Here is a 55204-nt window from a genome sequence, read left to right on the forward strand (position 1 = left end):
CTGGCTGATGCGCTGGTTGTGATCAAGGATATGTACCGGAAGCAGTCGCGTAAAGTTCCGGCGACAGCGCCGCTTGAGTTTGTCCCTGAAAGCTGGCGCAAAGTGGTGATTACACCTGCGGGTATTGACCGGCAGTACTATGAATTTTGTGCGCTCAGCGAGCTTAAGGGTGCATTGCGCTCCGGGGACATCTGGGTTAAAGGCTCACGCCGCTACAAAAACTTTGATGATTACCTCATTCCCGAAAAGGACTTTGACAAACTCACACCGGCGCTGCCCCTGCCCGTATCTGCTGATTATCATGAGTACATTACCAGCCGTATGACCCTGCTTCAGTCCAGACTTGAAGAGGTCAATGCCATGGCTGCCCTTGGTGAGCTGCCCGATGTCGAAATATCTGACAGGGGAGTAAAAGTCTCTCCGCTGGATAACTGCGTCCCGGTACAGGTTTCACCGCTGGCAGAGCTGGTTTACAGCATGCTACCGCGCCCTAAAATCACGGAAATTCTCGATGAGGTAAACAGCTGGACGACGTTTACCCGACATTTTTCGCATATAAAAAATGACATTACCCGTCCCGATGCCCGCCAGCTCCTCACCACCATCCTTGCGGATGGCATCAATCTTGGCCTGACCAAAATGGCGGAAGCCTGCCCCGGAAGCACCAAATCATCACTGGAAGATATCCAGGCATGGTACATCCGCGACGAAACCTATTCAGCCGCCCTCGCAGAGCTGGTAAACGCGCAGGGGAAAAGACCACTGGCGGCATTCTGGGGAGACGGGACAACGTCATCATCAGATGGACAGAATTTCAGAACAGGCAGCTCAGGCCGCTACGCAGGGCAGGTTAACCCGAAATATGGGCAAGAGCCTGGACGTCAGTTTTATACCCATATTTCGGATCAATACAGCCCGTTTTACACCTGCATAATCAGCCGGGTCAGGGATTCAACCCATGTGCTCGATGGCTTGCTGTACCACGAAAGCGACCTGGAAATCAGGGAGCATTACACCGATACCGCTGGTTTCACCGATCATGTCTTTGCCCTGATGCATCTGCTGGGATTTGCGTTCTGTCCGCGGATCAGGGATCTCCACGACAAAAAGCTGTTTATCAAAGGGAAAGCAGACCAATACCCGGCGCTTCAGTCACTGATATCAACGACCCGCCTGAATCTGAAAGAGATCGAAATTCACTGGCGTGAAGTACTTCGTCTGGCCACTTCAATAAAGCAGGGAACCGTGACGGCATCCCTGATGTTGAAAAAGCTTGCCAGCTACCCCAAACAAAACGGACTTGCCAAAGCACTGAGGGAAATTGGTCGTATTGAACGAACTCTGTTTATGCTCGACTGGTTCCGCGATCCGGCACTTCGTCGGCGGGTACAGGCGGGACTGAATAAAGGAGAAGCCCGTAACGCGCTGGCGCGTGCGGTATTCCTACACCGGCTGGGTGAAATCAGGGACAGAAAACCGGAAAATCAGAGCTATCGCGCCAGTGGACTGACGCTGCTGACGGCTGCCATATCCCTGTGGAATACCGTCTATATGGAAAGAGCGGTCGATGCCCTGAAGCGCAAAGGGGTGAAGATCAACGAGCAACTGCTGTCGCATTTGTCCCCGTTAGGCTGGGAACACATCAATCTGACAGGCGATTATATATGGAAAAGCAACCGGATACCGGCTTCCGGTAAGTTTCGTCGGCTGAGACCAGCTAAAGTCGAAAGGTCAAAAAATAGCCTTAACGTACAATAATTTTCGATATCCAAACTGACCCCTATAAGGCCAGTGATAGTCGGCTTTTCTTTCCTCCATCTGGATCAGGCCGCCCATCACCAACTGGTTTAAAAAGCGTAATAAACCGGCTTTAGTGACAATACGCTGCGGCAGACGCATGGCGATCTCAGCTTTCTGTGCCAGGTAGCAGGGATCTTCATCACCAGGGAACCTGCCGCGTTCCATGGTGCAATTAATTGAGGTGACTGCCGGACAGAGGTTACCAGGATTGCTCATCATCTTACTCCTTGAATTCCATGACACGTTCTACCTGGGCATTATCACTGGCCTGGTAATAGGTTTCCTTCGCTGGCTTTTGGGTTTCCGGCAGGCTAAGTTCCAGGTTGTCTTCTTTTTCGGATCGCACCATCAACGTTCTGCCCAGGGCGTCGGTCTTACCTGAAACCACCTGACCGTTGGCCCCCTTGATGGTGTAGGGCGTATTGATCAGTGGTGCACCGGTGTCTTCATGCAGCAACGTATAACGGGCAGAGTAGTTAAACAGCGGGGTTGTGGGCATGACGCCGGCAGCATGTTCAGCCAGCGTAATACTCACCCCTTCAATGCGGATATGCCCCATGGGGTCAATGACAATGCGCCCCCCGGCATTGCCGATCTCAATCTGGCCGCTGGCAGAGTGGATCGAGATATGTTTGCCGACCTTCAGGGAGTCATTGTCTGCGACGTCAATAAAGCGGCTTTTCTTCACGACCGTGGTCTGCTGACCATCAATGGTGACGGTTTGATCCTTCGCCACCGTGAGCGATTGATACCCACCGATGGACTCATCATCATCAACTTTGATCACCGAGGTGCGGTTATTATCGACCGTCAGTGTCATATCCCGATTGATGGTAGTCGCCTGATCCCGCAGTACGTCGGTATTCATGTCCTGTTGCGCATGAATATAAATTTCTTCACCACCCCTGAGATCCTCAAACCGCAGCTCATTGAAGCCATCGCCTTTATGGGTTTTTGAGCGGAGGGCCATCTGGGTTTTGGTTGCCGGTAAGTCACCGGGTGGCAGATTGTTGGCGTGATAGGTGCGCCCAATAATGACCGGCTGATCGGGGTCACCATTGAGAAACTCCACAATGACCTCATGGCCCACACGCGGAATGGCTAACATGCCCCAGCCAGCACCCGCCCAAGGATGCGAAACCCGTACCCAGCATGAGCTGGTGTCATCCGTTCTGCCAGAGAGATCCCAGGGAAAGCGTACCTTGACCCGCCCATACTCATCGCAATAAATCTCTTCAGACCCTGCTCCCGTGACGATCGCCACCTGCGCGCCATCGATGCGCGGTTTGGGTAGCGAAAGGGGACGCCAGGTCTGGTTGTCGGGAATAAAGGTAAACTGGCAACCCAACGTGGTGCCCTGTTCCCCCGTGGCCTCTTCCAGTGCTTGCGGTTGTCTGCCGGTGTGCGTGGCCCCGGTGATTTGCCAACGGGCGTTATGGGTTTCCAGCGGATGATTTTCCAGTGTAAACCACACACCCGGTTGGAGCGCCGGGCTGTTGGCCGCACCTTCTCCCTGATGCGCGTCGTTACGCAACGCCTGGACGCGCCAGCGGGCAAATTGATCCCCTGTGGGGCCAGTGCCTTTGAAGCGACCCGGATAATCATAGTGGCGATAATCGAAAGCCTGGTGCTCGAGGTCATTGGCAGTCTCACGGGATTCTGCCTGCCACCCCGGATTTTTGAAGGTGTAATCTTTCAGCAAGACTTCAGACGGGCGCAGACTTTCTTTGCGACGGAAGGTACTGATACATAACGTATCTGAATCTGCCCTTTTGGCGGGATGATAAGGGAGTGTTGGCCCGGTATCCAGTGCGGCGCAGTCATCGGCAAAGACCAGCGTGTGTTGCTGATCTTTATGCTCAAAGAAATAAAAAATCCCTTCCTCAGCGGCAAGCCGATCCAGAAATTCTAGGTCACTTTCCTGGTACTGGACGCAAAATTCACGCCTGGCATGGGTATCACGCAAAGCAAAGGCATAGTGACTGATATGATGTTCTTTCAATAACGTTTCCAGGATCTCCTGAACATTCCGCTGTTGAAATATGCGTGAATTTCTGACTAATCCAGCGCGCCAGAGTGCGGGGCGTATACTCAGGCGATAATGTGTCTGATGGCGTCCTGTATCTCCCTGTTCCACTTCAACCACGATGCCATTGACGATCCGCTGTACCTCGGTATCGCGCCAGACAGTCAGCGTGGCGCTTCTATCCAAAATAGCAGCGAACTCGATGCTGGGATTGTCACTGGCAGCCTCAAGTTCAAGGAAAAATGGCGTAGAGAACTGTTCATGCAACGTAAAGCCTGATACCACAAAAGTTTCTGGTTCCAGACTGCCCACACTCAGCGTAAAGCGAAGCCCACTGGCTTCCCTGCTCATGCTTGCCATCCGCCTTCCTTATTTATGGCGTGAATATATTTCCGTTTAATGAAAATAAAATCGTATATATACATAAAAAATATTAATGCATAAAAAAATGCAGCACAACCGATAAGTACATGACCAAATGTGTTCTAACTTGGTTATGCATGATTTTTTGAGGGGGTATGCCTGAACCGCCGAAATTTCCGACTTTCTATTTTTAGTGAACTTTTGGGACCAGGATGACTCCATCCTGCTGCTTACCGGTTACACTGAATGACGATGGGTCGTAGATCTCTTATTAATCTTTCGTCAAAACAGGCAGGATAGACGTTGTTAGACAAGACCGAATCCGTTACCACGGAAAATACCACCTCAGCACTCAGTCACCTGGCATTTTGTGCCTTGGCAGCCTTGGGGCTGGCGCGTCAAGATGGCATGGCCGGCACGCAATATGCAGAGAATTTGTTTCTTATTCGCTGGCTGGCCACCGCCCAAAAGCAGAAGCGATTCCCCAAAAGCGTGGCCGTCGACATCAACTGGCTACTCGAACGCGGGCGTAAGCACGGAGCGGCAGGCAAACTGCGTCAGCACCTGGACTCCCTGTGGCGCTCCTGCAGTGGCAATTTGGCCGCACAATCCGATCTGTTCCGGCTCACCTACGCCTCTGAAACGCTGAAAGACCAGGGCTGGGACAATTACGTGATGGATGCACATGAGTGGAAATCCGGAGTGACCCTGACGCCGTCACTTAACAACGGCTTCTACGTCGAAAAAACGGCGCTGAATGCGGCCTTTACCCAGGACGGACGCCACCTGCACCCCGTCCCTTTTCGTATTATTGGTGACACCGTCACCTTCATTCGTGTCATGACGGAATATGGCCTGAACGCGAGGCTCGTCGACAGCACCCCAGATCACCATACGGTCGCGCTGGAGCCCGCGAAGCATTGCTCCCTGCCAAACCGGTAAAAAGGAAACACCGATGACAATGGCCGATTTTCGCCGAATGGCGGCAAAAATGGATCAACATATGCTGCAGCTGGATGCACAAGGCGTCACGGAGCCGCAGCGGGTTATCAACCGCATGATGGGCTATACCCCCGAATTGCATCAGATTTGGACCGGCACCACGGATAAAGAACTGATGGCATTAACCCAGGAATATCCGGGGTTTTACCGTTACGCCCTCATCATGGAAACCGCCTTCGAGCAGGAGAACCAGCGGTCATCCCGCTCTTATGACGAGATGCCTGAATTCTCTGCAACACATAAACACACCATGGAACAGATACTCACCACGGCCGCAACCCTGGAACGGGGCTACCTCGCTTATCAGGGCAACACCCTGTCAGTGTTTGATGAACAAATAATCCGGCTGAGACAGTCGTTCGAATTATGGCAGGAATGCGTGGAAAAATTTCGGAAAGTGCTGAATGCCGATGAAATCGTCCCCCCCATGCAGCGTGACTATGTTCATGCGGGGCTGACACAAATTGCAGATCGGCTCATCGATTTACAGACTAAAATCCAGATGCATAGAAAATGACATCTATGCCGGGATCCCCGAAAATTCCGCCTCATTCGTTTCTTTAGCCAGTGGGGCTCTCGCCAGCCAGTGTTCTGATCCGCTGGCGCAGAGTCTCAAGTGGCAGAGTATCAATGTCCGGTAGCATCGCCACCAGGGATAATGCCTGGATAGCCAACACAATGGCTCTGGGCGGCTTACTCTGCTCATAACGGATGTAGGTACGCATCGAGATACCAAACTCCTCCGCCGCCCGCTCCTGTGTCCAGCCAAGTCCTGTCCGCCAAAGTTTCAACTCGAATCCTGTCATCGCTCACCCATACACTTAAAATATGACATTTTGTCATATTATATCTTTATAATATTGTTTTTCACACCCGGCAGGGCGACGGCCGTTTCGGCTCACCGGCATGAAAGCTTTGGGTTCAATGCGCGTTAGCGCATGAAGGCGACAAACATGGCCATAAAGAACTCAGATGATAAGGGTCGCCGGTCGCGCGGCATAGCCGCCCAGTTCTGATAGGTTTCGCCTATCCCACCCCCCGCCCTGTAGAGCCAATCCCACTAATAGCACCACAAAACTGTTTTTGCGCGGTCGGAGTGGTCATGGCAAGGCGTAGCCGCAGCCGGGGCGTAGCTCCGCGTTAGCGGGCCGGTAGGGCCGCTTACGAGCGTGTATATGAAACTTTCAGCGATAGTTTTTACAACGACTCGATAGTTAGTTACAGCATCCATCTTAAAGCCACTCTGTTCCGGGCCTTTAGGCCCGGAGCTGGGAGGCTTTGCGGTGGTTGAGTTCTGAGAAGGTGTATGAGTTAGCCTTGTGACTTTTGCCCGCCTTTGGCGGGAGCTACTTTGAAGGAGCTTGCGCCGTTTCTGAGTGGGCGGGTTTACCCGCTGCAAGTGAAGCCATTACGCACAGAGCAGAGCTCTTGTAAGGTCTTTTTAGGTCTTAATGAAGTTACAGTTACTTTGCATGTAATTCTTAGTAGGCATTTGCCTTCATAAGGTATTTGCATCTATCTGTGGAAAACTCGCAACACCTGGCCAGACCCTTGCACTAGCCATCGGTTTGACGGACTGCCTCGCAGAAAAATGGCACCGAAGAGTCAATTCAGAAATAGTGGGCGTGCCGAGGCCTACGCAATCAAGCGCATCAATGGCAGGAGGGCGGAAAGCCGGGCAAAAGAGAAGGGGTTATGGTGTATCTGGTGGGGCTGACGTGGCCAGTTTACGCAGGGCGTGATAGCGCTGATCAACCTGTCGCTTTAGCGCTAGGTGTCCCATGGCCTCCAGCTCATCCTTGCTGTACATCTTTATCAGACCGTTAAGGATCTCAGTGCGCGCCTGCTGGCGCTCCATCTGCAGCAGTTTTTGCGCTTGCCGCCGCTGTTGTTTGAAGGAACGGTGACGTGCCCGGTGTTCAAAGGCCCGTTTGATATGCTGTTCCTTGGCACGCCGGCGTGCCTCTGACAGAGTTATAGGGGCTTCGCCTTGCTTGACCAGCCCTTGATTCATCCACGCCAGTTGTTGATTCTGCGCCGCCTGATACTTGCCCAGCTCGTAACCGATCAGGACAAAGAACAGCTCGGTTACCCAGATAATTTTGGGAATGTGGGAACGGCTGGCTTCATCCCAGGCACGTTCACAGGCGAGGGCACCCAATTCTTCCAGCGTGGTGATCGCCCGACTGGCGCGTGAGATGCTTTTTTTGTCACCACTACCGGTCGACAACCCACACCAGTCGGAAAGCTGTTCAACGCTGGCCTCAACCTTGCCGGTCACAATATTCAAACGATCGGACATCGCCACCATCAGCGCATTGATCGCTCTGGCCCGGTGTTCATTCATACGTTTAAAGAACGGCCGCGTCAGTCCGGTTTTCTGCTGGACGCGCGGTGTGGTGTACCAGGCTTCATGTCTGGCCGGCTGATTCTCACGGGCAGCCGTCACCAGTGCCCGGATAAGAGCAGGTTTGTTCGCCCCAGCCTTGGGAGGCTGGTAGGTGGGGAAAGGATTGCTGACGTAACAGCCCCGGGAACAGGCTGGTGTCGCTTGTTGGATTGCTGAGCGGTTATCCACCACTCCCTGCACTTAAGTTGCACAGGAGGAGTTGACCTTTAAAAGGCATAAAACTATACTCCCTGCATAGAGCAACGCTTCTATACAGTTTTAAGTGAGCCCCGGTAATCTTCTACGTCGCCAAACAGAAGAGATTATCGGGGTTTTTGCTTTCCAGGGGCAGTACAATCTTCTCAACAGCCCCTGTTCATTGCCACCTTGCGGCGTGGCCAACCAAAAAATGCTTCAGACGATCAGTAATCTAGCACCAGAAGTCAGACCTAGCAAGAAAGTAAACCATTTACTTTTCGGTAAGCCGTCTTTTCGCTTCACGTTCAATCAGCATCTCAATCATTTGTCCTTGAGTAAGACCATCATCTGAACAAAACTCTATAAATTGTTCTTTTAGAGGATTTCGGACAAATACATTAATCTCTTTATGCGTTAAACGTTTCCGGGCTATCGATGCAAGCTGCTTTTCAGACGCAGTCATAGCATTGCCTTTTCTATACTGACGCTTCGCTTTCGATGAGGAAGTTACTGCATTTACGGCCTGTGACATTTCTGCCTCCCCAAGGATCTGAAAAGGATCGTTTGGCAAAGCGTACTACAGAATCCGTAAGTTAGCAGCATAAAAAGCATTTTTCAGTCCCGTTGGCGCGGGATGACAGATAAAAATGCAGGAAGAGCGGACGACCGGAGCCCAGAGGATCAAGTCGTCATAGGGTGACAGAAAGGTATGGGGGACATTTCAATACGAGGAGCGCCACTCCTTCCCGATATCCCAGCGCGATTGCCAGTGCGCCAGGTAGGTTTGTGCCACGCCAGGCATATCACGCAGCACCAGCGCATTTTCAGAGTTGGACCGCGCCGCTGCGCGGCTAAAATTGAATGACCCGGTCTCGACATTCACCTGGTCGGTGATGATCAGTTTGTCGTGCATTATCTTGAAGTTATCGACGGTACGAACCGGAATACCGGCATTGACCAGCAAATTCATCGCCGCCTGGCTGGCCTTGTTCTGATTTCCCTTCGCGTCCAGCACCACTTTCACATCAACACCACGATGCTTGGCGCTCGTCAGTGCTTTCGCCACCTCGGGGGAAGTGAACGAATACCCCATCAGACGGATACTGCTCCGGGCGTCATTGAGCGTATTCAGCACCAGCTGCAGGGCGCTGCCTTCGGGTGAGAACCCCACCTGCACCGAGGGTGCCGCCATGGCACACGGAGCGACAACCAGGGTTGCGGCCAGACACCAGACTTTCAGCGAGGTCCGTATCATTTTGCCCCCCCGTAAAACACATTGCCGTTCCTCGAACTGACGCCGCCCTGCACATGACCACAGGTGACGTTACCTGTACGCGTCTCGATGTTGCCGGTGACATTACCGGCCCTGACGTTGCCGTTGGTACTGCGTACAGTGCCAACATTTCCCTGCACCGTCACATCGGCCTCTTCGGAATCAATCACCTGCACATCACCCACAATCGTAATGGCGACAGCCACCACCATCCCATCGCCCAGCGACACCGTCTGGCCATCCGCAATCACCTGGTTACCGCTGACGCGGATATGATTACCATCGACGACCATTGTCTTGCCGTTTACTGTGATTTTCGTTGCCATTTTGCGTTCTCTTTTGAAGTGTTGTTGGCCGGCTTCTCAACCGGAATATGTTGCATTTGGTAGGCCATCAGACGTGGTTGCCCAACACCCAGTACGGTCGGGGTTTTCGCCTGCACCTGATAACCCCGCCCACGTGCCGGCAGATGCGCCAGTGCCGTTTCCCATAGCAGGCTGGTGCTGACCGCCGCCGTCGGACGTCGGCGCCAGATATGCTGCCATTCGTCTTCCAGGTCATTGATGGCCGCCAGCGCGGGATCGGTCAGCAGCAGGTTCTCCAGATCTGAACGTGCGTCCGGCGCATCCAGCCGGCGGACTATCTGCTGTATCCGGTCAGCCCGTGGATAGCTACGACGAACGGCTGCCGGTGCCTGCGCAAGCAGCGCATTGAGAGACGGCGGAGCCACCTCAATAAAACGGTTAATCTGTATCGCCTCTTTCGTGAACTTGTCAGCGTCAGCGATATAGAGCGAAGCACCACGAATAACCTCCCCCCGGAACAGGGTAATGTTCTCGCCCTCCTGCAGCTGCTGCACTTCTTCCACGCTGACTTTCTTTTGCTCGCGCAGTTGCAGTTTGTCGTCTTCATCCCAGCGACTGCCCATGACACCGTTCTGACGCACCATCTGGCTCATTTCCGGCAAATACTCCGTGCCGGCCATCAACTGCAGGATTTCCAGTGTGTCTTTCGGGTCCATGATTTTGCCGGTGATACGGGTACCCATGTTGGCGATCAACGTCCATACACGGTCACCGGCCGCCGATTTAAGCCGCTGTGCTTCTTGTCCGGCCAGCAGCAAGCAATACCCCAGCGATCGGACCTGGGTGGCCAGCTCACCCAGCTTTTCGGTGTAACAAGCCCCCACCTCATCGGCTATCCACAGAAAGGGGAACCTGTCCTTGTACTTGCGTACAACCATGATGTCTTCCGGCCGCCCCTCCAGCTTTTCACCGAGGTCCTGGCTCAGGATCATCGCCAGCTGAGATACATACAGTCGCCCGAGTGCAGCCGCCTCGGTGGAAGAGATTTCCAGTGCGGGGATAAGGATGACGAGGATGCGATCGTTGTGAACCACATCTTTCAGGTCGATGTCACCGGCGTCGCGGGCAAACACATGACCGTAGGTGTCATTGAACAACGCCAGCATGCGGGTGAACTGCTGAATGAGGTAACCATGCTGGTTCAGCGCCTCCGGCGCCCATTCTGACGGGGAGTCCACGGTAGCCAGGTCAAACCCCGCCAGCGTGCCCAGATAGTTCTCCAGCGGTAATCGCGCCTCATCATGCCACTGCTCTTCCACTGACTGGATATAGAGCCGCGCAATACTGCGCAAGGGGAGATGGGCTTGAATAGTACGCTGCGACATCACCGTCCCTTCTCGCCTGCATTTGTACACCAGAGCAAACACCAGCGCCTGTATCATCGCCCGCGCTTTCTCCTGCCAGCCGCCATCGTTGCCGGCCGGTGGCAACATCGAATCCATCAGGTTGATGATGTAGGTTTCTTCAGCGATGCCGAAGGCATTGACCGTATTGGTTTGCGGTCGGTTTTTGACATCTTCCAGCAGCTCCTGAGCCCGCGAACGACCGCCGGTGATGAAGTTCATCATTCGCAGATCGTCTTCACGACCAAAGCGCCGCGCCATGGACGCAATGGCCAGCGCCACATCGTTTTGTGCCTTGGCGTCGGAATAAATCAGCCCCTTGCCAAGAGCGAGTTGGTTGAGCACATAACCCAGCAGCGTTTCCGTCTTGCCTGCACCGGTGGTGCCAAACATCAGGATGTGCCGCGTCATGTCATCCATCGACAGCCACAACTCACGCCCCGCATCACGCCCACGCAGATACCCCAGATAGAGGATGCCGGCTGCCTTGCCCATGGCGATACGCATGACCGTCACGGGCAAGAAACCAAACAACTTGCCCGGCACCTGCCGCTGTGTAGAAGGGTCGAGCCGATCCATATCGGTAGGCATACGCATCGGCATTTGCCAGGGTTCCATCAGCATCGCGGGCGCCCAGAACACCATCACGGGCAGCGTTAACCACAACGTGACCGGCCAAACCACACCGGCGATGACAGCCCCTGTCATCCCCAGCGCCAGCCCTCCCGGGGACAACATCCAGTCCCCCAGGGCTGAGTGATAAACACGGCGGTTAACGCGGTTGCGTTCAACGCCATAGTCAGTGGGTTGCATCCGGCGTCTCCTTCTCGCTCAGGAACTGACTCAGTTGGGCTGGGTCTCGCAGGACTGCCTGGGGTACATAGCGACCATCATCCGCAATCACCCAGGGCGTACCCGGAATGCGATAGGCCTGATAGGCCACCTCGTTGACGCCCAGTGCCTTTTCAGCCACATCACAGGTGCTGTCGGCTTTCTTGTCGACTGGGGGTTGTTTACCCAGCTGCAGTCCATCCGTACCAACAGTAAATAATGCCTGCCAGGCAGCTGGCCGTTGCTCCGGCGGCAAGCACAACACCGGGGTGATGGCAGCAATGGATTTCTCGCGCCCAATCACGGCCACCGGGAAGACGACCACGTTCGCCAAATGGGCTGCAGCCACTAATGCCGGCTCCAGATGCCGGCAATTCGGGCAGTTGGGATCAGCAAACACGTATAAGGTACGGTCATGGCCAGAGGAATAGTTCACGGTGAACAATTGGCGATCGGCAGCACTTTTCAGCTTCTGCGGCAGGGTTGCCCGGACTGACGTCGGCAGCGCCCAGCCATCTTCTTGCGCGGCAGTTCGCGTTTGCTGGACAGGAACAGGTATTTCAGGACGTATGGCTTTCGCGTTGGTATGCGGAGGAAGCGCTGGCGGCAAAACCAAAGGCGGTGGTGCCAGGCTAACCTCTGGCCCCATCCCCAAGGGTGCAACCTCCCGGGACTGCGCCAGGTAAACACCCAGCATGACCCCGACAAACAGCAACGCACCAGCCATCGTCAACCGAGTACCCCATCGGGAGCGCCATTTTTCCGCCTGCTGCAGCTGCGCACCGGACAAGGCCGCAAGCAACTGATCGTTGCCACCATTAGCGCTGGACTCAACTGTGAATACGTTCCCCAACGTGTCGCAGCACATCACCCCAGCGTCAGACAGGAAAAAAGTCGGCTGGCGGCGCAGGTCGACAGTACACAAAGTACGGACACCACCGTTCTCCCCAGTACGTTGAACGACTAACAGATTATCGCGAATGTATACGGAGAAAGGCGCATAGCTTGATTTTGCACGCATGGAATATCCTTTTAATTCAAATACAGGTCGACACCAGAGCCTGATTAGCCTGGCGTACAAATGGGGTAAAATTCGGTGGATGTGATCAGATAAATCAAGAGGGGTGACGCTAGGCTGCAGTTGTCTCCTCGCTGTCCGGCGGGTCGGTAATGGCATAAACAGCGGACATCACCGACTGTTCTGCCGCCTGGCGACGACTAATCACCACCGGTGTATACGGATAGACCAGACCCAGACTTTCCAGATCGGCCTGCAGCCCTTCAACAGCTTGCTCCACCATGATGCCCGGACGAGGCAATCCCAACTTGCCAGCGCGCACCTCGGCCCGAGCCTGAGCAGCAATACCAGCACCTTCGACAAACACCTTGGCGGTATCTGCCGAATGCAGGCCATACCACAATGTACGGTCAACACCCTTGAGCCAACGAAAACGCGCCGGGGGCAATCGCAGGTCACGGGCATACAACCCAACCAGCGCACTGCGCACATACCCATGTCGCGCCAACCACTCGTTGACGCCTGGTGCTTGAACCACGCGTTCAAACGCTGTATTGGCCAACGGGAACAACGGCACAGGTGAAACCCGCTTGCGCCGTAAAAAACGCCGCACTACGCAGGAGCGATTCAGGTCATCCAGCAACCGTGACGCCGCCGCCCGATCGTTCAGGAATACTTGCAGACCAAACACTGCCAGCAGGGCGCGTTCATAAGGGTGCCAATTTGTCACATTACACATTGTTTTTCCCAACTGCGCAGTGAAGACCTCCGCTGCGGCAGTCCGATCGAGCGTCTTGCGTTGAACGAGTTGATGTTGCGTGGTGAAGTCTTCGGGTTTCAGCGCCCAAACATTCGCCGGTGCGGGATCATTCATCAGGCCATCCGGCCCGGATGCCATGGCCAGAACAGGCATCACGGAGGGGGCAAAGCCACTGACCAGGCCCGGCAACGTATGGACATTGATGGACCGTTTGCTGCGAAAAGCCAGAACGGGGTGCTGCGCCAGCGCGATAAAGCTGGCCACAACGATCGGCACCAGGAACAACAGTAAGATACCTGAAGTGGCGTTCATCACATTAAGCCACTCATCGAAGGTAACGCTGGCGGCGTGATTGGCCGTGTCGGCCAGCAGGTTAATTTTTCCACCGGTCCAGTTATGGATGCGGGGAACATCTACCGCAGTCCAGAGCCAGTACAATACCCAGCAACTCCCGTATACAAACGAATCAAAAAATAGCCAACACAATAGAACGGCAGCGCAGAAGGCCAGGAACATTTGCCCTTGATCGCCGTCCCACGCGCTCTGCGATGGGCGGTTATACATAGAGGAACTCGCAAAAAAGAACACCGGCTAAAAGCCGGTGTTGAGGGTGTTTGCCACCCGATGAGGTGACTAGAGGGGGATAAGGTACGGCTCAGGCCAGGCGAGGGATCGCGATATGGTTTTCACGCTCCAGCTGCTCACGGTGAATATCAACATACTCAGAGAACGGCATCGCCGGCTGATATTGCTTGAACTCCATAGAACCCAACGTATCAAACCAGCGCTGGGCCCAAGGGGTCGCAATTTCAATGCGGGGCAACTCAGGGAGTTTGGTGTAAAGGCGGAACATCTTTCCTTCCACTTCCCGATTGGTCCAGTCGTTCATATCCAGTCCAATCACGTCCACTTCACCTTTGCGGATACGGTGCACGTAAAGGATGGTGCCGCGCTTGATATCGATACCCAGATATTTACCATCACCTTCATGGAACATCTCATAGCCTTGCTCTGGCATAAAGAAATCGGAACTTTTTATATCATTGGTAATGATTTTCAAAAGACGGCGTTTTTTTAAAACATGAAAGAAGAATACAGCTACTGGGATTATTACCCCCATCCAGATTGTTCCAACAATAATATATATGTCGCTACCTGTCTTACCAGGGGCACTAATGGCAAACAGAGATAAAAGCCCCAATATGAGCAGACACGGGAGAGCAACTAACCCATAAGCAAGTTTGATAAGGAAAAAAGTGAACTCTTTCCCTGTTTTTAGTCGCTGAGCCATAAAATCTCCTCCTCTATAATTGAATACATTATACCCAACCACTGTGTATTTGTCAGGGGGTTTCTACTGTATTCCATCAGTTTCATTACCCTTTCCAGACCGCTTCGGCATATTGCGCATACCGGGAATTCGCTGCGATCCCGTACCTGCAGCACCGAACATATTTTTCATATTATCGACCAAGCCACCCATAACATTATTCCCTTCTCGACCACCGAGGAATGAGATCACATAATCTGGCAGTGAGGCCTGTAAGCTGAATAAGCGCGTCACGCCAAAGGTGGCAATACGTGCATATATCATCAGCCAGCCGACCATTTTGACCAACCCCATAATCGAGTCAGCATTAGCGTTGGCCAGGGCTGAAGCAAACAACAAATTGAGTACCGTGCCGCCGGCAATCGCCGCCACAGAGGCGAAGAAGAACCCCAACACCATCAGCGAAGGCCGCAACATCATGTCAATCAGGAAAATATACCCATATGCGCTGCGGCTCCCCTTGTCTTCTTCTGCCCCCAGATGCGTCGCTGACCACATTGGTCCTGCTGCGCACCCAATCAGCACGCTGACAATCCAGTTAAAGAAGCCCGTCATCCAGAAAATAAAAGGGACGGCCGGCAAAAATACCGCCAGTGAGAATCCGATAGCCAAAAGTGCAAACATAAAGAAGTAGAACATTGGCGCCATCGCGCCCATCACATCCTTCACCACCGCGCCGGCATCAACCGCAAAGATCTTACTTGCCCACCCCACCGGTGAGTTACTGGCCGCCGATGCAATCGCCCAAGTGCCGGCATAGGCTGCCATCAGCGTTTCTGTGGTACCCAGCGTATAATCGCCTACTTCTTGCATTTTAATCAGTGGGTTAACTTGCTCAGTGTAGTCTGAATTTGCTCCTATATTTCTCGTTGCTATAAAGTTAGTTAGCCTTTGTATAGGACTTTTTAATATGCCAACAAATACAGAGTTGGGCTCTTGAGCTGCACCGGCTGCACTAATCTCACTCTCCGTTTGTGTTCCCAGGGGGGGTGTATAGGTACTGTTCTGCACCTGTGCGCGATAAGCGGTAAACACCTGGTTATACAAGTCTCCCGTACCGTGCTCACCCACCCCACTCATGCCACTGGTGATAGGCGTCGCGTTGGCCACATCGTTGGTTTTACTGTTGGCGGTCGCGAAGGTGTGATACCAGGCCCCCAGAGAAACCCAGCCATAACTCTTGATCTGATTAACCAGTTGGCTCTGCAGCGAATCCTTGTAGTTGATCTGGTTCAACGCTTTGTTGACCGTATCTTCATAATCGGCCGCCGCATTCTGGATGTCGGTTTCCACATCCTGAAAACTGCCACTGTCCTGATCACGTTTACTCAGATAGGTATCGACGAAATCCATTGCCGCCCGATCCAGCGACGTCTGCATCCTGTCCAACGCCTGCTTTTGTGACGCCACGACACTGTCGGTATCGACCTTGCTGTCAAACAACAAGTTCCATACACCGCTACGGGCAGAGTTCGGTGTTTTCGCCGACCCGCAAATGGCACTGCCATTACCGGTCTCATATTCCCCGCTGCCCCCTTTCGTACTCATCATGGGTGTATTCGCTTCCCCTGACGCATAAAGAGCCTGCAGTTCGCGGTTGATGGCATATTTGCACAGGTTCATTTCAAAAATGGCCCGTGCAGCTGAACGGGTCGCCGGCGCGGTCGGCTGCGTGACCATCGAATACCCGCTGGCCATCATATCTGCCGCTTTATCTGTCAGCAGGTTAGCGCTTCCGACGCCCATCACCGACGCGGCCCACAGCATCACCAATTGCGAAATCGACCACCCCGAGCCTGTAGGCACCAGCGTGATAAAGCCCGCAAAGGTCATAACCGGATACAGCATCGAGCGAGCACCATTAAACACACGCCCCTCATGTCCAGCCTTCACGACGGTTTTCATCGTCACGGTCAAAAACCAGAACAGGGCTATGGCACAAAGCACACCGTTGATAATGGCAAACAGCGAGCCAATCAACGTTTGTTGCCCAGGGTTAAACGGATGTAGAACCACATCCCCAAAGATCATGACCAGCGCCTGGCGCGATAAGTCATTGGTTTTCTGTGCAGCGTCTGCGATGGTCTGATAATTCACACCATCAGCGAACGCCGGCCAGGAAAAGAGCAGCAGCAAGCCTGCTGACCACAGCCTTTTGAGAAATTTCATCGTGTTGTCCGTATGTTATGTCCCCGGTAGATCGCAGGGCAGAAGGCAGGGAAGTGAATGAGGCGTCAAAGGGGGATAAATGCAGTCGGGCTGTCAGCGCCAATAGCCTAATGACACCACTTGCCGGCAACAGCGATTCTCCGACCGGAAATCACCGAACGTCCCCTTTTCTTCTTTACTGACGCGCTGCGTATTGAGTTGCCACAGGCGATACGTCACGATCAGCGCTTTCACGAACCCTGCAGCCCCTAACAACGCCAAAATCAATGACGCAATCGTCGCACGCAGCAGGACCGAGCCTGGCAGGGAGACTACACTCACCATGATCATCAGTAACAAAATCAAGGAGAGTCCGCCGCAAACCAGCATAAGGAACCACCAAAATGCCCGGATGCGTACATAGTTGGTGCGAAGCTGCTCAACCGAAACGCCCGCTGCCGCCACGGCTTGTGCCCAGGTCAAAGCTTCACGGTCAACCTGACGACGTTCGCGAACCACCTCCCGTACCCGCCCCAGGTTGTTCAGTATCGGCCGCATGCTACCCCGGTAAATAACGCCCAGGTCAGAGAATGGGTTTACCAATGACAGCCCTACTTTCCCAACACGCCGCAACGAGGAGGTTCCTGTTTTCTTATCGTCTCGTTCAGTTTGCATTAGCCGTTACTCCCGCACTCATCTGGTTGGAAAGCTGCTGCAGCTGCGGCGCATATTGTGCTTTCGCCGCCATGGCCAATTGCTGCCCTGCGATAACATTTGCCTTGCGCAGCTCGTTTTTAATGCCCAACTGCAACCAGTTACCCAGGCTTTGGACACGGACCAGCTCACGCGTCAGATTGTCGCCACTCATCGCCTGCAGATCGGTTTCATAGGCGGTGTTGGCATAACGCCGGCCGACTTCAAAAGACTCGTACTCCCGTTCGCTCATCACCCCGGACCTCTGCGCTTCCTGGCTCGCCGTCGCTGAAAAATACTGACTGGCCGACGGACTCTGTAGCGACTCACCTAACGCATCCCGGGTCGCAGGATTGGGCTGGCTGGCCGCAATCATGTCCAGCTGGGGCTGCGAGGCCGCGCTCTGTATTGATTTGTATTGTGTCAGCAACCCCTGATATTCGCGGCCTGTGGCCGATTGAATATCACCTTTACCCGGTGTGCGTCCCGCATCATGGCGGGACGAGTTTTTCATGTAGGCCATCGCCGCATCCACCTGTTCTTGATTGAAGGTCAGGTCAGGTGCTTTGCCGACAGCGCCGGCACCATCCATCAGGGAACGCAACTCGATATCACCGCCGGGCAGCGGAGAGACCTGTGGACACAGGTCTGTCCCCCCATAGGTTGCCGCTTCCTCTGCCGTACAGTAAGCCGCATGTACCGCCGCACTGCGATAGCCACCCTGACGCGGTGCCACCGGAAGGGACGCTACGCTCTTGCGCACCATTTCGCTGCTGACGCCCCCGCCGCCAGACAGGCGGGAGGCACTGGAACGGGTTTGCTTGCTGACCTGCGTGGCCATGCCGGACGCCGATTCGCTGCAGATACTGTCCGTTACTGTAAAACTGTCGCGGGCTCGCTCCAGACGCTCTGTCTGACGCCCAAAGATGTCGGCCTCACGCTGCGCGCGAGCCGCCTCGGTCACCGCCGACACCTGTTTGTCACTGGCCTGCACGATAGCAGTACCTATCTGGGTTTCCGTTGTGAGGATCTCCGCCAACGTGGCATTGATGGTGGCCATTGCCGGCATCACCTGGAATTCAATCGGTGCACTGCCGGACACATAAACGGTATACGCGGCCGCAGGCTGGATCAGTACCAGACTGACCGCCAGCGCGACCACTGTCGCAGAGTATTTCATGATATTTCTCGCTTAAAGGTGATAGCCGCGTTTGGCAATAAGCTCAGAGGCAAGGTGGCGCGTGACATTGCCGGCATCCACATCGCCGACCTGCTTTCGACGCAGTTCGATCAGCTTCTCTGCCGTGCCCTGCGGAAAAGCCTCAGCCAGAATGGTGCGCGCCGTTGACCCGCCAACTTGTTCGTACAACAACCGCCGGAGCGAACTGTCTATCGGTGAAGAGTTAAGCGCCCACAGTTCAAGGGGCCCCAGCGCGTTTTTCAGTATCCGGGCCAACGTCCCCCCACCCTTGATACGAAAAATGCCCAGGAACGGCACGCCACTCCCGTCCGGCGCTGGGCCTGTGCCGCAGCGCTGGAAGTTACGCAAGGTGACTTTCGGTACCTTGAAGCGCTCGACCAGCAGCGCTTCGTCATCCGGATCGACCTCCATCATGAACAATGAATTAGCCGAGCGAAGTATGGCCTCAGGGAAATCGCGCATATACTGGGAAGACAACACGGTGCGGACCCCGAATTTCCGTTGTTCACGATCCTGGGTTTCCAGCATGGGGAAAATAAACGGCACTTTCTTGGCGTTATGCAGTTCGTCATACCCCTTGGTCTTGACCTCTTGATCCAGCTGTTCCAACCGTTCGATATGTAATGCGTGATAACGCTTGTCGACCGCGGCAAGCAACGCATCACGGTACTGAGGCAGGACGAAATCACCGCCAGCCACCTGGCCAGCAAACAGGAACATGATCCCCGTTTTGAGATGCCCCGCCTTACTGTCATCCCCCATCACGTTATTGAGGTCGATCGCGATCACGCGTGTTCGAGGACTAATGACAAACCGCGTGCGCCCAGCCAGCATTTTGAATTCACCCACCGCGTCTTTCATGCAGCGATACATATACTCCAGCAACTTTTCCTGACTGCCATCTCGCTGCACTTTACCGAAGGCCCCCTGAATATCTTCATGATTCAAGATACCGGTCATGTCGGTCAGTTCCGGTACAGCCTGGAACTGGGCCAATTGAGCCTCTCGCACATAGCCTCCATCAAACAGCAGATCACGCACTTCGTACCATAGCGCTTTATCCCACCAGTCTGCATCGAACCGTTCAAACAGCCCCAATTTATCCAATGCCGCATCGACACACTCCAATCCAGGAAGACCGCGGCTATAAGCCTGCGGGCTGACTTCCGCATTCGTGGTGTAGGCTTTGCTGATGGCCCGCTCGAGGATTTGTCGGGTATCGCGGGCATTAGGGGGTTCGCCGGTGCTGGGATCGATACACATGGCGGTCAACATGCTGAGGATCCAGTTGCGTTCAGGCTCTATCGGATAACGCGCCCCCAACTGGATATCAAACAGGTTGCGGCAATGGGCCACACTATTCTGCAGAACAATACCCACCACCTCATCTTTCCGTTCCGGCGGTAAAGCATCACGCAGCAAGGCAATCTGGCCTTGCATTGAAAATCCCTTATCCACGCCGGCAAAAAATGGCAGGTTTTGCTGAGCGCTGGTGATTTGAATGTTACCAAGGGCGTTAAGTAACACTGACTTCCCCGTCCCTGGTGAACCGGACACCAGGTTGGTCAACTTGTTCTGCTTACTGGTGGCCAGCCCCACAGGATAAAGTTTGCCATCCAGCGTGGGGAACAAGGCGTTGCCATCGTCCTCCCAGGCAGATGCTGGCCGCGTCAACGGCGTCAGGTTCAGTGCTTCGGATAACGGGGGGTAGAGCGGGTTGGGGCCGCTGCCTTTGCTGGATGCCACCAGAGTGGAAACCCAGGCACGAACCGGATCGCCGAAAGTCTGCGTGACCTCACAGACGCCCCATGACTGGAAAGCCTGTGTCAGTAGCGTCAGATTACGGGTTACCGCCTGTGGACTGTCCCCCCAGGTCGCTGCCGTTATCGTCATCACACAGACCGGTTCATTTTTTTCAACCTGTGTCAGTGCCGCGATGGACTTCCAAATCGGCCGTAAGGTCGGCACAAACGCCATAAAGTCGAGCGTCCCTTTCTTGACACCCAGCGCCGCCATGCCACCAGGCATCACATCCATCCGTACCCGCCAGGGCACCGCACGCGGCACCAATGCTTTGAGATGTGCAAATGTCTGAGGGGTTTGCGGCCCCAGGATCACCGACAACGTGCCATGCCACACGCCGTTAATGCACAGCATATTGCCCTGTGGGTGAACATCCTGATTCATCAATTGGAAGTTCAACCAGGGGGCCAGGAATGGCGTGTGATCATCTCCAGCACGTGCACCATGAGGCATAATGGGATCATCCGGCAACAATGGCTGCCAGTGCTCGGAGGTACCGGCACGATCCACTTGCTCACGCAATGCGTGCCCAACAGCATGCGCGTCAAGACGACTCAACAGCACGCCTTCGCCGTTATCTCTCAATGCCGCCTCTATGCCACTGAGAAAGGCATCATGTCTGATTTTTTGTCCCACCATCTCAGCCAAAACAGGGATTTGGCCAAAACGCGCATCGGGGCTTTGCTGGATAAGCGCCTTGAGACGCTTGTTTTCGTCCATCAGTTCGTGGGCGGACAATGCCTTGCGTCCGGTGTAACACACCAGATAGCAGCGTTCTCGTGACACCCAGGGGCTGATCTTGGCCACCCGCTCATCCAGAATTTCCTTCAGCGCCATGCCGGTACGGCGAATGGATCGGTATTGAGGTGCCATAAGACGCCTGACTTCTTCTTCCCCACGGGAGGGATCATCCTCGTAAATCAGGCTGAATTTATGGCCATGTCGGCGATACACCGCATTCAGGGATTCGGTCATACGTTTGATGCGCCCCGCCCAGGAAAACGGGGCGTCAGAGGCGGCCATTTCATCGGTATCGCAAAAGCTGCCGGCGACGGCAAAGGCCGAGCAATAATCACCGTCGTCAGTCACCAGGATATAGGGCGCTGCCAACTCGGGGTGGCGTATACGGTCGTCATCTGTCAGACGGATCACCGTCTGCAGATCACAGTAGTCGGGTAAATCCCGCGACACGGCAAAGCGGGAGGTGGCAGTAATGATCTCTTCAATCCAGCGGATCGGGTTCGGCATACAAATCACTCCGGCGGTAGGTAGGGAAACACCAGGTCGTCAGGGCCTGCGCCGCTGTTTTACCCTCAGGCAACAACAGGGACAGGTCATCGAACACATCAGGGGGAAATACAGGTACGCAGCCAACCAGTCGTTCTTGCAGGCGTGCCCGCTTGACGGGGGGCAGTCGCAGCATGGCTGCGGCAAACTCTCCCACTCGCGCCGTTCCCCATGCCCCTTCAACCTCTCGGGCATGGAGTATCATCCAGCGCCACACGCGTTTCCCCTCACGCTGCTGTGCTCGGGTGCCGGTAATCATCGCCAACAAAATCTGACGCTGCAGATGAAGGGCGTTCGTCAGTGAAACGCCGGGAAGCCAGACCAGACGAGCATGGGCTGCGGTGGGGCTGTCGAGGTGCCCGGAGAGGTAACATAAGGTGCATACCGCATGTGGCTCATCAAATCCTGCGCGGGCCCCCTGCCACAGTTTGTTAATATGCAGGCCACAGCATCGACAACGTGAACCGTCCATCGGCTGCGGCACCGGTGTTTGGGGATCGCCACTGATATCCAGTGAAAGTGGCGCTAGCGTTAACTGAGCTTCAGTCATGACGAATTCTCAACCAAAAGCAGACCGGGCCATCTCCCCGAATATGTCGCTGTGCCATAGATTCACTCCATAAAAAACGCTCCGGAAATCCGGAGCGTATCTCGTTAGCCGACGTTGACCGGTGACAGTCCCACCTGCGTTTGCGCTCGTTTGATAATTTCCGGCACCACGATGAGGCAGACCCCAAACAGAATTGCCGAAATAATATGGGAGACCTTAATCTGCGGATTGTCCTTCTTATTTTTTGCTGCAATCAGTCCGCCAATGACAAATACGGCTCCGGCAAGCTGTGCAATAACAAGTGCAGACTTAATCCCGGACTTGGCACCTTCAGCGGCACGGTCGGCCATGTCCGCAATATCACCATCGGCCAGTGCAGTGACCGGTAGAACCGCTATAGCTCCTGACAAAAACGCCATAAATCGCTGACGTAACCACGTTTTAATGAAATAAGCGCGCACGGAAAGTTTCAGCATCATGTCGTTTGGCATGATTGACTCCTTGAAAATGAAGATTGTTATTAATGAAGGTGAGAGTGCGCTTACGCGCGGATGAAACCCGGCAGGCTTACAGCATGCCAAGGGATTTTTGCAGGGCATCAAGCAGATAAGGACTGCAGACCATCATGATACCCAGCGTGAATTTCAAGCTTCCGGTGGAAACGTCCTGACTGGCCGACAACCCCGTATGCCCATCTTTAAGTGACCGGCGCCAGGTCAACATCCCCTGCAGCGCAACATAAACGCCAAAGACACGGATCAGGGTCAGCATGGCGTTCGCGGCATCGGCCGCCACACCAAAGGTGCCAACATCCACATAGCTGATGGCGTCGAAGGTAGCACCTTGCCAACCCACTTGCCGGGCTGCAGCACCGATCATCTGATCCAATCCCGCCAGCCCTCCGCACAACAGCAACCAGGCGATCACCTTTCCGCCCCCAGCGGACTGGCCCGGCGATTTACGTGATGCACTGGCGTGATGTGCCAGAAATGTCACCGCGCCTACCACGGCAAACAACATGGCCAGCGTAAACCCCAAACGGGTAAACGCCCCCTGCACGTTATGCGCGAGATTGACCAACAGCTGGATAGCATCGCTTCCGTTAGGCATAACCCTTACCTCACTTCAGCACGCCCGCGCTGGTGCTGACTTCACGAGACTGAGCATCGATAACGGTGATGGTCACCCGCCCCAGCCGATCGCCCGCTTTGACAGCCCAGGTTTTACCTTGCCAGTACACCCACGCCATGCCGTTTTGCACCGCATCAAGTCGCATGCCGGCAAGCGCAGAACGAGAACGGGGCGCGGCACGGTCATTAACCTGCGACACCACAGCTGCAGGCTTTGCCTCAAGAACAGACAACCTGCTGAGCAGATGGTTATTCTGTGCCTGCAGGTCAGTCAATTGCTGTTTCAGCGCGGCCAGCGCGGTACTCTGCGTTTTGACCGTGTCCGCCAACCGGGAAATCGCCGTGCGGTTAGTCTCCGCAAAAGAACGAACACCGCCCACCATGGTGGCAACGTCATTCTGCAGTTGAACCGCGTCCGCTCCCCCTGCCGGGGCGACAGCGGCCAACGCCACCGGTGCCGCAGATTGACCATACTCAGCCTCACTGAAGGCATCCTGCGTAGCGGCCGAACCGCCATCACCACCATTCACATAAGGAGCGAACAGATAAGCCGCAAACAGTCCCAGAGCAAGAACGGCCCCTGCAAGCCAGGGCAGCGTTAGACCAAAAAGCAACTTGCGTTGCATTAAGCCAGGTCTGCCGGGCATAGTCGGTGTTGGCGGAGCTTCAGGCGGGGCGGATACTGTTGGGTTAGTTGAAAACTCACTCATGCCTATTCTCCCGAGTAATCAGTTGAACCAGATAATCATGGGCACGCTCTGCGGCTTCCGGCCATGGACTCATCGCCGCCGCGTGTTCAGGATGCACGCCGGGCAGGCAGTCAAGGTAACTCTCCAGCGCTTCCCGTCCTTCATCAAAACGTTGATCGGTATACATAAGAAGGTACAACTCGGACACCCTATCCGCCTGTAACCAATCCTGAAGCAACCTGAAGGAGATAGCGTCAGGCTCACAGGCGTGCAAACAGGCCAGCGCGCAGTTCAGTGCCTGCCGCAGTTGCTGACTTTTCTGACGCCACGCCAAACTTTCATCCCGCCCTAGAGTCGTGTTCTGCTCGAATTGTTGTGCCATGGAATAACCCTTATTGCTGTTGCAGCCTGCGCTGCGCGTCGATACGTGCCTGCGTCTGTGCCCGCCAATCGTTTTCTGTCGGAGGCATTCTGTCTACCGGCTTTACCATCGGTGATGTGACCATTGGCGCTGTCGCGGCCCCCACGTTGGCCACATCGGTCGAGTAAACCCCGCGCATGAACTGGATCGCCACCACCTGTTGCTTCTCGACAAGCACCTGTTTCGACGGTAAGCGGGCAGCATCACTGCTCAGCACATTCGCCGCCTGACTGGCCGTGCCGCCGGCAATCACGCCAGCAACGGCTTTACCATCCGGTGTTTCCGGTCGCGTCGTCACCGCGTTGAAGCCGTTCGTCACCACCTGCGTATTGGCTTGCGCATACATCTCACCGATACCACCAATCCCTTTCAGCAAGGCTGGCAATACAATGCGCGAGAAGTAACGGTTATTGACTTCAGTGGCGACACTCGGCATCAGACTCTCATCCTGCAGCGCATAGGCATCGACCTGATAATTGACGCCCCCAAAAGCCATTTCGGTGAAGTGGATCACCACCCCATCCCCCGCCAGCTTCGCGCCGGCAGGGGCTTTAAGCACCGCTCCCGCATAGGGACCTGACACAAACCGCCCCAACACTGGGGTGGTGCTGTTATCTGAGTCCACGCCAATGTCGATCACGCCCGGACCACGCCAGTAGGGTGGCACGACCACGGAAGGCGTAACCGGAGATCCCCCTGTTCCGGTACTGAGTGAGGCCGTCTGCATCGACATATTGCCCGGCAGGCTGGCGCTCCAGCGGCTAAAGCCCGACATGTCTCCCCCGCTCCCCCCCGATGTACTACCATCTCCCCCACCGAGAGCCTGAGCCACCTGTATACCGGTTGGCGGTGATGTCGTATCCGTTCGCGGTACCATCTGCGCCAATAAGGCGTCCAACGCTTTCTGCCGCCGTTCGTCCTGCCGCTGCCTGTCCGTATCGGCCTGACGCGAATCACTGCGCCCCTGTCGGGCTGAGGGTTCTGTCGATGGCTTTCGCGCATTCGTAGCTTGAGAGGGTAGCGTCACGGGTTCCTGCTCCAGTGGTATAGAAGCAATAAAGCTGCTATTACGCTGCTGTGCGGTCGTGACCCCTTCCTGGTTATACTGTCGAAGCAAATCCCGGTACGCCGGCGTTTCTGTCCCCTTGCTGTGCACCGACGCGCCTACGCGATTGATATCAACCTGGGAGGGTGCCGGTGGCGGCGTAGCCAGCCAGCTCCAGACAAAATAAGTCCCGCCTACCAATGCCACCACAGCAGAGGCCACCAGGGTCAATGTCAGCTTTTTATCCCTTCCTGCATCATTTTCACTCGCCATGTCTTACTCCAGAGCAATGTTTAGCGCGGTGGTTTTCCCCATAACGGAAAACGTCACATAGGGTGTCGCCGGTAACTTCCACAGGTGAGTACCATCTGCAGAGGAAAGCGTCGCTTCAAACTCGTCACGAATATCGGCGCGCGATCGGATGTACAAATCATCCCCCAGTTGCCATACCGTGGTGTCAGGCACTCCACCGGTAACTTTGAGCCGCCGAGCCTCTTTAGGCGGTACACCGTCAAGGAAAGACTGCAGCGTACTGTCATGCAGCCCGATGCGACTTTCAGGTATGGCCGTCGCTTTGGCCGCTGGCCCACGCCGGGGAACGCGCATATCGAGGCGACTGTCTACCGTCCAGGTTTTAGCAGACGTATCCGGTTCGCCGCTGGTGACATTCAGCACAATGGGAACGGACAACCCACTCAGATAAACGGTGATATTGCCGCTAACAAAAGGTTGCTTGGCATAAACCACCATCACCGGACTGTCCGGCACCCAGTAAAGCTGGAAGGCCGGATTACCGCTGATCGGTGCAGCGCCCAATTTCCAGGGTGCACCGGTGCTGTCGATAAACGTCAGTGAACTGGGGTAATTCATCGCCGTACGCACCAGTGGCAAACTGGCTCCCGGCGACAAATCGACGGTCAGTGCACTGATGCGAGGCACCACCGATACTGAGGGTGAGATCATGGCCCGGGTGACGTCGGACTGACGCGCACGCAACTGTCTAATCTCATCAGGGGTCAAGGGTGATACGGCCTCCTCGGCCTGCGCATAGAGTGGTGAGGGAGGAGGAAGTGGATCGCTACCGGACAACCCGGCACCATTCGGTAATGGTGTCTCCGACACGGGCCGAGCGGCCGGTGCAGCAGGCACCGCAGCCGTGGGAGTCTGACTTTGTGACCAACCCGCTGGCGCGGAGGCGGCAGGCGCCTCTGCCAAGACCGGCGTGGTCATCAACGCCAGCAAGGAGAACATTAGGGTATTTTTCATGGGGGAACCTCAGTTGGCGTTTGTTGAAATCATTTGGGTGACTTCAAGACCCGCCGGCTTTTCCTGAACGTCGGTGCGCTGAATGCGCAAAGTGAAGATAAACCGCTGAGCTGGCGTACTGGTTTGCTGCCCATCAAGCTTGAGTGTGACCGGATACTGGAACTCCCAGGTATAACGATCGCCAAGTACCCCTTTGCTGCGTATGACGCCAGGCGCCACATCAACCGACAGGTTCATCCGCTGACTTTTAACTGCAGCAAGAATGTTCGACGACGTCAGTGCCTTGTTGTATCCCTCAAAACCCTGGTCAGAGAAAAGTGGCTCCACCCGGGTCATCTGCGAACGATAGTGAACAAAGTCGAGCGTAAAGCCTTTACGCAATGCATCGGCACCAAATGCCGCAACATCCTCAGAGCTAAACGCTGGCATATTCATCGGTTTGATTGGAGTCACCCGCCCGTTCTCAGTCGCAAAGTATTTCACCGGAGGGTGTGCAACCTGCCATCCCAGATATCCGTTTAGGGAAAGCGACAGCACCATCGCCACACATAGCCACAACATGACGGTCAGGCAGCGATGGGCAAAAGTCGCCCCCAGCTCACGCTGGCGTTGCAGGGACAGGGCATGTGCATAAGCACGCGCCTCATCGTCTGACACAGGAGGCACCATGTTCGGCGCCAATGGCGCCTCGGCAGAGCTCTGTTCTTGCGTTTGCATGGGTCTCCTTAACGCCCCGTGAACTCTTGCCACGGGTCAATGTTGCCGGGGATGTAGTCGTTGATCTTGTCAACGGCCGCCTGACAGACCTTCTCGGACACCTGGTTCATGATGTCGGCAAGGCTGGGGAACGTGGGCAGTTGGATAGTGGTTGTGCGTATCCGTGACAAACAATCCTGCAACTGGTCGGAGGCATTCTGTTCTCGCGACGCCCAGGCTTCGGCTGCCCGCCGGGCCTGTTCATAACCGGCTTTGCTACCAGCTTCAGCAGCAGCCCCCGCACGGCAGGTAGAAGCAAAACTGGTAGCCGGCAGACAGCACAACGCCGCAAGCAGTGTGGCGCACACGCTTTTTTTAAACATAAAGTGTCCTTTGCGGTCAGTGAGTTATATCGGGCGAGGGTCGCCCGGCTGCGCCTTTGGCGCTGCCGCCGGCGCGGCCTTTGGGGAGGTGTTCTCATCCCGCCAACGCTCGTCAAATCCCAATCGGGAATGAAGCGCGGGCGGTAAGCTGGCGGGTGCATCCAGTTTGCCAATCCGAACCTGGCTATCACCTTCCAGCTTGAAGGCAATATTCTCGCGGGGAACAGGCTGGCCGCTGCTGCGGTTGATCCCATTTCCACAACCTACAGGCCTCGCGCCCTCCGGGGTGACTGTGTTGAACACCATCGGTGGGGCATCGTCCCTGCCAGGCAACGTCACGAGGACATGCTGATACTGCCCCTGGTGGCGAACCACACCCTGCAGATACGGACCATCACTGCGGACCAGATACAAATCAAGATGGCCATCTTTCGACCAACTGCTAACAACCGGCTCCCCAGCCCCTTTATCCACGGACGGCCGTGGTGCGGATAACACATCTCCGGGGGTCTGACTGCCCTGCCCATCAGGACGCAACCAGTACACACCTTCCTTAGGCGCAGCCGGCGGCGGCATATCGAGGTGCAGTTGGGTAATGATGGCCGATTGGATTTTGGCAAAGCGCGACGCATCGAATGCCGCCAGCTTCACGCCTTCATCAGTGCCGGTGCGTACCGTATCGCCCCCAGTCGGGGTCAACGACCACTGATTGCGATGAGCAGTTTTAGACTCAAAATGGGTGACCACCCCCTGATCGTCCTTTTGCGGAACCTGTACGGTTACCGCCTCCTTTCCCAGCCAGGTCAGTGTCGCTATGCGGCCAGGCTTAATGCGCGTTTCACGCAGCAACCCCGAAAGCTCCTTACCCCAGAACGTTTGTTTTCCTTCTCGCGTCCGCAGCGTAATAAAAGCGCTTTGCGATTGACCGGGTTCAAAACGGAAAGGTGCGTTACCACATTCGAGTACCTTGCCCGTCACCCCCGCCGCCGCCGCTTTGTAACTTTGGTGAATAGCGGGAGAAATACTGCTGTCGGGCTGAGCCGCATTATCTTGCGGTCGCGCTGCAGGAGCGACACGATGATCAACGGCTGGTGCAACCTCTCGCGGGGCGTCCGCCGGTGTGGCTGCTTCGGGGTCGGGATGATTCACCGGCGATGCAGCCGGTTGCGATGTGGGGGAATGAGCTGGCATCGGAACCATGTCACCGGTGACGGCGTCACGCGCTGATACTGGTGTAGCCAATAACTTCCGCGCATCCTCCAGCATGGCCTGTTGAGCGGGTACCTTCATCGCCACATTGATTTTATGCTGGGCAATCAAGGCAATCGCTTTTTCCTGAAAAGCTTCACTACCGGTCAACTCAATACGTCCCCGGTAATACTGTGCCGCCGTCAACAACGCCGCGAGCACCTTCTCATCGCTTTGGCTGGCCCCTTCCGCCATATCCAACCGAGAACCCCGATCGATGAACGCCGGTTCGTTATCCAACTTATAGAGAACCGACTTATCGCTCTGCGGCTCCCATGACAGCCGCTGGAGTAACGCATCCTTATCTATCAGCGCTACGTCCGGATCAGCGGCTTCGCCGTTCGGGCGTGGCGGACCAACCCAGATAGCGTCAACGGTAGGTTCGGCCTGAGTCTGTTCTGACTCAGAGCGGTGAGCCCACTTTGACGCAGGTATGGCATTTTCTTGCTCTGGCTCACTGGCTGGACGAGGTGGCACGTCAGCCTCCAATTCACTTGCCGTATCCGCTGTCGCCACCCGGGACGTTTCAGTCGTCTCTGGCGTCGGTACAACGTATTCTGCACCGCCGGTCGGGGTTGGTTCTGGTACGCGCCCTTCAGGATTAAGTCGTCCAGCCAGAGAAATGGGGGCGTCGTCTGAGGGGGCTACTGCATCAGAAACCACGGGGATCTCTGCGGGTTCGGTGCCCACACCAGGTAAGGGAACTGTCGATGTTTCGGCTTGCGCGGCCCAGGACGCATAATCATTAATATCGATCGGCGTCTCATCAACAACGGGAAGCTGATCCACCGCCGGTTCAACAGGCCCGATATCGCCCTGGAAAGAGGGCGTCTCGGCCGGCATTGGCGGCATAGCGTCGACCGGAGTAGGCAGCGGTTCGTCAGGAGTGGGCGGCGATACGCCATCGGATGGAAGGTTCATTTTGTCTCTTTCCTCTCGGATGATCTCCAGTGTTCGGGCAATGTTGGCGGTCACGAGCAAACGCAACCCATCAAGCCCACGCGACTGGTGAAGGTCATTGAAATCGGTCAGCCCCAGTTTTTTTTCAGCGTCGGTAAAGTCAGGCACAATTGCAGCACCATAAGTCACTGAGGACGCTGCCTGGGTTGCCATCAGCAATCCCTTGTTCACTTTCTTCGCATGATCCAAATCGGCCAGGAAGATATGTGGGGTGTTGGGATAACGCGCGTGCAGCACGTTGGCTATTGCAGCCATATTGCCGGCATCGATGGTCATCACGACCGGCTGGCCAGTGGCAAGATTCAGGCTTCTGGCAGTGGCATACCCCTCGGCATACATCACCGAGGCGTCAGGTAAGAGCGGGCCTCCCACCACCAAAAAATTACCCTGCTTTGGCGCATCGCTGTAAAGCCGCTTATCACCGTCAGGCGTGATGTACTGCAAGGTGCGAAACTCACCCTCAGCATTAAAAAACGGCACCACCAGGGCACCGTTTTGAGTTTGTCGCAGCTCTGGCGTCGGGGTTATCCCCTTTCGCACCAGATAAGGATGGGCGGGGTCAGCCCCCGGAAGTTTGTCGTATAATGCCTGCGCTTTCGCCGTCTGCCGACGGTAATTGGCCTCTCGTGCCCGTTCAGCATTATCGTGTGCCTGGCGGGCTGCAGCCCGAATGTGCAGCCGGGCAACGGGGTCAACTTCTGTTCCGCTGGCCTTCCAGTTAGTGACCGACTTCTCCGTTTCCGCACGGTGGTAATTGATAAACCAGCCGCCGGGTCGGCGATCGAGGAACCCACGGTAAACGCCACTTTTTTGCCCCTTCTTATCCTCCAGCGTAGCGACGCGATGCCGCTTCCCGTCCATCACCGGCAAGCCTTTCACGACTAACCCCGCCTGCGTCAGGGCATCATGAAACTCTGCCTGCGCATCACCGCCGCCGGTGCTGATGGTGTTATCGGGCAGCCAGGCCTTCACGCGATCGATATCACTCCCTGGACGCGCGTACCACAGAACGGCATCTTTATCCCAGGCCAGTGCCGAACGGCCATCGTCAAGTAGCCCTGCAGCCTTGCGAGCCTTATCTCGTTCTTCGTGCGGCACCGCCAGCCAAAGACAGTGCTCAATTACTTTTCCCATGTTGATCTCCTCGATGCCGATCTATACCCCGGCACCCTAAAAGGCCTATGTGGATAATCGTCACTCGCCTTCAGTAAAACGGCGATACCACCACGGGCGGCCCGACAGCAGCTTTCCCCGCAACAGATAGACCAGCCGGGCATTCAGCACCGTCAACGTCCAACCAAAGGCCGACAGAATTCGGAAAAAAATGATGATGCCGCTGATCACATAAATCGTGTCCCAAGTAGGGAAGCGGAACCAGAATAAATACAGCAGAAACAAGGGGGCCGGAACACCGTAAACATTGAGCCGCCGAGAGGCATTGCGCCAATAGCCCGGTGGCAAAGGTTCCTGTTCATCATTCATGGGTATGACCTCGCTCCAACTCACGCAATTGGTGGCTAGTCAGGGCGACAGCCAGCTCGCTGCGAGCGATGCGGCCTTGCAAGTACAGCCGCCAGGCATGATCGGCAATGCGCCGTTTCTCAGTTCGAATAATGCCGTCAATGTGCTGGCCCCATTTGATGTAAGGCATTTGCGACAGCCGTTCCCGCAAGGGATCGTCAAAGATAATGTATTCACGCACAGCCTGCCGTTTACCATCAGTTGTTCTCAGCAACTTCTGCACCACGATGTACTGGAGTACCCCCAGCATGTCGTGCGCGATAGCTTCGCGGATCTCCGCCTGGAACAGGTTCAGGCAGCGAGGTATGGCCTCACCCGGTGAATGAATGTGCAGTGTCGATAAGCACAGATGACCAAGCTGGCCCGCCTGTATACCGGCCTCCACTGTTTCCCGATCACGCATTTCCCCGACGCCAATAACCGACGGTGCTCGCCGCAGGTCAGCACGGATACCTTCGGCAAAATTTGCTACATCCCGCCGGATCTGCAGCTGGGTGGCCGGCAAAATATCTCCGCTCTTACCCAGAACAAATTCTATCGGGTCTTCGGTCGTCGTCACTTTGCGGTCAGGGTCATGATCAATACAGTGCCGATAAACCGACGCCAGGAAGGTACTTTTTCCGGAGCCAGTTTCACCGCCAATGAAGGCCAATCCTTTATGAGGCAGAACAACACTGCGTAAATCATCTTCGATACCCAACGAATCCAGGTCAGGGATTGCGGTCGGGATAATTCGCATGGTCAGTGCAATGGTCGTATCAAGCCGGCCCGCCGTTGCCTGTACGAAATTGCAACGGAATCGCAACCGTTCGCCACGTTCCAGACCGTAACGCTGATACATATCGCCATCCAGCTGCAGCGCCCTGTCCACTGGATGCCCCCCACCGGCCGTTGCCCGGACCTCAGGTTCAAAGACCTCGTCAATCAGTTTGGACAAGGTATCGTCAGCCAGCACAAAGGTGCTGGCTCGTCGCAATCGACCGTGGTGGCTGACAACCAGGTGATTGCCGCCCTGGATATGGATATCACTGACATTCTGCTTGGCGCACCAGACAAAAAACGCTTTCAGCGCATTGCCATCCAGCCCGTTCTCAAAGGGGTAGGGAACAAAGTCAGTAGATTCAGTCATGATCGCCCTCTCTTTGTATTACCGGCTTCCATTTCGTCTTGTCAGGCACAAATCCAGCGTGCTCTTTGAGGCGACGAACTCTGTCCCCCGTGGTCAGCTTGCTACGATCGCCACTGACGGTTTGTTGCTGGTCGGTCACCACCGGAGAGGTGATATACCCCTGTTGCAACAAGCGGGAGTAAACCAACATGCCGCGATAATCACGGGTCAGACGATTGAAATTGGCTTCCAACGTATGGTCAGCACTCTCTCGTCCTTCTTCCCACCCCTTGCGAACAGCAGCCTGCCACAGCGCTTTCTGCGCGCCGTTGGCCGGTATCACTGCGGCTTCAGGCCCATCGATAGCCGAGGTGGATAAACCTGCATTGAGCCAACTCCGCCAGGATGGCGGGTTGCTGACAAAACGCTCCGGGGCAAGAATTTCATACACATGCGTAGCGGTTCTTATCTGATTAGGGGTGATGTGGGCCACATCCTGAGCCTCACTGATCACCGGAGGAAGCCAATCCTGGCGGCTGATCAAAGTACGAAAGTCATATAAGGCATCCAGGTTTTTGGCGACGGCATCAAGTGTTTGCCGTAGCTCCCAGGCTCGCTGTGCTTTTCCGCCCCGAAAACCCAATGTGCGTCCAGCCTCTTCAAGCAGTTGACGCCGCGTTTCCGACACATCCGACGATGATGGCTGTGAAGGACTGAGGTAACTGCCCATATCTGGCGGTGCAGACTCTGAAGGGGATTGTGCAGCTGCTGCCTGGCCGCACAGTACGCCATTGACGAAAAGTAGCGTCATAATGGATTTTTTCATCTACGCCCCCTCGTTTTTTCTGGTTGTGAAAAGGCCAGCGTGAGCTGGCCAGGAAACTCATGCAGTGTGGCCCGCCAGGCAGTCTGGACTTCAATCATTCGCAACAGGTTCTGGTAGGTGACGCCGTTTACATGCAGATTGACCGGCAATGGAAGCCGCACACCCGTCCAGTTAAAGGTCAACCCACGTTGTCGGGCCAGATGAGAAAGCAGCTCGACAGCATCGCCATCCCAGTTGAGGGTTACGCGCTGAGAATTGGCACTGATGCCTGGAGTAAATAAAGGTGCTCGAACTTGGTTTATCGCGCCGGACAAATACAAATTATTCTGCGCGTTTTGAATCTGCTCAGCATTATATTGAGTGTCCGTATTTTTTAGCGGCATGACTGCGGTACTTTTAGCCGGAAGTTGACATCCACTAAGCACCACAGGCACAAAGAGTAACATGCAATAAAATTTCATGTTTCTTTATCCTGTATATCTGACTATTTAGATTAATTTGAATTTAGAGTGGGGTTAGAAAAAAATAAAGCAAAGGGGCATTGCGCCCCTTTTATTAACTACACTGACTCATGCCTTACTGATTTTTGTTTTCTAAAACTCACTGGCCTTTCAATAAATTTATACGACAAGTAGGCCAACCCGATGGAGATAACACACGACAAAACAAACCTTGGTAAACCATCAGGTACACCAATACTTTCAAGCCGATTTCCTATCCCACCATTCATTAGTGTGTGGATAAGATAGAGAGAGAATGATATCTCCCCCAAAGTAATAAAGAATCTCGGCGTGTATTTCGTTATGATCTCATCATTTAAGACTACAGCAATAAACAAAATTGACAGATACCACCCTGACATCGTTAGTCCATGACCCAGTGATGGTGTAAATAAAACGAAGTAGCCGGCAACAACTATTGCAATAACTAATATTACTAAGCGTAACTGACTATTTAAGTTTTTTGTATAGGGATAGATAAGACCAAACCCAACGCCCACCAAAAACTGCCATATGATAGGGTTGGTTATTAAATTCAAGTAAGCTGAATTGAATTGATAGCCACTAACCCCCAAGGTTGGTGATTGCCCTGCTAACATAGGCAAAACAATAAGGCTTAACGAAAACACGCCAAACAACAGTAACCATCGGTATTTTGATATCAGACAAACTGCCATGACCAAGTAGAAAAAAACTTCGTAATTCAATGTCCATCTAACACCATAAACACCACCATCATCTACATAGAAGGGAGAATTATTGGCATCAATTGGGGAGAAAGTGAGTGCGCTTGCAAAATTACTCACTTTCTCTGGATAATGGAACGTGCTCATAGCCCCAGATAAAAGGAAAGTAATTAGCAGGATAATAAAGTAGGCTGGAAGTATTCTCCTTGCGCGGTGTTTCAAAAACACCCCTGTCGCCGATAATCCTGGTTTTAGTTTCTTCGCTGAAAGCGTGATAACAAACCCACTTATTATGAAGAAAACATCAACGCCAATAGCCCCCCAGCCGAATAACTCATCTCCTAAGCTAGGATAGGAAAGATTTATATTCCATCTAAAGTGAAATAACATGACAAAAAGAGCAGCCAGACCTCGAAGAGCCTGAACACTATCCAACCTGTTGTTATTCATACAAATTAACCATGATTGCAACAAAGAGTGGGAATACTACCAAATGGAGGAAGGCAATAGCTATCATTTTGCGCATAGCGCAACGGCACGCATACAACCTCCTGCATCACCGGGAGGTGAAACACGCCAGGCATTAATATATGGGTCAGAACTCGATGTGTCTGGTGAGTTTCTACCTTGATCCCAAGACCAACGGGTCATTTCCCATCCACCGGATAATAGCTTATAGCCGCTGGGGCAATAGGCGATTGATTGACCACTCTTATTATCGCATTTATTATCACCGAATGCGTTTACGGTCTCCGTGATTGATGATGTTTTCCATACAGCATTGACACAAGATAACACTGCCCCTGCTGAGTTTCTGCCTTGCAAACCATTAGGAGAGCACCCCTGCCCTTCTGTCGCTACACCATCCAACTGTAGATATTCACCAACCGACGCCCTGCCATCTGCCCGAACGGTTCCACCTTTAAGCTGGCCGCTGGTATAAATCCCCTTGCCGTTAACCGATTTAATCCAGTCATTGTCATCCATATATAACCCACCTCCATGGTCTTCATTGAGCCATCCTTTACCATGTTTGGTGATTAACCAGCCGGTGTCACTGCGAACATCTCCATGAGCAGTGATCCAACCGCTCGACCAGACACTTTCACTGGCGATGAGACGTTTGCTATTTACATCTTGGCCCGCCCAAACATTGTGGGCCTCCACATTCCCGCTAAAGCGCCCCGTCGTTGCGTTAACATTATTCGCGTTATTCAAATCATTGCTGCCCATGTCAATGGAAGTATGCATCTTGTTGAGGTCGGGACGACCGTTAACCTGGAAACGATACAAACGATCACTTTCTTCCGCTCCTCCAGCCAATACATCCGACGTCAGGTAAGCAGCAAGATGACCACTCTGCCCGCTGAGCCCCAGGCTAGACAGGTTGACCTGCCAACCACCGCCGGCGCCGTTGGCCACATTAACGGGTTCGATATAACCCCCCAGGCCAGAAGTGTTCTGAGCGATATAGCGTTGGCCCTTGAACGCAATGTTCTGACCGCCGGCCGTCAACACAAAGGCGACCAGTTTGTCGGTTTGCGCAGGATTGCGTGTCACGGCAAGAATATAGGTTTGGGCGTTATTGTTGGTCAGGGAAAAACCCGCAGGCAAATACCCTTTATCCCTTAGGGTCTGCCCGGTTACCGTGACGTTACCACCCCCTTTAACCTGATTCAGTAAGGTGTCGTAGTTATCTTTGACGTATCGGCGTGCACCCTGGCTCACCGTGCTCAGGTGTGTGGCTGTCACGACCCAGGTTTGTTCTTCTATATAGTTGGAATATCTTTCCAGCCCGATAGGGGCGGCAATCAATACGATCCCCAGCACGATGGCCATTGAGATCAACGATACCCCCCGGTTGATACGAGGGTTGGCAACTTCAGCAGTCATAAGGCACCTGATAGGGTCAGTTGAGGGAAGCTTCCGGCCAAGGCCGCCAGTAAGGCGAACAACCAGGGAGCATAAGGTTGCGCTGTTTTTTTCGTCAGCAACGCGCCGACGATAAACAGCAAGAAGGCACATCCACTCAGCACGCTGGCCAATCGCCAGGGAAACCAGGCACACAGCCCGGCAATCAAATGCACATCGCCAAGACCAAACCCTTCTTCACCCCGCAGGCGTTTGGCACCGTAGTGAAAGGCATAGAGGAACATAAACATGCCGATGCTACCTGTGAGCGCCTCCGTCAGGGTGATCGTGCTCCCAGGCAGAAAGGTAAACAGCAGACCAGTCAGCCAAAAACCGGAGGTATACCGCAGCGGTAGCCAGTAATTGCGCATATCAAGCAGTACCATGGGAATACCCCACGCAAACAGCCCCAGAATTTTGACCGTTCCCAACCAGGGGAAACCCGCGAGTGCTGTCGTTGCGATCAGGACAGTACCGGTACCGGCGAAAACGATTGTGACGCCCCTGACCTGCAGTCGGGTGAGTGGCGGGCCATCATGCTTAAGCAAGAATTTTTTCGCCCCGTGAACCAACGGTTGGGCACCAATGCACAACGTGGCGCTGGCGAAGGCCATCAGTAACGAAAACTTCAGGAGATACAAGGTCATCAGGCTGCACCTCCCTTAAGTTTCATGTACATCGCATACACTTTCCGCGCATAAATCATGCGCCGTGGACCGTTGTTGTCAGCAAACCCGGCATTGTAAGAGCCGAGGCATTGCCAATTGACGCCGCATTGCTTGAGATGCTTTGCCAGTATCCAGGCCCCTATCTGTACGTTGAGACAGGTATTGGTCAGCAGGTCCTGCTCACTTTGAATAATGCCCAGCGCACGCAGCTGGGGAATGTGTCGGTCATTAATCTGCATCAGCCCGAAGTCTCGGCTGGTGACCCGCCCTTTTTTATCGCGATTATTGCCGATAGCGCGTGGGTTAAGACTGCTTTCAACGGTGGCCATTGAACGCAGTAATAAGGGGTCGACTTTATAGCGGGCGCCCGCCTCGTTAAAACAGAACGCCTGTGCCGGCAGCGATAATAATAACGCCCCGCCCAACACCAGACAGGACAAGGCACGTTGAAAAGAAAACAACATAAGAATGCACTCCAGAAGGAGGCCGGCAACAGGACGTTACCGGCGGGATGGGCATCAGGTGTTGCTTGTGAAAGTGAGGGTGTTTTGACCCACCGAGCCTTTATCTGCAGTGCACTGTGCGCCAACGGCGCTCGCCGCGATTGCACCATTAGTCGACGTGCCGTTAACCATGGTGGTCACAACACTCGGCGCCGCACTCAGCTTGGTCGCCAGAGTAATGCACGCTTCCTGTGGAACCGCCGCGTAGGTCAGTGAGAAGGAGGACTTCTGACCGCCGGCTGTCGCAACGGGTTGCACGGTGACAGCCCCACCCCACAGGTTTTGCAGCTTGGCGCTACCGGAGGATTTTGTCCCGACAACCGTCATATTGGCCGGCGCGCCACCAAACTGGATGAGCGCACCGGTCATGGCATCTGCAGCCGCAAAATTATAGATACCGGATGTTTTCAACATGGTGCGGGTATTGGTCAACAGTTCCGCAGCATTATTGTACTCCGTGCTGGCGTCATTACGGTTAAACAAACTGCCCCCCTGAGTAATAGCGATAGCTAATACAACAAGGACTAGAACAAAATAAATGGCCGCTTCAAGCAGGGTGATAACCCCACGGTTGATAGCCGAGTGAGGAATTTGAGTCAGTTCCATTACTATTTCCTTTAGGTTTTGTGGAGAGTGGGCGGCTTAGCGTGAGCCCACGAGATCGTTGAGGTTTTGTGTGGCCAGGAGGATCAGGATCATGTAGCCAGCGTTGGTGCCCAATGCGATGTAAGAAAGCAAAGACGCCGTCCGCTTGATCCGGGCTACGGTTTGCACAAGCCAAGCCCGTGCAAAATTTTCAATAATCATTTCAGCGTTATCGCCGTCCGTCAGCAGGACCAGTTTGTCGATAGCGCGTGGGGAGGGAAATCCGTAGCCGGCATTGCGTAATGCCAACCCCAGGTGGTCACCTTGCCTAACCTGACGCTGGGTTGCGGCCAAACGTTCATACAGCCAGGGCGGTGCATAGCGACTTAGCATCTCGATGGCGTCTTCCGTCTTCACCTGAGCACGCATCAGCGCACTGAAATTCAGCAGGAAACCCACGCCGAGCACGTCGCGATACACGCTCCAGGGCAGTAAACGGTCCAAAACATGCTGTCGTATTTTCCCAATCAGATTTGGCATCGACCAGATAACAAACCCAATCAACAGGATCACCAGCCCACTGAGAATAATTGCATGATTAACAAAGAACTCTGAGATGGCGCTGAGCCACCATAGCCCCCCAGTCCAGTTTTCTCGGGAAGATAATGACTCCAGGCGAGGAAGAAAGTAGACAGTCACCATCTTCATCATGGCGAATGTGGTTGCCATCAGCAGCATCGGGTAAGCCAGTGTGGAAACCAGCGCTGATTTCATATCCGACATTCCCTGAACCACGGTGATCGCCCGATATAAGGCGGCTGCCAGGTTACCGTCCTGAACACCGGAACTGAGGATGGCGGCTTCCTGTCGGGGTATCCAGGGCGCCAACCCCTGATCGACTGATTTACCCTGACGCAGCGCACTGAGCATATCTTCCAGGCAATAGACCACAGGGGGGCGCTTGTTCCCGTAGCTCCCTATCATTGAATTGATGGCTTTTTCTACTTTAAGGTTATTGTCGAGCAGAAACGCCAGGTCTTCGTAGAGCGTCAGGCGGTCGGCCGTAGAGAAGGTTTTTTGCGCCAACCAACGGCCTAAGCCCTCATTCATTTTTTCCGATGACGGCATATTGCCCCGCAATACCGTCAGACGTTCGCGCAAGCGGGAAATCATGATATGACCTCCGGGGGTAGCAAGGTCAGACTGTCCTCGTCAAGCGGACTGATGTAATCCGCATCAATCGGGTCGACCAGCCCGGCATTGAGATAACGCAACAGGTGCTGCCCGCGAGTAATGCCGCCCAGCACGTTCACCCAATAACTGCGCGCGGCCAGCTTGCCGTCATGGCGAAACAGCTCCATAAATTTGGCGTCGGGACGAATAACTTCAGCAATGACACGTCGCCCCGTCACGCCCTTATAACAATGCTTGCATCCCTCCGGATGGCGAAAGGCCAACGTCTCCACGCGGCAAAAGCGCTCAAGTAACGCTTTTTTCTCTTCTTCCAGGCCGTCACTGACGTCACACCAGCTTTTCTTGCAGTGCGGACACAGCAGTTGCACCAGTCGTTGAGCGATTAAACCGATCATGACTTGAGGATCGGCCACCTGTCCCATAGGGATGCCCAACGTGTCTGTCAGACGGTCAAGAATGCCGACAGCATCATTCGCATGCAGCGTGGTTTCCACCAAGTGGCCGGACTTGGCCGCCGTAAGTGCAGATTTAACCGAGTTGGCATCACGAATTTCGCCGACAACCATGGCATCGGGGTCTAACCGTAAAGCTGCAGAAATAGACCGAACCCAGGCGCGGCTAACCGCATCCGGGTCGTTTTTATCAGCAATGATGGGGGTCTGCACCGCCCCCAGAATCAGCCCCTCAGGCGGATCTTCCAGCGTCATCAGGCGTTTTCTATGCCCGGTAAAAGACAGGTACATTTCGCTGAACGTGCGCAGAGAGGTACTTTTCCCTGAGCCGGTCGGCCCGGAGAGGATAATGACGCCCTCAGGGCGTGCCAGCATGCGGCGAATGAGCGTTTGCTGTTCCGGTAAAAATCCCAGTTCATCCAGCGTGGGTGGGGCCTTTCCTTCATCAGGCAAAATGCGCATCACCACATACAACCCAAATTCTGCCGGCGTATGCGCATAGCGTGCGCCGAAAAGCTTAAGGCCCTGCAGGAACTCTTTGCGCACCCGCCCATCCTGAGCGCGATTGGGATTAAAGCTTTTCTCGGCCACATCGCACATGGACATCACAATCGTCGACGCCAGCGTCATTCCTTCGGCGCGATCCAGCTGCATCACCGTTTCGAGGTCGCCGTGCACACGAAATTGCACCACTGTCACATTATTTATCCCGATCAGCAGATGAATATCACTGGCGCCTTTCTTCTTGGCTTCCCTAAAAAACCCGATGATTTTCGCCTGTTGAGCGGAATAATCGTTAGCCTCGGGGTTGTCGGTTACCTGGCTTTGCTGCAACTCTTTCAGCTTGTCGAGCTGAACCCGCTTAACCTGCAGTCTGGGGTATTTCTTATACGCACCGGCAATCTCTGACGTGACGGCCAGACTGTTATTGTGCGCGTCAGACACATACAGCGTCGGGGCGTCAGAATTGGCCAGATCTAAATGGATATAGGTTGAACCACGTTTCTCATACATATCGGTTACCCCGCAAAGGAAAGAGACACCAGCGTTTGGTTCTTCCCGGCGACAACGACCTCATTGAGATTGATCCGTTTAACAACGTATTCCGTACCCGGAATGCGATTCCCTGACTGCACCGTGACCTGATTGCCGTTGCTGAGAGCCAGCACGGCCGTAAACCCCTTGCCGGTACCGGTGATCTCCACGATTTGTGGAGGAACAGCATCTTGAGTTGCCCCCTTAACCTCCGCCTTATTGTCCTGAGAAGGCGGTGCCGGATTGAAAGGCTGATCCAGGGCGCGGTCGTAGCCGTTCTTTTGCAGTTCATTCAACGCTTTTGCCCTGGCAAGCTGAGCCTCATACAGCACCGTCTCAGCCTGTATGGCTTCGAGTTGCCCCAGATTTAACGCCCGCCCAGCCTCTGTGCGGGTGAATGTGGTTGGCAGGGGAATATCGACTGACGTTGGCGACTTCACCGGTTTTTCAGCCGAAGGTATCGCAAGTGGAGCCGCCGGTATGTCAGCGACAGGCGCGGCGAATACACTGGGTGCGGTTAGCACCAGGCACAACGCCCAGGGTGTTACCCAGGATTTAACGGTTGGCATACAGAAGTCCCTCAATGGTGTATTCCAGACGGTTGTTCTTGAGCGTCGTCGTGATACTGGACGCCCTTATCCCGCTGCTGTTGAAGCGCGTTGGCGCAAACAACCTATCGGGCGGAATGTCGGTAATGAACGTAAAGCTGTAGGTGCGCCACGGCAGGCTTTGTACGTCGCCTTGCGTTAACTGGGTGCTCGCGTCCATTTCACTAAGGCGCAAACGGGCATTGATGCGCTGGGCATAGCTGGTCAGATGCTGGATTTGCTGGCTGCCAGGGAGCAGCGCTTCGGGGTGTTCAGGAGGAGAAAGTGATACCGGTAACGCAAACGAAGCGTCATCCGCGCTGCCGGGAATATTAAACACAGGTTGAATATCTGAGCCATAGAGAACGGGTAACCGCAAGGCAAAGTCCCCCACGGTGCCCCCGTTCGGCAAGGTGTAGTGCAGCGTTATCTTGCCGTGAGCATCACACGTCGCCGTATTGAATACCCAGCCGGCAATAGAGATCTGCGCGTCTTTCCACACGCTACTGCAGGCGCTGAGCATCGGCGGGAATCGCGGTTGCGTTGCCCAGGGTTTCAGGTTGTCGGCCGGTGCCTGTTGCTCCAATTGTTGCCTGGCCATCAGCGCCGCCTGAGCAGCGGCAATACGCGCCTCTTCCTTATGCGCCTGCCATGTCGAATAGCCGGTATACCCTACGCCCAACGCCACCACCGCAATACCCCACAGCCACAGCATCTGCGGATTATGGGTTTTACTCAGACGGGCGCGTCGCAAACCGACCTTGTTGTCGGTCAGTGTCGAGAGCGCCTTATCTTCGGCACTTTGTTCGGGAAAGAAACCGCTCGGGGCATATATTGTCCAACCCGCCGGCGGTTCGGAGGTGATTTGCAGAAAATTAGACACCGCTGTTCGTATGACAGCGTCATCACCCACGATATCGCCGAACGGAGACAACATGCCGTCGTTGACAGCCACAAACCAGTATTGGCCATCCGGTAACGGGAAAACACCGTAACAGGCCTCTGGTAATGCCGGCAGGACGGCTAACGCCATCGATGCCAATGTATGACGCCCCCCTTTTCGTCGTGTTTTGTCCGTGAGGGTGACGGTGCCAAGCAAAGTGCCTTGCGCCTGGCCATCTCCGGTAGGTAACGCCGCCCAATGTGTGGCATGCGCTTCTTTAGCACGTAAGCGCATGCTACGGCGCCCACGTAGCGGCAGATACTGCCAGTGCAATCCGGCAACCAGCCAGGCACTCCCATTCTGCAGCGTATAGGTAGTCTGTTGTTTCATGGCTTATCCCAAAATGACCGGAGTGATAAGAATGACCAGCATGGTTTTGTTGTTTTCACCGTTGGCACCGCCCCCGAGTCCAAAGAAACGGAAACTGCCGACACCCTGGCGGTTGGCGGTATTATTAAGAGACTGATAACCACTCAGCACCAACGTCTGTCCAGACTGCATAATGACGCGCTGTGTAAAGGTCTTGAGGCGCGTTTTCATGAGTTCAACTGAGGTGTTGTCACTGGTGAACGTGCGCATGGTCGGGTCATCCGACATATTGATTGCAAACTGCAGCTGCATTTTTGGCGACTGGGGCATCAGGAACGGCAGCACCGTCATATTGAAGCCCGTCGTGATGGTCGATTTGGTGATGCTGCTCGATGAGCCGACGTTAGCCGTGTTCTCCGTGGTCACGTTGGAGGCATAGTCCTGCTGCAGCGCAACCTGGATCGGCACCGCTGACAGGTTAGTCGTCATGCTTGAGGCTTCTGTCATCACGCTGACGTTCGCCTGCTCGGACAAGGCTTTGATAAAGGCCTTGGTGCCTGCCCCTTTACCATCCAGTATGGAAATACCGCCATTCAGGGCATCGGACGAAGCCCCGGTGAACGCATTGGTCAGAGACAACCCGACGCTGCCACTGTTGAACACAGCGTTCCAGTCAATGCCGTACTGATCCTGAGTACGTTTCTCAACGCTGTAGACCTGGACGTTGAGCACCACCTGTCGGTTGAGTTCTTTATTACGGTCATCCAGATAGCGGCCTATCTGCTCAAGCACGCGTGGTGTATCCGTAACAGTCAGTACACCGGCGGACAAATTCATGCGCCCGGTACCCGGCGTCAACATCGACTTGATGGTATTGGTGACGTCCTCGTACAGGCTCGACTTGATTTCCATCTCTGTCGCTTGCGAGGTATTGGAGTCGCCACTGAGCCCACCGCCGCTGCTGTCGCCCGTAGCCCCCATCGATGAGGTGGTGCCACTCACGGTTTTGGAGCCAAAGCTCGCCTTACTGTCCATAAACATGACCGGGAACGTCCGAGTGTCGAGATAGAAAATGGCGATCCGGCCTTGCTCATAACGCCATGACAATCCCAGGCGAGTGGTGACATTGTCGAGCAAACCGCCCAACTCCCCCTGCCAGAACACGCCCCTGAGTGAAGTACCACCGGTAACGGCCGGTGCAGCTCTGGCGGGTGAGCCACCCAACGCGGCCAAAGGTACCATCCCATTAGGGTCTGGTGCGGGAACGGGGCCACTGAGTTGTTCCGTCTTCCCGCCTCCTGTTGGGGCGAGCATGGCTTGTGCATCCGGGGTGACGACGACAGGCAGGCGGCATCGTTTACTGATGAAGGCGCTCACTTCCGCCAGCGTGATACTCCCAGGCCGATTGATAGCCACAGCACAAGGTGGCAGTAAGTTATTGCCGCCTGACTGGGTATTTAACGGGTAAGGGTTGATCCATTGAGAGGTCAGATCACGTACCACAGAACCCTTTTTAAGGGCATTCAGATGCTTATCTGCCTGTTTTTCGTCTTGCGAGACCGTGTTGTCGATCTTGTCGATGCGCTCAAGCGGCGCACAGCCGGAAAGCAGCAAACACAATGTTGCCGCCAGCCCGGTTAAGGGGAGGTGTTTTTTCATTTTTAACCTTGCGGTGAGGAGAGATTAGTTGAGGTACACCAGGCTGCCGTCAGCAATGCTGGCCGGTACATTAACCTGCATGTCATTGCCAAAGCTGTCGATCAGACGTCTTCCTGCGACCTTTCCAACCAACGCTGAGTGCCGACTCTGTGCCAACAACGCGGCCATCAACCCTGGTTGATCCGGCTGGTAGACATACACACGGTCAGCCTGCAGCACATTGTGTAATTCAGGTAGGGGTGACCAACCGAAGGCGCTGTCAGGGATCACGCCGTCTTTTTGCGAAGGGTTGTTATAGCGCCAATCATTGATGTCATTGATATAACGGACGGTTTGAATAGCGCGCTGGCTCAGCGTGCTATCCTGCATCTGCGCCCCTGTTTGATCATGAGGTGGTATGTTGACCCATACCAGGAGCCCCAGAAAGACCGAGAGCAACCAGTAAATCATTGCACAACTCCCCAAATCAGAATCCAGAACACAGCGCACAGAACTATCACGCCGATGTTCACTTTGCCGCGATAACTCATTCGTACCTCCAGAAATTAAGGCTGCGAATGCAACCTCTTGGACTGAGGGGCATGGAACCTACTGACTGGCCATCAGTGGATTTCCTTGTCGTCAACAGAAATGACGCACTGAGCATGGCGAATGCCGGCATACAATGGCACTTTCGCCGTACCGTACAAGGTAAACAGGCTATTCAATGCATCCCGGAAACTCCCTTCAAATTGGAGCGGTGCATCGATACGGTAATTTGCTGATGTCAGCCAGGCGACCGTCCAATTGGCCACGTCTGGAGTAGAGCACTTCTCAGCGGCGGCCCAACTGAATAGGGTATCTTTCAACGTGCTACCCGCCTCGATCCGCCAGACTTTCGGCTTAATAATTGTCTTAGGTAACGTCAGCGATGCGGTGGTTTTAACCGCTGCTGCTGGGGCTTGTACCGATTTTTTTCCACCAAATGGATTACGGCCAGAACTCACAGTTCCCTGCTTATCCGTCATAGCTGGAGCCGTAGATGTTGATACCGCTATTTTGTTTGGCGGCTGGACGGTTACAGCACCCGGGGCAAACTCAGCAGATTTTGCCGCGACGGAAATCCGTTGTGCCTGCCAATCGATCAATGCCACCTTGCCCTGCTGCTGCAGCACTTCATCCAGTACAAACGGCCACTGATCGTTACCACGCCATTGCAGCGATATTCGTGCATCAGGTTTAAGTTCTTGAGAGAAAGAAACTTGCCATCCAGCAGGAGCAATCTGACGTATTGCTTGTCGAAGCGTCGTAGCTTTCCCCGCTCTTGCAAGCGCCAAACTGACCGGGCGTTCTCCGAGATAGCGGATGGCCTGTAAAGTAGGCACCGGCAGACCTGCCAATGCCTTGGGCTGAATAGTATCTGGCAGGCGATGCGACGGTGTAGTAGTCGCTGGCACTGACTCACGAGCTGCCGGAGCAGGTTTCAAACGAATTCGGCTAGCCTGAGCCAGATCTGCTTGAGCCCTCTGGATAATCGGTACTTGCTCCTGGATCAACGACGTCACAAATTCTTGTGCCGGAACGCGCGGCGGTGCAGGGGTGCTGATAGCACACCCACTTAACACCACCGGCGCCAGGGCAACGGGGAGGAATATTTTCAATAGAGTCACCTCAATTACGCAGTGGGATAGATAGGTGAAAAAGTCAGACGACAAGCTGAATAACAATGAAAGGGGCTATCACTCGGCAGCCTTGCGGCAAAGAATGTCTGAACACGCGACTGCGCGTTCACAGGGTCTAGAGCGGGAAATTTGGGGGGAGGCTTTTATTCCTGGGGATGACGGTCTGTGCTTTTTCTTTACCTGCACTTTTGTTTCACCTAAATAAAATAATTTGTCGCGCCTAACTCTCTTACGCTTTCTATTTACTTTACTTATATCAGGTTCAACAAGTGTCAATAGCTCGGAAAAATTACATACATATTTTTTCGGTGCGTTTAATTTTCCTTTTGCCATCAACATCTCCTTATCTGAATATCAACAACAGTTCGGGCAAGCCCACTCGTTCGAATGGACTTGCACAAATCTCTTTTGCGTCAGCATCCCTGCTCTGCCAGTGTTGCCTGTTCGCGCCCAGTCCCTCGCGGGTGGTGCTAATCTTCTCTAGAGGCAGATCGTACCTATAGATACATTGCATTTTTGCATAAGGGTCTAAACAGTTACAGAATGCTGTCCGACTTTCCAAAATTGTTAAATAGCGGACACCACCCCGTATAAATAAGGCCACAGGCACCCCACCCCAACGGGTGAATTATTAGTTTCGTGGAAATAACTCATGGGCTAATACCCAAAAATCGCTAGATTCCAGGTAAAAGAAAGCCCTACGGATTAACGCAATGTCTTTTTATTATTACTTAAACATACTAAAAATAGAGTTCCCTGGTGTTGGATCTCTATGTAACGCTACTTGGATTCATCGGAAAGAAAACGGCGACCAGGCACTGCAATATCAGTCACTGTTTTTAGATGATCAGTCAACCGTATTGATGCCTCTTTAACCTTGCTGCGACCAGACCGCTTTGCGGCCTGAGTCAGTAGCCGATTAACATCAGGAGTCATTTCAATAACAGTCTGGGCTGATTTCCACTGTGACTTATCTGTCATTTATTATAATTTCCTACTTCTTCTAAATAATTATGGTGAGAGTAATCCTTTCTCCTAAAATGCGAAACCCCCTTTAAAAGGGGGTTGACATAAACTTGTTACTATGATTTATGAATTTAGTTGAATTGAGTCAATGGCGATTAATAACTCAAGATTTAACTTGAGTTGAATCGCTGTTCCCATTGTGGATATCGACGTTAACTGCATTCGGTTACACGCCGCTTTGAGTGAGTCTTTGACAGTGTCCTCCGATACATCCCGAAGCTGTGCGATGGTTCCCACAGGAATTCCTGTCGAGTACATGTAAGCGGTGGCCAATTGAGTGAGGGTTAAAGCCGGAAAATACTTGTGTAATGCCTTAAATTGGCTAGGATCGATGGCAGCCATGGCAGCCTCCTGTTCAGGTTGTTGTGGTTAGCTGGTTGTACAGGCCTTCAACCCTGTGCAATCAGCGCCTAACGCAATGATTTACATTAATTATCTCTCTTTACTTTCTATTTACTGCCTGTTGAAGCTCTGTTTAAGGACGTGGTCCCCAATACGAATCCACTGTTGGTGCATCATCCTCGCGATCATCAGCTTGTAGTGATACTGCCGGGTCGTCATAACCCATCTCTGGTCGAACATGGCGATGCTCCAGAACCTCAGAGCGACCACGCTGCCAATTATCTGTTGGCCGGAACACCTCTTTTTCCTGCTGGTAATTCAGGCGGCATCCTTCGAGCAACACGCGGTCAACGAAATCGTCATCACCCACAACCTCCACACGCTCGCCACTTTTGGCACCGGCAATCTCTGCAGCCAGGTGGTAATTCGCCGTATCGTCGTAATCCTCAAACCCGGGCTTAATCTCAACCTGGTCGCCACGATCTACCACACCGACAACCCCATCCCGCAGATATTCAACTGTACCGTTCCGATGTAAGCGGGTTGCATGGGTAGACCGTTCAAGCAACGGTGAATCGTCAGCGGCACCAAACACCAATACACTGTCTTTATGTTTATTAGGGGCAGAAGTCCTGGCTTTTCGTTTCTCACGGTAAGCCCATCCTCGCAGCTGGCTAACTGCGGCAACATCACCCGTTAAGGCTTCGCGTTCCACCCAGGAACGGTAAGATAATGGTCGATATTGCCCAGATTCAAACAGGGTCTTACGTTCCTCTCGGATCTGAATCCGCAGCTCAGCCGTCGCTTTCATACGCTCGAACTCGGCCACGCGATACATCAGCTTGCGCAACAGTGGATCAGGATAGCTGTGCCGAACATTACCTTTCATAGCCTGATAGTGTGCGGCAATTTCCTGATGACGCATCTTCACGTTCAAGTCTGGCTTGATCCATTTATCGCGATACTGTTGGTAACGCAATTTGAGATCATCTCGTGCAGCAGCACGCTCTTCTCGACGCTCTTTTCTGGCATCACGATCGCGCACATGGAATTCAGGTTGGTAGCGGTTATATATCGCATAGCCGCCTTCTTCCGGGTCACCAGAGTCGAAAGAAGGAGGGCCTTCAAACGGACCAAAATAAGGTTCAAGTCTGGATTTTGCCAATGTAGGGTGAACATCAGATGCCTTGACCATCATGGTGTCAGGTCTTTCCAGATCGTATATAACCAACCCGCCCGACTGTTCACGCAACCCCAGACCATTTGCATGCATCAAGAGGTGAAAATAATTCCAGCTGGCCGTCTTGTTTTTAATGGCATCAGTTATCTGGGTGCGTGTCTGACGAACAGCATAATGATACAGACTTTCCTTATCAGAAAAGATCTCCCGCTTGGCGGCACCTTGTGGAGCACTCTGAAAACGCCAGGGTGCGCGCTGCAATGTATTATTATCCCCCCACACCCAACTGCCATTGTCTTGTTTGAAACCAAAACGCTTCTCCAGGACACGGCAACACTGTTGCAGCGTATCGGCATCATTCCACATATTAGCTGCACGGTACGTTTCCGGGTTTACACGATTAACCGCAATATGGCAGTGAACATTGTCAGTATCCCGGTGGATAGCGGTAACAAACTGGTGCAGTTCCATACCCAGTTTTTCCAGGCAATGACGTGCACTATCGAACACCTGATCAGGTGTTGGTGCCTCATCCGCTTGCCAGGATAAAATGAAGTGATAGACGGGGTCTTTGCAGTGACGATTTTGTGCAGCAACCATATTCATTTCCGCTGCTGCCGTCTCCAGTGAGAAACAATTGGTTTCGCACTCAACACCACCAACAATGACTTGCTCTCGCCCATCAGGAAAGCTCTCGATGACCTGCATAGGTGAGAATTCGTCGCGCCGCTCAACATAATCAACCAAGCGGTCAAAAACGGCTTGGTTGGAGCGGGAAGTGGACTTATCGATTTTGTCTGGCGTGATAACGTCATCAGGCTTTTTCTCATCCCGCAGACTCAGGTAGCCGACCAGCTTCATAAAGCTGGTTCCGCCATCTCGTCTTTTTTCTGGGATGATAACGTTCATGGTGCCCTTATTCGTTTGCCGGTACGAGATTCAAATCTAGTGCAATGATGGCCTTTTTCACTTCGACCAACACGTCTGAAAACTGCTTGCTCAGTTCCTGAGTCATTTGTTCCTGCATCTGAGTGTAGAGATGCTTTTGCAAGCCACCCAGGCGAAGAAGTTCGTTCATTAACCGTGTATCGGTACGGGTCATGATCTTCCTGTTAAGCGCGGAACGGCGCAGTAGTTCGGAGGTACTAATCCCTGCTGCCCTGGCCTTGCCTTTGATGACATCCGCCTCTTCCTCGGTGCATCGAATTTGGATGATGATCCCTTTCTGACGCGACTCGCTTTTCGACATAACTCAACCTCTAACACTCAACTGGGGTGTCGGGGCGTAGCCCTGACCAGGTGTTTTGCATTATCGACTGCGTGCAGGCGGTAATGACAAAACATTTCCTGTCCGTCATTTTACTACGTCTATCCTTCGCGATGCGAGTTATTTTTCGCCTGATTAGGCGTCAGTGAGGGGGCGGGCTTGGCCTATCAGGATTGATATGGTTTAATGTGTCTGGTTGGCATTGATGAAAATCACGAGGACAAAATGGCAGGAAACAAATTTTATACCCAGGAGCAGCTTGAAGAAGCAAAGTTAACACTTGAATGCTTGCCCGATTTGACGCCGAACAAAATCAGCAGAACTGAATTGCTCGATTCACTGAAAGAAAACATCATCACTTTATCTACATCAAAGGGTTATACAGCAACGGAAATAAAATCCGCATTGCAGACTGTAGGTATATCGGTGAGTGAAAAGTCTATATCTGACATCATTCGTGCATCAAAGTCTCCAGCCAAAAAAACGAACAAAGACCGCAGTAAAGCCTGAGACTAAGCAAGCAGTATGAAAATGGCGGGTTTACCCGCCTTATTGATACTTAAAGTGATCTAAGAACAAAACGGATTTCACTCTGTAAGTTATCGTGGCAAAAGAAACCTGAGCTAATCGTAAACAGTTTCCCTCTTTTATAGGCATCTACGTCAACCCATTCAGGGACCTCTTCAGAAAAAATTTCTCGACACTGCGTGATGGCTTTTTCGATGAGTTTATCACTATAGCGCCGGTCTACTGAAACGTAATGCACACCGCCATAAACAGCATTGAATGGACTTTCACTATACTCATAAATATCTTCCATACTGTTAAAACAACCGTTCTTAAATTTTCGCGTAATCTCTTCAACTTTTTCATTCTGTGGACCATCTTCCCATTTTACCGTAACCGCATCATAATTGGTTTTTTTGACAGAAAATTTCACACCGGGAAAACTCTGTTTCAGTAGCAAACGAATGTTTGCTGAGACTACTGCGGCAACAGTAGAATTTTTGTTTTTTTCAATCATTTTGAGATGCGAAAATTCAGGCGAATTTTTTAACCTGTCTACTTCAGAATCAAAAGCAGATTTCATCTCTTTTTTTTCTTGCTCTTTAAGTGAATGCATATGATTTTCTCAGTGATGAGTGGTGGGGCCATCGCCCCGCAGATTTTTAGAAGATTGGTGTCAATGTGCCGTATGGCTTTAACAGCTGCATGATCTCGTCATAAATCGCACCATCGGCTGTCACGATCACTACAAATCCGGTATCAAGACAACGCCAGCATCTTGAACTCAGTGGTACAAATCGGTAGTTAGTTGAACTCAAAGCGACAACCTGCACCGGTTCTTTTTCTATCACCGAATAAATGTCGTAATGCGCATTCTTACAATGCTGTCCAAATTGAAAAGCCGCATCCCATTCGCTGCTGGCGTTGCATATGTAGCTGCAATTTCCTTGCATAGCGCCATCGCTTGATGGTGCATAAAAACGAACCACAAAACGCCCGACTCGGCAGGTTTCAAAGTCATCCAGATCACATCTTTCGGAAGATTTTTGAGCAGCGGTGTTGACGTTTTGTGTGTTCATTCTGGTTTTCCTCTTGTCGGTGGTTAGTCCATCTCTCGGTGAGTTTCGTCGCAGCAAAGGGCACTGGTGCAACGGCGAACGGCGTAATACCAGGGCGACAACGAAAAGTTTTCTGACCCGCAGGAAGGAAAAGTTTTTGGCGGCGGCGTAGCGTCACCCTGGTATTGCGTTGGGCGACGGTGCTACCCCCTGCCCTCTGCGCCGGTACTCAACGGGTGATGGTCACTGACACAAACGTGAGAATGAACACATCCGGCACGCCGGAACGGCGGGACGTCTCTGGCGGTGGTGCCTATGGCGCCACCAGTGAAAGCGGCGTCGGCTTCTGCCGGCAGCGAGCGCTTGCTGTTGACGTTGGCTCTCAGACCCTAGCTGGCAGGCCCGAAACCGAAGGGTTCGGCGAGACTTGTCTGCCGCGTGCGGCTGGCTAGTCGAGTGGGGGTGATGGTCGGGCGCTGGCGACCGGCCACCGCAGGGAGCGCCAGCCCGTTATGGGTTTATTAAGGCCTGACGAAAGGAAAAAGAGGCGTCAAAGAAGGGGAGAAACCAAACGACAATATCGAACTGATGGGGAAAAGACATGGCTGAATCGGACAAGAAAGGCAGTGATCCGCCGTGGCGCAGCCACAGCAGCCTTTTCTGCCCAGCCGATTTAGGCAGTTGGCATACTCATATGCATGATTGCAGCAATGTGCCAAAATGACACATTGCCGCCACATTCAAAACAATGGATTGCCTCACCCTCGGCTTCCCCACATTGTCGATACACGTCCCCAGCAGGGGCAAAGTACCGTGATCGGACATATTTTCCAGGCAGGGGGTTTCCCTGCCTTCCTAGCGTTAACTCACCCTGTTACAGGCGGGGTGGCAACATGCCGGGGAACTGACGCGCCACAATATCATTGATTTCATTGACCAGATCGGGACGCTTAAACACGATATGCCCCGTCCCTTTGGCAAAACCCTTGACGGTAAAATATTCAAGATCACACAGCTCACTGATTTTGTTGCCAGTACGGAAAAAATCAGCGTACTTTTGACCATCTCCCGCTCTGAAGTCCGGTACGGTTTTCCCATCAAGCAGATAGAACGGACGGGCCAGATCATCCAGCAGTTGCTGCCCTTCCCATGTAAAACTGGAATGACCGTGGCGCCATGTGCTGAGAAAGCGCTCCACGATGATTTTTTTCCCAAGACGGCAAGGACTGTTGGTTTTATAATCCCATGACAAGCTGCGGAACACGTCGATCACACCTTGTTCAAAAGTATTTACCTTCTCTGAATTCAACTGCTTGAACGTGGCCAGCACAGTCTCAAGCGTGACCTCCGGACAATCCTTGCTGTTCAGTTGGCGATCCCATTCATCCCGTTGTTTGCTGCTCATCAGCGTGTACATGCCGGTATCACTCAGCAACCGATCCCACACTTTCTGATCAATCAGCTTGGCAACCGCATCACCGTATTTCTCAGGCTTGTCCCGCCAGTCCAATGCAAGTTTTACTACATCACTGAATCCATAAAGATTATCCTTGTTGGCAGCCGCAGAGAGCTGTTTAGCTGCAGCATGGATAAGCGTCATTCCGTCCATAAATTGCGCAATGCCACTGTTGCGCTGCGCGATAATACGATCAATGGACACTGAAGGAATGAGGTCGCCACCCTGGGAAGGGTTAACGGTGATATCAGCCATCACACCGAGGCACTTGCTAGACTGCTCTACTGTTGAAAATGTCATGTGCGTCTCCTGTTTGAGTCGGGAAAACTGCCGCCCGGAAGGGACGGCAGTCAGTGTTATCAGGCGTAGGCCCGTTTCAGTTCCAACGTGCGTAATACCTGCCCCAACTCGCTGCCGCGCATGGCCGGAATACGTACCGGCTGGCGTTTACGCTGACATTTGGCAATATGCCGACCCAATGCACGCAGTTCAGGCTGAACCGCAGCGGCCGCGAGGCTGTCCCGCAGGATGCGAGTTTGTTTTTTCGGCAATTCGTTATTTGCCGCCAACTGCTTTACATACAAAGCGGTTGATGTAATGATTGAACCTTCAATAGTCATAGTTTTTACTCCAATCGATTATTGAGAGCCGGGCTAACTTTCCTAGGGGTAGACCGGCACGAGATAGCAGCGGAAACGCTGCTTTTTTCATTTACGGGTTTGCGTTTCCCGGTAAACACCTCCTTACTTGATTGCTCCGAGCTATTGCCGCCCAGACGGTTAAGATCAGACATACGAGTTATCGATTGCCAATGTGATAGCGAGGCGATACCGCGCGTGTTCCCATGCCGCGTTCCCGATGGCGCCAAAATATTCACCGGCAAGGCGCTGAGCCTTAACCCAATACTTGGCAACCTCATAAACGATTTTTGGCTTGTCGGGATTGAAATACGCCACCCCGTCGAACGCGACACGATCCGTCATCGTTTTGAAAATTTCATAAAGTGCCTGCTCCAGCTCGTCGGCAGAAACTGCAGCACCGTGTAGCTCGTCCATGAATTCAAGTTGTCGGCTCATTACCCTGTCGGCATCCGGGTATTTCCCCGAAAACATCAGAACAGGGGTTTCCCCCCATCTTTCCGAGGGCTCCTGAGCGGCGGTTTTGACGTTGACGTTCTGTGTGTTCATTCTTCTCTCCTGCCTGGTGGTTAATTCATCTCTCGTCGGGACCTTTCGCGGCAAAGGGCAAGGGAGCAACGACGAACGGGTGAGCGCAAGGGCGCCGCTGGCGGCGTGCATTCCACCCTTGCGCTCACCCGGGCGGCGGTGCTACAAGCAGCCCTCCGCGCAAGGGGGCGTACGGGAGATAGCCACCGATATCCGGAGAGGATGAACACACCCGACACGGCGAAAGCCGGGGCGTCTTCAGCGTTCGTCGCCTTGGTGACGAACAGTGATAAGCGGCGCCGGCAATAGCCGGCTGCAAGCGGGCCCATGACCTTCGCCCTCAGACCGTAGCCGACAGGCCCGAAACCCATAGGGGTTCGGCGAAGCTTGCCGGGCAGCTCGCCCGGTTAGCGCAGTCGGGTTGACGGCTGGACGGCATCGCCGGCCAGTTGCCGGAGGGGGCCAGGTTCCTGATTTATTTACGAGGAAGTCTCTATGAGAAGGGAAATGGCAGGAATATACCCCGCCAGCGTACATCCTGCCGACATGGACAACGGACATGCATGTGACCATTCGGTCAACGTTATCAGGTGTATTAGCTCAGATTTGACCTGACACAACTATGGCGCAGAATCAGACCCAATCTGACAGTCCGTTCTGTGTTGCATCCATCGGTTGAACTCACAGCCAAAAGCAGACGTTTTAATAATTATTTTTGGCAATACTCACTGCGCCAACTTGGATACTGATTTTATTCTTCCCACTGCTGGCTAAGCCCGAAAAGGCACATCAGTATAGGAAAGCTTAGTTTTCTTATAGCCGTTGTAGTTGAGCAG

General features: G+C 53.7%; 56 protein-coding genes and 1 pseudogene (1 of these 57 running past the window's edge). 5 read left to right on the forward strand and 52 right to left on the reverse strand.

Annotated features, from left to right (window positions below):
* Nucleotides 1–1758: pseudogene (locus tag AC2FC2_RS22935) on the forward strand (Tn3 family transposase); its annotated part reaches 1089 nt to the left of the window's first position; the annotation flags it as partial.
* Here AC2FC2_RS22935 and AC2FC2_RS22940 read toward each other — a convergent pair.
* Complete coding sequence (locus tag AC2FC2_RS22940) at nucleotides 1732–2019, reverse strand: hypothetical protein (protein WP_414072392.1); 288 nt, start codon at nucleotides 2017–2019, stop codon at nucleotides 1732–1734. The pseudogene AC2FC2_RS22935 and the gene AC2FC2_RS22940 sit on opposite strands and share 27 nt — an antisense overlap.
* 1 nt (nucleotide 2020) lies before the next feature.
* Complete coding sequence (locus tag AC2FC2_RS22945) at nucleotides 2021–4186, reverse strand: type VI secretion system Vgr family protein (protein ID WP_414072393.1); 2166 nt, start codon at nucleotides 4184–4186, stop codon at nucleotides 2021–2023.
* Nucleotides 4187–4492: 306 nt separating this feature from the next.
* Here AC2FC2_RS22945 and AC2FC2_RS22950 point away from each other — a divergent pair, with 306 nt between their 5' ends.
* Together AC2FC2_RS22950 and AC2FC2_RS22955 are read left to right on the forward strand one after the other, a co-directional pair.
* On the forward strand, nucleotides 4493–5131 hold the full coding sequence (locus tag AC2FC2_RS22950; protein WP_129942301.1) for a DUF2913 family protein: 639 nt from the start codon (nucleotides 4493–4495) through the stop codon (nucleotides 5129–5131).
* 13 nt (nucleotides 5132–5144) lie between these two features.
* Entirely contained in the window at nucleotides 5145–5708 is a 564-nt protein-coding gene (locus AC2FC2_RS22955) for a transposase (protein ID WP_207213225.1), read from the forward strand.
* Nucleotides 5709–5751: 43 nt separating this feature from the next.
* Here the strand turns inward: AC2FC2_RS22955 and AC2FC2_RS22960 are convergent, their stop codons facing one another.
* From AC2FC2_RS22960 to mobA, 45 genes are all read right to left on the reverse strand, one after another.
* On the reverse strand, nucleotides 5752–5982 hold the full coding sequence (locus AC2FC2_RS22960; protein WP_314592548.1) for a helix-turn-helix domain-containing protein: 231 nt from the start codon (nucleotides 5980–5982) through the stop codon (nucleotides 5752–5754).
* A 269-nt stretch (nucleotides 5983–6251) separates the two neighbouring features.
* Entirely contained in the window at nucleotides 6252–6590 is a 339-nt protein-coding gene (locus AC2FC2_RS22965; RefSeq protein WP_490326241.1) for a hypothetical protein, read from the reverse strand.
* A 294-nt stretch (nucleotides 6591–6884) separates the two neighbouring features.
* Nucleotides 6885–7769, reverse strand: a complete 885-nt coding sequence (gene repA, locus AC2FC2_RS22970; protein ID WP_242501606.1) for a plasmid replication initiator RepA — start codon at nucleotides 7767–7769, stop codon at nucleotides 6885–6887.
* A gap of 280 nt (nucleotides 7770–8049) precedes the next feature.
* Nucleotides 8050–8310 carry a replication regulatory protein RepA gene (locus AC2FC2_RS22975; protein ID WP_065686491.1) on the reverse strand — a complete coding sequence of 87 codons (261 nt, stop codon included), beginning with the start codon at nucleotides 8308–8310 and terminating at the stop codon, nucleotides 8050–8052.
* A 189-nt stretch (nucleotides 8311–8499) separates the two neighbouring features.
* Nucleotides 8500–9033 (reverse strand): phospholipase D family nuclease, encoded by a 534-nt coding sequence (locus AC2FC2_RS22980; protein WP_129942300.1) that lies wholly within the window; start codon nucleotides 9031–9033, stop codon nucleotides 8500–8502.
* Nucleotides 9030–9377 (reverse strand): hypothetical protein, encoded by a 348-nt coding sequence (locus AC2FC2_RS22985; protein ID WP_129942299.1) that lies wholly within the window; start codon nucleotides 9375–9377, stop codon nucleotides 9030–9032. Before AC2FC2_RS22985 ends, AC2FC2_RS22980 begins: the two co-directional genes overlap by 4 nt.
* The gene (trbC, locus tag AC2FC2_RS22990; RefSeq protein ID WP_129942298.1) at nucleotides 9356–11572 is read right to left on the reverse strand and encodes an F-type conjugative transfer protein TrbC; all 2217 of its coding nucleotides are present in this window, start codon (nucleotides 11570–11572) and stop codon (nucleotides 9356–9358) included. The genes AC2FC2_RS22985 and trbC overlap by 22 nt, the downstream gene beginning before the upstream one ends.
* Nucleotides 11559–12611 carry a DsbC family protein gene (locus AC2FC2_RS22995; protein WP_129942297.1) on the reverse strand — a complete coding sequence of 351 codons (1053 nt, stop codon included), beginning with the start codon at nucleotides 12609–12611 and terminating at the stop codon, nucleotides 11559–11561. The genes trbC and AC2FC2_RS22995 overlap by 14 nt, the downstream gene beginning before the upstream one ends.
* A 109-nt stretch (nucleotides 12612–12720) precedes the next feature.
* Nucleotides 12721–13806 carry a secretion/conjugation apparatus DotM-related subunit gene (locus AC2FC2_RS23000; RefSeq protein ID WP_207213224.1) on the reverse strand — a complete coding sequence of 362 codons (1086 nt, stop codon included), beginning with the start codon at nucleotides 13804–13806 and terminating at the stop codon, nucleotides 12721–12723.
* Nucleotides 13807–14023: 217 nt separating this feature from the next.
* Entirely contained in the window at nucleotides 14024–14659 is a 636-nt protein-coding gene (gene excA, locus AC2FC2_RS23005; RefSeq protein ID WP_065686231.1) for a plasmid IncI1-type surface exclusion protein ExcA, read from the reverse strand.
* A gap of 63 nt (nucleotides 14660–14722) precedes the next feature.
* On the reverse strand, nucleotides 14723–16867 hold the full coding sequence (locus AC2FC2_RS23010; protein WP_129942295.1) for a DotA/TraY family protein: 2145 nt from the start codon (nucleotides 16865–16867) through the stop codon (nucleotides 14723–14725).
* A gap of 93 nt (nucleotides 16868–16960) precedes the next feature.
* Nucleotides 16961–17521, reverse strand: coding sequence for a conjugal transfer protein TraX (traX, locus tag AC2FC2_RS23015; protein WP_021807933.1), 561 nt, complete (start codon nucleotides 17519–17521; stop codon nucleotides 16961–16963).
* Nucleotides 17511–18719 carry a conjugal transfer protein TraW gene (gene traW / locus AC2FC2_RS23020; protein ID WP_129942294.1) on the reverse strand — a complete coding sequence of 403 codons (1209 nt, stop codon included), beginning with the start codon at nucleotides 18717–18719 and terminating at the stop codon, nucleotides 17511–17513. Before traW ends, traX begins: the two co-directional genes overlap by 11 nt.
* Nucleotides 18720–18731: 12 nt before the next feature.
* On the reverse strand, nucleotides 18732–21791 hold the full coding sequence (locus tag AC2FC2_RS23025; RefSeq protein ID WP_129942293.1) for an ATP-binding protein: 3060 nt from the start codon (nucleotides 21789–21791) through the stop codon (nucleotides 18732–18734).
* Nucleotides 21766–22380: a conjugal transfer protein TraT gene (locus AC2FC2_RS23030; RefSeq protein WP_129942292.1), complete on the reverse strand. Its 615-nt coding sequence runs from the start codon at nucleotides 22378–22380 to the stop codon at nucleotides 21766–21768. Before AC2FC2_RS23030 ends, AC2FC2_RS23025 begins: the two co-directional genes overlap by 26 nt.
* A gap of 104 nt (nucleotides 22381–22484) precedes the next feature.
* Nucleotides 22485–22871 carry a DUF6750 family protein gene (locus AC2FC2_RS23035; protein ID WP_129942291.1) on the reverse strand — a complete coding sequence of 129 codons (387 nt, stop codon included), beginning with the start codon at nucleotides 22869–22871 and terminating at the stop codon, nucleotides 22485–22487.
* A 76-nt stretch (nucleotides 22872–22947) separates the two neighbouring features.
* Complete coding sequence (gene traQ / locus AC2FC2_RS23040; protein WP_021807928.1) at nucleotides 22948–23490, reverse strand: conjugal transfer protein TraQ; 543 nt, start codon at nucleotides 23488–23490, stop codon at nucleotides 22948–22950.
* A gap of 10 nt (nucleotides 23491–23500) precedes the next feature.
* Complete coding sequence (gene traP, locus AC2FC2_RS23045) at nucleotides 23501–24220, reverse strand: conjugal transfer protein TraP (RefSeq protein ID WP_314592529.1); 720 nt, start codon at nucleotides 24218–24220, stop codon at nucleotides 23501–23503.
* Entirely contained in the window at nucleotides 24213–24581 is a 369-nt protein-coding gene (locus AC2FC2_RS23050; RefSeq protein WP_129942290.1) for a hypothetical protein, read from the reverse strand. The genes traP and AC2FC2_RS23050 overlap by 8 nt, the downstream gene beginning before the upstream one ends.
* Nucleotides 24582–24591: 10 nt before the next feature.
* Nucleotides 24592–25938, reverse strand: a complete 1347-nt coding sequence (gene traO / locus AC2FC2_RS23055) for a conjugal transfer protein TraO (protein WP_021807925.1) — start codon at nucleotides 25936–25938, stop codon at nucleotides 24592–24594.
* Nucleotides 25939–25941: 3 nt separating this feature from the next.
* Nucleotides 25942–26916 carry a DotH/IcmK family type IV secretion protein gene (locus AC2FC2_RS23060; RefSeq protein ID WP_394802837.1) on the reverse strand — a complete coding sequence of 325 codons (975 nt, stop codon included), beginning with the start codon at nucleotides 26914–26916 and terminating at the stop codon, nucleotides 25942–25944.
* Nucleotides 26917–26940: 24 nt separating this feature from the next.
* Nucleotides 26941–27648, reverse strand: a complete 708-nt coding sequence (locus AC2FC2_RS23065; RefSeq protein WP_165366498.1) for a DotI/IcmL/TraM family protein — start codon at nucleotides 27646–27648, stop codon at nucleotides 26941–26943.
* Between the two features lie 8 nt (nucleotides 27649–27656).
* The gene (locus AC2FC2_RS23070; protein WP_129942288.1) at nucleotides 27657–28010 is read right to left on the reverse strand and encodes a conjugal transfer protein; all 354 of its coding nucleotides are present in this window, start codon (nucleotides 28008–28010) and stop codon (nucleotides 27657–27659) included.
* 24 nt (nucleotides 28011–28034) lie between these two features.
* Nucleotides 28035–31352: an LPD7 domain-containing protein gene (locus AC2FC2_RS23075; RefSeq protein ID WP_129942287.1), complete on the reverse strand. Its 3318-nt coding sequence runs from the start codon at nucleotides 31350–31352 to the stop codon at nucleotides 28035–28037.
* Nucleotides 31353–31412: 60 nt separating this feature from the next.
* Nucleotides 31413–31700, reverse strand: a complete 288-nt coding sequence (gene icmT, locus AC2FC2_RS23080; RefSeq protein WP_129942286.1) for an IcmT/TraK family protein — start codon at nucleotides 31698–31700, stop codon at nucleotides 31413–31415.
* Nucleotides 31693–32868 carry a plasmid transfer ATPase TraJ gene (traJ, locus tag AC2FC2_RS23085; RefSeq protein WP_129942285.1) on the reverse strand — a complete coding sequence of 392 codons (1176 nt, stop codon included), beginning with the start codon at nucleotides 32866–32868 and terminating at the stop codon, nucleotides 31693–31695. The genes icmT and traJ overlap by 8 nt, the downstream gene beginning before the upstream one ends.
* Nucleotides 32861–33673, reverse strand: a complete 813-nt coding sequence (locus tag AC2FC2_RS23090; RefSeq protein WP_490659948.1) for a type IV secretion system DotC family protein — start codon at nucleotides 33671–33673, stop codon at nucleotides 32861–32863. Before AC2FC2_RS23090 ends, traJ begins: the two co-directional genes overlap by 8 nt.
* Nucleotides 33670–34134, reverse strand: coding sequence for a DotD/TraH family lipoprotein (locus AC2FC2_RS23095; protein ID WP_242501604.1), 465 nt, complete (start codon nucleotides 34132–34134; stop codon nucleotides 33670–33672). Before AC2FC2_RS23095 ends, AC2FC2_RS23090 begins: the two co-directional genes overlap by 4 nt.
* 98 nt (nucleotides 34135–34232) lie before the next feature.
* The gene (locus AC2FC2_RS23100; RefSeq protein ID WP_129942283.1) at nucleotides 34233–35309 is read right to left on the reverse strand and encodes an acyltransferase family protein; all 1077 of its coding nucleotides are present in this window, start codon (nucleotides 35307–35309) and stop codon (nucleotides 34233–34235) included.
* Nucleotides 35310–35372: 63 nt separating this feature from the next.
* A complete protein-coding gene (gene pilV, locus AC2FC2_RS23105; protein ID WP_129942282.1) occupies nucleotides 35373–36752 on the reverse strand; it encodes a shufflon system plasmid conjugative transfer pilus tip adhesin PilV in 1380 nt (459 codons plus the stop codon).
* On the reverse strand, nucleotides 36749–37417 hold the full coding sequence (locus AC2FC2_RS23110; RefSeq protein WP_129942281.1) for a prepilin peptidase: 669 nt from the start codon (nucleotides 37415–37417) through the stop codon (nucleotides 36749–36751). The genes pilV and AC2FC2_RS23110 overlap by 4 nt, the downstream gene beginning before the upstream one ends.
* Complete coding sequence (locus AC2FC2_RS23115) at nucleotides 37417–37902, reverse strand: lytic transglycosylase domain-containing protein (protein ID WP_048795524.1); 486 nt, start codon at nucleotides 37900–37902, stop codon at nucleotides 37417–37419. Before AC2FC2_RS23115 ends, AC2FC2_RS23110 begins: the two co-directional genes overlap by 1 nt.
* A gap of 54 nt (nucleotides 37903–37956) precedes the next feature.
* The gene (locus AC2FC2_RS23120) at nucleotides 37957–38547 is read right to left on the reverse strand and encodes a type 4 pilus major pilin (protein ID WP_129942280.1); all 591 of its coding nucleotides are present in this window, start codon (nucleotides 38545–38547) and stop codon (nucleotides 37957–37959) included.
* A gap of 36 nt (nucleotides 38548–38583) precedes the next feature.
* The gene (locus AC2FC2_RS23125; RefSeq protein ID WP_129942279.1) at nucleotides 38584–39699 is read right to left on the reverse strand and encodes a type II secretion system F family protein; all 1116 of its coding nucleotides are present in this window, start codon (nucleotides 39697–39699) and stop codon (nucleotides 38584–38586) included.
* Nucleotides 39696–41186 carry a GspE/PulE family protein gene (locus tag AC2FC2_RS23130; protein ID WP_129942278.1) on the reverse strand — a complete coding sequence of 497 codons (1491 nt, stop codon included), beginning with the start codon at nucleotides 41184–41186 and terminating at the stop codon, nucleotides 39696–39698. The genes AC2FC2_RS23125 and AC2FC2_RS23130 overlap by 4 nt, the downstream gene beginning before the upstream one ends.
* A 5-nt stretch (nucleotides 41187–41191) precedes the next feature.
* Nucleotides 41192–41776, reverse strand: coding sequence for a type IV pilus biogenesis protein PilP (gene pilP / locus AC2FC2_RS23135; RefSeq protein WP_129942277.1), 585 nt, complete (start codon nucleotides 41774–41776; stop codon nucleotides 41192–41194).
* Complete coding sequence (gene pilO2 / locus AC2FC2_RS23140) at nucleotides 41763–43067, reverse strand: type 4b pilus protein PilO2 (protein ID WP_129942276.1); 1305 nt, start codon at nucleotides 43065–43067, stop codon at nucleotides 41763–41765. Before pilO2 ends, pilP begins: the two co-directional genes overlap by 14 nt.
* A 3-nt stretch (nucleotides 43068–43070) precedes the next feature.
* Entirely contained in the window at nucleotides 43071–44705 is a 1635-nt protein-coding gene (pilN, locus tag AC2FC2_RS23145) for a PilN family type IVB pilus formation outer membrane protein (RefSeq protein ID WP_129942275.1), read from the reverse strand.
* Nucleotides 44706–44729: 24 nt separating this feature from the next.
* The gene (pilM, locus tag AC2FC2_RS23150) at nucleotides 44730–45155 is read right to left on the reverse strand and encodes a type IV pilus biogenesis protein PilM (RefSeq protein ID WP_048795517.1); all 426 of its coding nucleotides are present in this window, start codon (nucleotides 45153–45155) and stop codon (nucleotides 44730–44732) included.
* A gap of 152 nt (nucleotides 45156–45307) precedes the next feature.
* Entirely contained in the window at nucleotides 45308–46345 is a 1038-nt protein-coding gene (locus tag AC2FC2_RS23155) for a toxin co-regulated pilus biosynthesis Q family protein (protein WP_161739312.1), read from the reverse strand.
* 78 nt (nucleotides 46346–46423) lie between these two features.
* The gene (locus AC2FC2_RS23160; protein WP_129942273.1) at nucleotides 46424–46699 is read right to left on the reverse strand and encodes a hypothetical protein; all 276 of its coding nucleotides are present in this window, start codon (nucleotides 46697–46699) and stop codon (nucleotides 46424–46426) included.
* A gap of 447 nt (nucleotides 46700–47146) precedes the next feature.
* Nucleotides 47147–47347 carry a TraY domain-containing protein gene (locus AC2FC2_RS23165; protein ID WP_074423389.1) on the reverse strand — a complete coding sequence of 67 codons (201 nt, stop codon included), beginning with the start codon at nucleotides 47345–47347 and terminating at the stop codon, nucleotides 47147–47149.
* Between the two features lie 108 nt (nucleotides 47348–47455).
* On the reverse strand, nucleotides 47456–47734 hold the full coding sequence (locus tag AC2FC2_RS23170) for a hypothetical protein (RefSeq protein WP_129942272.1): 279 nt from the start codon (nucleotides 47732–47734) through the stop codon (nucleotides 47456–47458).
* A gap of 133 nt (nucleotides 47735–47867) precedes the next feature.
* Nucleotides 47868–49823: a TraI/MobA(P) family conjugative relaxase gene (gene traI, locus AC2FC2_RS23175; protein WP_129942271.1), complete on the reverse strand. Its 1956-nt coding sequence runs from the start codon at nucleotides 49821–49823 to the stop codon at nucleotides 47868–47870.
* A gap of 7 nt (nucleotides 49824–49830) precedes the next feature.
* A complete protein-coding gene (gene mobA / locus AC2FC2_RS23180) occupies nucleotides 49831–50163 on the reverse strand; it encodes a plasmid mobilization protein MobA (protein ID WP_129942270.1) in 333 nt (110 codons plus the stop codon).
* A gap of 243 nt (nucleotides 50164–50406) precedes the next feature.
* On the opposite strand from mobA, the gene AC2FC2_RS23185 reads away from it, so the two are divergent.
* Complete coding sequence (locus AC2FC2_RS23185; protein ID WP_129942269.1) at nucleotides 50407–50691, forward strand: mobilization protein; 285 nt, start codon at nucleotides 50407–50409, stop codon at nucleotides 50689–50691.
* A 49-nt stretch (nucleotides 50692–50740) separates the two neighbouring features.
* Here AC2FC2_RS23185 and AC2FC2_RS23190 read toward each other — a convergent pair whose 3' ends face one another.
* Both AC2FC2_RS23190 and AC2FC2_RS23195 read right to left on the reverse strand, forming a co-directional pair.
* Nucleotides 50741–51304 carry an LPD29 domain-containing protein gene (locus AC2FC2_RS23190; RefSeq protein ID WP_129942268.1) on the reverse strand — a complete coding sequence of 188 codons (564 nt, stop codon included), beginning with the start codon at nucleotides 51302–51304 and terminating at the stop codon, nucleotides 50741–50743.
* Nucleotides 51305–51350: 46 nt separating this feature from the next.
* On the reverse strand, nucleotides 51351–51767 hold the full coding sequence (locus AC2FC2_RS23195; protein WP_129942267.1) for a protein TraE: 417 nt from the start codon (nucleotides 51765–51767) through the stop codon (nucleotides 51351–51353).
* 236 nt (nucleotides 51768–52003) lie between these two features.
* Here AC2FC2_RS23195 and AC2FC2_RS23200 point away from each other — a divergent pair, with 236 nt between their 5' ends.
* Entirely contained in the window at nucleotides 52004–52198 is a 195-nt protein-coding gene (locus AC2FC2_RS23200; RefSeq protein WP_253083452.1) for a hypothetical protein, read from the forward strand.
* Between the two features lie 422 nt (nucleotides 52199–52620).
* On the opposite strand, the gene AC2FC2_RS23205 is transcribed toward AC2FC2_RS23200, so the two are convergent.
* The 3 genes from AC2FC2_RS23205 to AC2FC2_RS23215 all read right to left on the reverse strand — a co-directional run bounded on the left by AC2FC2_RS23205 (nucleotide 52621) and on the right by AC2FC2_RS23215 (nucleotide 54389).
* On the reverse strand, nucleotides 52621–53502 hold the full coding sequence (locus AC2FC2_RS23205) for a DUF4942 domain-containing protein (RefSeq protein ID WP_394802836.1): 882 nt from the start codon (nucleotides 53500–53502) through the stop codon (nucleotides 52621–52623).
* 59 nt (nucleotides 53503–53561) lie between these two features.
* Complete coding sequence (locus AC2FC2_RS23210) at nucleotides 53562–53822, reverse strand: hypothetical protein (RefSeq protein WP_165366497.1); 261 nt, start codon at nucleotides 53820–53822, stop codon at nucleotides 53562–53564.
* A 165-nt stretch (nucleotides 53823–53987) separates the two neighbouring features.
* Nucleotides 53988–54389, reverse strand: a complete 402-nt coding sequence (locus tag AC2FC2_RS23215; RefSeq protein WP_129942266.1) for a dehydrogenase — start codon at nucleotides 54387–54389, stop codon at nucleotides 53988–53990.
* Nucleotides 54390–55204: the final 815 nt, after the last annotated feature.

The organism is Serratia sp. CoH_122_TC_1, assembly GCF_058191755.1.

Coding starts and splice junctions, on each gene's coding strand:
- AC2FC2_RS22940 (WP_414072392.1), bottom strand. CDS start 2,019: ATGATGAGCAATCCTGGTAACCTCTGTCCGGCAGTCACCTCAATTAAT.
- AC2FC2_RS22945 (WP_414072393.1), bottom strand. CDS start 4,186: ATGGCAAGCATGAGCAGGGAAGCCAGTGGGCTTCGCTTTACGCTGAGT.
- AC2FC2_RS22955 (WP_207213225.1), top strand. CDS start 5,145: ATGACAATGGCCGATTTTCGCCGAATGGCGGCAAAAATGGATCAACAT.
- AC2FC2_RS22975 (WP_065686491.1), bottom strand. CDS start 8,310: ATGTCACAGGCCGTAAATGCAGTAACTTCCTCATCGAAAGCGAAGCGT.
- AC2FC2_RS22980 (WP_129942300.1), bottom strand. CDS start 9,033: ATGATACGGACCTCGCTGAAAGTCTGGTGTCTGGCCGCAACCCTGGTT.
- AC2FC2_RS22985 (WP_129942299.1), bottom strand. CDS start 9,377: ATGGCAACGAAAATCACAGTAAACGGCAAGACAATGGTCGTCGATGGT.
- trbC (WP_129942298.1), bottom strand. CDS start 11,572: ATGCAACCCACTGACTATGGCGTTGAACGCAACCGCGTTAACCGCCGT.
- AC2FC2_RS22995 (WP_129942297.1), bottom strand. CDS start 12,611: ATGCGTGCAAAATCAAGCTATGCGCCTTTCTCCGTATACATTCGCGAT.
- excA (WP_065686231.1), bottom strand. CDS start 14,659: ATGGCTCAGCGACTAAAAACAGGGAAAGAGTTCACTTTTTTCCTTATC.
- AC2FC2_RS23010 (WP_129942295.1), bottom strand. CDS start 16,867: ATGAAATTTCTCAAAAGGCTGTGGTCAGCAGGCTTGCTGCTGCTCTTT.
- traX (WP_021807933.1), bottom strand. CDS start 17,521: ATGCAAACTGAACGAGACGATAAGAAAACAGGAACCTCCTCGTTGCGG.
- traW (WP_129942294.1), bottom strand. CDS start 18,719: ATGAAATACTCTGCGACAGTGGTCGCGCTGGCGGTCAGTCTGGTACTG.
- AC2FC2_RS23025 (WP_129942293.1), bottom strand. CDS start 21,791: ATGCCGAACCCGATCCGCTGGATTGAAGAGATCATTACTGCCACCTCC.
- AC2FC2_RS23030 (WP_129942292.1), bottom strand. CDS start 22,380: ATGACTGAAGCTCAGTTAACGCTAGCGCCACTTTCACTGGATATCAGT.
- AC2FC2_RS23035 (WP_129942291.1), bottom strand. CDS start 22,871: ATGCCAAACGACATGATGCTGAAACTTTCCGTGCGCGCTTATTTCATT.
- traQ (WP_021807928.1), bottom strand. CDS start 23,490: ATGCCTAACGGAAGCGATGCTATCCAGCTGTTGGTCAATCTCGCGCAT.
- traP (WP_314592529.1), bottom strand. CDS start 24,220: ATGAGTGAGTTTTCAACTAACCCAACAGTATCCGCCCCGCCTGAAGCT.
- AC2FC2_RS23050 (WP_129942290.1), bottom strand. CDS start 24,581: ATGGCACAACAATTCGAGCAGAACACGACTCTAGGGCGGGATGAAAGT.
- traO (WP_021807925.1), bottom strand. CDS start 25,938: ATGGCGAGTGAAAATGATGCAGGAAGGGATAAAAAGCTGACATTGACC.
- AC2FC2_RS23060 (WP_394802837.1), bottom strand. CDS start 26,916: ATGTTCTCCTTGCTGGCGTTGATGACCACGCCGGTCTTGGCAGAGGCG.
- AC2FC2_RS23065 (WP_165366498.1), bottom strand. CDS start 27,648: ATGCAAACGCAAGAACAGAGCTCTGCCGAGGCGCCATTGGCGCCGAAC.
- AC2FC2_RS23070 (WP_129942288.1), bottom strand. CDS start 28,010: ATGTTTAAAAAAAGCGTGTGCGCCACACTGCTTGCGGCGTTGTGCTGT.
- AC2FC2_RS23075 (WP_129942287.1), bottom strand. CDS start 31,352: ATGGGAAAAGTAATTGAGCACTGTCTTTGGCTGGCGGTGCCGCACGAA.
- icmT (WP_129942286.1), bottom strand. CDS start 31,700: ATGAATGATGAACAGGAACCTTTGCCACCGGGCTATTGGCGCAATGCC.
- traJ (WP_129942285.1), bottom strand. CDS start 32,868: ATGACTGAATCTACTGACTTTGTTCCCTACCCCTTTGAGAACGGGCTG.
- AC2FC2_RS23090 (WP_490659948.1), bottom strand. CDS start 33,673: ATGAAAAAATCCATTATGACGCTACTTTTCGTCAATGGCGTACTGTGC.
- AC2FC2_RS23095 (WP_242501604.1), bottom strand. CDS start 34,134: ATGAAATTTTATTGCATGTTACTCTTTGTGCCTGTGGTGCTTAGTGGA.
- AC2FC2_RS23100 (WP_129942283.1), bottom strand. CDS start 35,309: ATGAATAACAACAGGTTGGATAGTGTTCAGGCTCTTCGAGGTCTGGCT.
- pilV (WP_129942282.1), bottom strand. CDS start 36,752: ATGACTGCTGAAGTTGCCAACCCTCGTATCAACCGGGGGGTATCGTTG.
- AC2FC2_RS23110 (WP_129942281.1), bottom strand. CDS start 37,417: ATGACCTTGTATCTCCTGAAGTTTTCGTTACTGATGGCCTTCGCCAGC.
- AC2FC2_RS23115 (WP_048795524.1), bottom strand. CDS start 37,902: ATGTTGTTTTCTTTTCAACGTGCCTTGTCCTGTCTGGTGTTGGGCGGG.
- AC2FC2_RS23120 (WP_129942280.1), bottom strand. CDS start 38,547: ATGGAACTGACTCAAATTCCTCACTCGGCTATCAACCGTGGGGTTATC.
- AC2FC2_RS23125 (WP_129942279.1), bottom strand. CDS start 39,699: ATGATTTCCCGCTTGCGCGAACGTCTGACGGTATTGCGGGGCAATATG.
- AC2FC2_RS23130 (WP_129942278.1), bottom strand. CDS start 41,186: ATGTATGAGAAACGTGGTTCAACCTATATCCATTTAGATCTGGCCAAT.
- pilP (WP_129942277.1), bottom strand. CDS start 41,776: ATGCCAACCGTTAAATCCTGGGTAACACCCTGGGCGTTGTGCCTGGTG.
- pilO2 (WP_129942276.1), bottom strand. CDS start 43,067: ATGAAACAACAGACTACCTATACGCTGCAGAATGGGAGTGCCTGGCTG.
- pilN (WP_129942275.1), bottom strand. CDS start 44,705: ATGAAAAAACACCTCCCCTTAACCGGGCTGGCGGCAACATTGTGTTTG.
- pilM (WP_048795517.1), bottom strand. CDS start 45,155: ATGATTTACTGGTTGCTCTCGGTCTTTCTGGGGCTCCTGGTATGGGTC.
- AC2FC2_RS23160 (WP_129942273.1), bottom strand. CDS start 46,699: ATGGCAAAAGGAAAATTAAACGCACCGAAAAAATATGTATGTAATTTT.
- AC2FC2_RS23165 (WP_074423389.1), bottom strand. CDS start 47,347: ATGACAGATAAGTCACAGTGGAAATCAGCCCAGACTGTTATTGAAATG.
- AC2FC2_RS23170 (WP_129942272.1), bottom strand. CDS start 47,734: ATGGCTGCCATCGATCCTAGCCAATTTAAGGCATTACACAAGTATTTT.
- traI (WP_129942271.1), bottom strand. CDS start 49,823: ATGAACGTTATCATCCCAGAAAAAAGACGAGATGGCGGAACCAGCTTT.
- mobA (WP_129942270.1), bottom strand. CDS start 50,163: ATGTCGAAAAGCGAGTCGCGTCAGAAAGGGATCATCATCCAAATTCGA.
- AC2FC2_RS23185 (WP_129942269.1), top strand. CDS start 50,407: ATGGCAGGAAACAAATTTTATACCCAGGAGCAGCTTGAAGAAGCAAAG.
- AC2FC2_RS23190 (WP_129942268.1), bottom strand. CDS start 51,304: ATGCATTCACTTAAAGAGCAAGAAAAAAAAGAGATGAAATCTGCTTTT.
- AC2FC2_RS23195 (WP_129942267.1), bottom strand. CDS start 51,767: ATGAACACACAAAACGTCAACACCGCTGCTCAAAAATCTTCCGAAAGA.
- AC2FC2_RS23205 (WP_394802836.1), bottom strand. CDS start 53,502: ATGACATTTTCAACAGTAGAGCAGTCTAGCAAGTGCCTCGGTGTGATG.
- AC2FC2_RS23210 (WP_165366497.1), bottom strand. CDS start 53,822: ATGACTATTGAAGGTTCAATCATTACATCAACCGCTTTGTATGTAAAG.
- AC2FC2_RS23215 (WP_129942266.1), bottom strand. CDS start 54,389: ATGAACACACAGAACGTCAACGTCAAAACCGCCGCTCAGGAGCCCTCG.